General features: G+C 52.3%; 40 protein-coding genes, 5 tRNA genes, 5 rRNA genes, 1 pseudogene and 1 riboswitch (2 of these 52 only partly in view). Of the genes and pseudogenes, 15 read left to right on the top strand and 36 right to left on the bottom strand.

Annotation, left to right across the window (positions count from 1 at the left end):
• Nucleotides 1-292: the 5' portion of a leucine efflux protein LeuE gene (gene leuE, locus LG384_RS01335; protein ID WP_200013359.1), read on the bottom strand. 353 nt of this gene lie to the left of the window's left edge; only the first 292 of its 645 coding nucleotides appear in the window; the start codon lies at nt 290-292; its stop codon lies beyond the left edge, outside the window.
• Nucleotides 293-584: 292 nt separating this feature from the next.
• On the opposite strand from leuE, the gene pepE reads away from it, so the two are divergent.
• The gene (gene pepE, locus LG384_RS01330; RefSeq protein WP_200013360.1) at nt 585-1,274 is read left to right on the top strand and encodes a dipeptidase PepE; all 690 of its coding nucleotides are present in this window, start codon (nt 585-587) and stop codon (nt 1,272-1,274) included.
• 67 nt (nt 1,275-1,341) lie between these two features.
• Here pepE and LG384_RS01325 read toward each other — a convergent pair whose 3' ends face one another.
• Entirely contained in the window at nt 1,342-2,973 is a 1,632-nt protein-coding gene (locus LG384_RS01325) for a Na/Pi cotransporter family protein (protein ID WP_045438428.1), read from the bottom strand.
• A 151-nt stretch (nt 2,974-3,124) separates the two neighbouring features.
• Entirely contained in the window at nt 3,125-6,808 is a 3,684-nt protein-coding gene (gene metH, locus LG384_RS01320) for a methionine synthase (RefSeq protein WP_200013358.1), read from the bottom strand.
• Nucleotides 6,809-7,003: 195 nt separating this feature from the next.
• On the opposite strand from metH, the gene iclR reads away from it, so the two are divergent.
• Entirely contained in the window at nt 7,004-7,828 is an 825-nt protein-coding gene (gene iclR / locus LG384_RS01315; protein WP_048222507.1) for a glyoxylate bypass operon transcriptional repressor IclR, read from the top strand.
• A gap of 103 nt (nt 7,829-7,931) precedes the next feature.
• Here iclR and aceK read toward each other — a convergent pair whose 3' ends face one another.
• The 4 genes from aceK to metA all read right to left on the bottom strand — a co-directional run bounded on the left by aceK (nt 7,932) and on the right by metA (nt 13,908).
• Nucleotides 7,932-9,665 carry a bifunctional isocitrate dehydrogenase kinase/phosphatase gene (gene aceK, locus LG384_RS01310; protein ID WP_045438421.1) on the bottom strand — a complete coding sequence of 578 codons (1,734 nt, stop codon included), beginning with the start codon at nt 9,663-9,665 and terminating at the stop codon, nt 7,932-7,934.
• A 107-nt stretch (nt 9,666-9,772) separates the two neighbouring features.
• Nucleotides 9,773-11,077: an isocitrate lyase gene (gene aceA / locus LG384_RS01305; protein WP_045438418.1), complete on the bottom strand. Its 1,305-nt coding sequence runs from the start codon at nt 11,075-11,077 to the stop codon at nt 9,773-9,775.
• Between the two features lie 31 nt (nt 11,078-11,108).
• Nucleotides 11,109-12,710: a malate synthase A gene (aceB, locus tag LG384_RS01300; RefSeq protein ID WP_045438415.1), complete on the bottom strand. Its 1,602-nt coding sequence runs from the start codon at nt 12,708-12,710 to the stop codon at nt 11,109-11,111.
• Between the two features lie 268 nt (nt 12,711-12,978).
• Nucleotides 12,979-13,908, bottom strand: a complete 930-nt coding sequence (gene metA / locus LG384_RS01295; protein ID WP_048222516.1) for a homoserine O-succinyltransferase — start codon at nt 13,906-13,908, stop codon at nt 12,979-12,981.
• 157 nt (nt 13,909-14,065) lie between these two features.
• On the opposite strand from metA, the gene LG384_RS01290 reads away from it, so the two are divergent.
• Complete coding sequence (locus LG384_RS01290) at nt 14,066-14,509, top strand: acetyltransferase (protein WP_225760353.1); 444 nt, start codon at nt 14,066-14,068, stop codon at nt 14,507-14,509.
• 100 nt (nt 14,510-14,609) lie between these two features.
• On the opposite strand, the gene rrf (LG384_RS01285) is transcribed toward LG384_RS01290, so the two are convergent.
• The 4 genes from rrf (LG384_RS01285) to LG384_RS01270 form a co-directional block, all read right to left on the bottom strand.
• Nucleotides 14,610-14,725, bottom strand: a 5S ribosomal RNA gene (gene rrf / locus LG384_RS01285).
• A 90-nt stretch (nt 14,726-14,815) separates the two neighbouring features.
• Nucleotides 14,816-17,722, bottom strand: a 23S ribosomal RNA gene (locus LG384_RS01280).
• 217 nt (nt 17,723-17,939) lie between these two features.
• Nucleotides 17,940-18,015 (bottom strand) — tRNA-Glu (locus LG384_RS01275).
• Between the two features lie 85 nt (nt 18,016-18,100).
• Nucleotides 18,101-19,642, bottom strand: a 16S ribosomal RNA gene (locus LG384_RS01270).
• Together the 16S, 23S and 5S rRNA genes with 1 tRNA gene alongside form the textbook arrangement of a ribosomal RNA operon.
• Before the next feature lie 620 nt (nt 19,643-20,262).
• Between LG384_RS01270 and purH the strand changes: the two genes are divergently transcribed.
• Together purH and purD are read left to right on the top strand one after the other, a co-directional pair.
• The gene (gene purH / locus LG384_RS01265; protein ID WP_225760352.1) at nt 20,263-21,852 is read left to right on the top strand and encodes a bifunctional phosphoribosylaminoimidazolecarboxamide formyltransferase/IMP cyclohydrolase; all 1,590 of its coding nucleotides are present in this window, start codon (nt 20,263-20,265) and stop codon (nt 21,850-21,852) included.
• Between the two features lie 15 nt (nt 21,853-21,867).
• Nucleotides 21,868-23,157, top strand: a complete 1,290-nt coding sequence (gene purD / locus LG384_RS01260) for a phosphoribosylamine--glycine ligase (RefSeq protein ID WP_225760351.1) — start codon at nt 21,868-21,870, stop codon at nt 23,155-23,157.
• Here purD and zraR read toward each other — a convergent pair.
• Nucleotides 23,154-24,479, bottom strand: a complete 1,326-nt coding sequence (gene zraR / locus LG384_RS01255) for a sigma-54-dependent response regulator transcription factor ZraR (protein WP_045438396.1) — start codon at nt 24,477-24,479, stop codon at nt 23,154-23,156. The genes purD and zraR overlap by 4 nt on opposite strands.
• Nucleotides 24,476-25,870 carry a two-component system sensor histidine kinase ZraS gene (gene zraS, locus LG384_RS01250; RefSeq protein WP_225760350.1) on the bottom strand — a complete coding sequence of 465 codons (1,395 nt, stop codon included), beginning with the start codon at nt 25,868-25,870 and terminating at the stop codon, nt 24,476-24,478. Before zraS ends, zraR begins: the two co-directional genes overlap by 4 nt.
• Before the next feature lie 263 nt (nt 25,871-26,133).
• On the opposite strand from zraS, the gene zraP reads away from it, so the two are divergent.
• The gene (gene zraP / locus LG384_RS01245) at nt 26,134-26,583 is read left to right on the top strand and encodes a zinc resistance sensor/chaperone ZraP (RefSeq protein ID WP_045449394.1); all 450 of its coding nucleotides are present in this window, start codon (nt 26,134-26,136) and stop codon (nt 26,581-26,583) included.
• 37 nt (nt 26,584-26,620) lie between these two features.
• On the opposite strand, the gene LG384_RS01240 is transcribed toward zraP, so the two are convergent.
• The 6 genes from LG384_RS01240 to nudC form a co-directional block, all read right to left on the bottom strand.
• Nucleotides 26,621-27,313 carry a DUF1481 domain-containing protein gene (locus LG384_RS01240; protein ID WP_045449391.1) on the bottom strand — a complete coding sequence of 231 codons (693 nt, stop codon included), beginning with the start codon at nt 27,311-27,313 and terminating at the stop codon, nt 26,621-26,623.
• Nucleotides 27,314-27,324: 11 nt separating this feature from the next.
• Nucleotides 27,325-27,597, bottom strand: a complete 273-nt coding sequence (gene hupA / locus LG384_RS01235; protein ID WP_001044509.1) for a nucleoid-associated protein HU-alpha — start codon at nt 27,595-27,597, stop codon at nt 27,325-27,327.
• Between the two features lie 186 nt (nt 27,598-27,783).
• On the bottom strand, nt 27,784-28,374 hold the full coding sequence (locus tag LG384_RS01230) for a YjaG family protein (RefSeq protein WP_003842015.1): 591 nt from the start codon (nt 28,372-28,374) through the stop codon (nt 27,784-27,786).
• Nucleotides 28,375-28,407: 33 nt separating this feature from the next.
• Entirely contained in the window at nt 28,408-29,088 is a 681-nt protein-coding gene (gene nfi, locus LG384_RS01225) for a deoxyribonuclease V (RefSeq protein ID WP_045438385.1), read from the bottom strand.
• Nucleotides 29,089-29,097: 9 nt separating this feature from the next.
• Nucleotides 29,098-30,162 (bottom strand): uroporphyrinogen decarboxylase, encoded by a 1,065-nt coding sequence (gene hemE, locus LG384_RS01220; protein ID WP_045438381.1) that lies wholly within the window; start codon nt 30,160-30,162, stop codon nt 29,098-29,100.
• A gap of 49 nt (nt 30,163-30,211) precedes the next feature.
• Nucleotides 30,212-30,985: an NAD(+) diphosphatase gene (gene nudC, locus LG384_RS01215; RefSeq protein ID WP_045438378.1), complete on the bottom strand. Its 774-nt coding sequence runs from the start codon at nt 30,983-30,985 to the stop codon at nt 30,212-30,214.
• 95 nt (nt 30,986-31,080) lie between these two features.
• Between nudC and LG384_RS01210 the strand changes: the two genes are divergently transcribed.
• The 7 genes from LG384_RS01210 (at nt 31,081) to thiH (ending at nt 37,187) form a co-directional block, all read left to right on the top strand.
• Nucleotides 31,081-31,569 carry an Rsd/AlgQ family anti-sigma factor gene (locus LG384_RS01210; RefSeq protein WP_045438375.1) on the top strand — a complete coding sequence of 163 codons (489 nt, stop codon included), beginning with the start codon at nt 31,081-31,083 and terminating at the stop codon, nt 31,567-31,569.
• Between the two features lie 53 nt (nt 31,570-31,622).
• Nucleotides 31,623-31,732: riboswitch (TPP riboswitch) on the top strand.
• A gap of 87 nt (nt 31,733-31,819) precedes the next feature.
• Nucleotides 31,820-33,718 carry a phosphomethylpyrimidine synthase ThiC gene (gene thiC, locus LG384_RS01205; protein WP_048223461.1) on the top strand — a complete coding sequence of 633 codons (1,899 nt, stop codon included), beginning with the start codon at nt 31,820-31,822 and terminating at the stop codon, nt 33,716-33,718.
• Nucleotides 33,718-34,353, top strand: a complete 636-nt coding sequence (gene thiE / locus LG384_RS01200; RefSeq protein WP_225760349.1) for a thiamine phosphate synthase — start codon at nt 33,718-33,720, stop codon at nt 34,351-34,353. Before thiC ends, thiE begins: the two co-directional genes overlap by 1 nt.
• Entirely contained in the window at nt 34,346-35,104 is a 759-nt protein-coding gene (gene thiF / locus LG384_RS01195; protein ID WP_225760348.1) for a thiazole biosynthesis adenylyltransferase ThiF, read from the top strand. The genes thiE and thiF overlap by 8 nt, the downstream gene beginning before the upstream one ends.
• Nucleotides 35,085-35,285 carry a sulfur carrier protein ThiS gene (gene thiS, locus LG384_RS01190; protein WP_045438358.1) on the top strand — a complete coding sequence of 67 codons (201 nt, stop codon included), beginning with the start codon at nt 35,085-35,087 and terminating at the stop codon, nt 35,283-35,285. Before thiF ends, thiS begins: the two co-directional genes overlap by 20 nt.
• A gap of 1 nt (nt 35,286) precedes the next feature.
• Nucleotides 35,287-36,057: a thiazole synthase gene (gene thiG, locus LG384_RS01185; RefSeq protein ID WP_045438356.1), complete on the top strand. Its 771-nt coding sequence runs from the start codon at nt 35,287-35,289 to the stop codon at nt 36,055-36,057.
• Nucleotides 36,054-37,187, top strand: a complete 1,134-nt coding sequence (gene thiH, locus LG384_RS01180) for a 2-iminoacetate synthase ThiH (protein ID WP_048223457.1) — start codon at nt 36,054-36,056, stop codon at nt 37,185-37,187. The genes thiG and thiH overlap by 4 nt, the downstream gene beginning before the upstream one ends.
• A 328-nt stretch (nt 37,188-37,515) precedes the next feature.
• Here thiH and rpoC read toward each other — a convergent pair whose 3' ends face one another.
• From rpoC to LG384_RS01115, 13 genes are all read right to left on the bottom strand, one after another.
• Nucleotides 37,516-41,739 (bottom strand): DNA-directed RNA polymerase subunit beta', encoded by a 4,224-nt coding sequence (rpoC, locus tag LG384_RS01175; RefSeq protein WP_045438350.1) that lies wholly within the window; start codon nt 41,737-41,739, stop codon nt 37,516-37,518.
• 76 nt (nt 41,740-41,815) lie between these two features.
• A complete protein-coding gene (gene rpoB / locus LG384_RS01170; protein WP_048223455.1) occupies nt 41,816-45,844 on the bottom strand; it encodes a DNA-directed RNA polymerase subunit beta in 4,029 nt (1,342 codons plus the stop codon).
• Nucleotides 45,845-46,164: 320 nt separating this feature from the next.
• Nucleotides 46,165-46,530, bottom strand: coding sequence for a 50S ribosomal protein L7/L12 (rplL, locus tag LG384_RS01165; RefSeq protein WP_045438343.1), 366 nt, complete (start codon nt 46,528-46,530; stop codon nt 46,165-46,167).
• Nucleotides 46,531-46,596: 66 nt separating this feature from the next.
• Nucleotides 46,597-47,094 carry a 50S ribosomal protein L10 gene (gene rplJ / locus LG384_RS01160; protein ID WP_007704673.1) on the bottom strand — a complete coding sequence of 166 codons (498 nt, stop codon included), beginning with the start codon at nt 47,092-47,094 and terminating at the stop codon, nt 46,597-46,599.
• Nucleotides 47,095-47,387: 293 nt separating this feature from the next.
• A complete protein-coding gene (rplA, locus tag LG384_RS01155) occupies nt 47,388-48,095 on the bottom strand; it encodes a 50S ribosomal protein L1 (protein WP_045438335.1) in 708 nt (235 codons plus the stop codon).
• Nucleotides 48,096-48,098: 3 nt separating this feature from the next.
• Nucleotides 48,099-48,527, bottom strand: coding sequence for a 50S ribosomal protein L11 (gene rplK / locus LG384_RS01150; protein ID WP_003033122.1), 429 nt, complete (start codon nt 48,525-48,527; stop codon nt 48,099-48,101).
• Nucleotides 48,528-48,682: 155 nt separating this feature from the next.
• The gene (nusG, locus tag LG384_RS01145; protein ID WP_003033125.1) at nt 48,683-49,228 is read right to left on the bottom strand and encodes a transcription termination/antitermination protein NusG; all 546 of its coding nucleotides are present in this window, start codon (nt 49,226-49,228) and stop codon (nt 48,683-48,685) included.
• A 1-nt stretch (nt 49,229) separates the two neighbouring features.
• The gene (secE, locus tag LG384_RS01140) at nt 49,230-49,613 is read right to left on the bottom strand and encodes a preprotein translocase subunit SecE (protein ID WP_003033128.1); all 384 of its coding nucleotides are present in this window, start codon (nt 49,611-49,613) and stop codon (nt 49,230-49,232) included.
• Between the two features lie 229 nt (nt 49,614-49,842).
• Entirely contained in the window at nt 49,843-51,027 is a 1,185-nt protein-coding gene (gene tuf / locus LG384_RS01135; RefSeq protein ID WP_042998381.1) for an elongation factor Tu, read from the bottom strand.
• 118 nt (nt 51,028-51,145) lie between these two features.
• Nucleotides 51,146-51,221, bottom strand: a tRNA-Thr gene (locus LG384_RS01130).
• Between the two features lie 5 nt (nt 51,222-51,226).
• A tRNA-Gly gene (locus LG384_RS01125) sits at nt 51,227-51,301 on the bottom strand.
• A gap of 113 nt (nt 51,302-51,414) precedes the next feature.
• Nucleotides 51,415-51,499 (bottom strand) — tRNA-Tyr (locus tag LG384_RS01120).
• Nucleotides 51,500-51,507: 8 nt separating this feature from the next.
• Nucleotides 51,508-51,583: transfer RNA gene (locus tag LG384_RS01115), tRNA-Thr, on the bottom strand.
• A gap of 19 nt (nt 51,584-51,602) precedes the next feature.
• Here LG384_RS01115 and LG384_RS01110 point away from each other — a divergent pair.
• Both LG384_RS01110 and coaA read left to right on the top strand, forming a co-directional pair.
• A pseudogene (locus tag LG384_RS01110) lies at nt 51,603-51,683 on the top strand (hypothetical protein); the annotation flags it as partial.
• Nucleotides 51,684-51,972: 289 nt separating this feature from the next.
• Nucleotides 51,973-52,923, top strand: a complete 951-nt coding sequence (gene coaA, locus LG384_RS01105) for a type I pantothenate kinase (RefSeq protein WP_045449387.1) — start codon at nt 51,973-51,975, stop codon at nt 52,921-52,923.
• Between the two features lie 31 nt (nt 52,924-52,954).
• Here the strand turns inward: coaA and birA are convergent, their stop codons facing one another.
• The 4 genes from birA to LG384_RS01085 form a co-directional block, all read right to left on the bottom strand.
• Nucleotides 52,955-53,917: a bifunctional biotin--[acetyl-CoA-carboxylase] ligase/biotin operon repressor BirA gene (birA, locus tag LG384_RS01100; RefSeq protein ID WP_045438322.1), complete on the bottom strand. Its 963-nt coding sequence runs from the start codon at nt 53,915-53,917 to the stop codon at nt 52,955-52,957.
• Nucleotides 53,914-54,942: a UDP-N-acetylmuramate dehydrogenase gene (gene murB / locus LG384_RS01095; protein WP_225760347.1), complete on the bottom strand. Its 1,029-nt coding sequence runs from the start codon at nt 54,940-54,942 to the stop codon at nt 53,914-53,916. Before murB ends, birA begins: the two co-directional genes overlap by 4 nt.
• Nucleotides 54,943-55,104: 162 nt before the next feature.
• Nucleotides 55,105-55,220, bottom strand: a 5S ribosomal RNA gene (gene rrf / locus LG384_RS01090).
• Nucleotides 55,221-55,312: 92 nt separating this feature from the next.
• A 23S ribosomal RNA gene (locus tag LG384_RS01085) occupies nt 55,313-57,671 on the bottom strand (it continues 548 nt past the right edge of the window).

Raw genomic sequence — 57,671 nt, 5'->3', positions numbered from 1 at the left:
TAGAGCGTATCGTCTGGACACCGAGATAGAAAAGATAGGCAGCACCTGCGTATTTGATGGCGTTAAACAAGGCTGGAGTTGAGCTTATGACCGCGGCCAGCCCACACCATGCCAGCAGAACCAGAAGTACGTCACTCATGAGAATGGAAAATATTGCAGCAAAGCCTCGTTTGATACCGCTCGTAATGCTTGTTTTTATCACGAACATGGTTTCAGGGCCAGGAGCAAGGACTATCAGTGTCGCACCAAGCAGATACGTCCAGAAATTCACGATACCAAAATCAGCAAACATTATTACTCCAACTCTATCGTTTTCAACGAGGCTATTCTAACGTAACCGGCCATAATGAAAACACATCATGGCTACTTTCAATTCAGCCAATGTCTGCTCCTGGCACACAGCTGCCTCCCCTCTCCACCGTTATCGTTTCTCGTATCAATCGCAGCATCCTGAAAAATTACGCATTATTGCGAGGCGCTTTCCACAACCTCATCTCCAACATCGTGAGCCATATCAGTAAGGTGTTACACTGACGGTGGTAGCATTACTGTGGTTTGTAATTTACTGATTATCTGGAGAAATGATGGAACTGCTTTTATTGAGTAACTCGACACTGCCAGGCAAAGGCTGGATGGAACACGCGCTGCCACTGATCGCTGAGCAGTTGAACGGTCGCCGCTCTGCGGTGTTTATTCCGTTTGCTGGTGTCACGCAAACCTGGGACGACTATACAGCGAAAACGGCAGCCATCTTTGCGCCAATGGGCGTCGATGTCACAGGCATTCATACCGTTGCCGATCCGGTCGCAGCCATTGAGAACGCTGAAGTGGTGATTGTCGGCGGAGGTAACACTTTCCAGTTGCTGAAAGAGAGCCGTGAGCGTGGCTTGTTGGCACCAATTGTTGACGTGGTCAAACGCGGCGCGCTGTACATCGGCTGGAGTGCGGGTGCGAACCTCGCCTGCCAGACTATCCGTACCACGAATGACATGCCAATTGTCGATCCAAAAGGTTTTGACGCCCTGGGTCTGTTCCCACTACAAATCAACCCGCACTTCACCAACGCGCTGCCGGAAGGCCACAAAGGCGAAACGCGTGAACAGCGTATTCGCGAGCTGCTGGTTGTCGCACCGGAACTGACAGTGATTGGTTTGCCGGAGGGGAACTGGATCAAAGTAAGTAACGATAAAGCCATTCTTGGCGGCCCGAACACCACTTACGTATTCAAAGCGGGTGAAGAAGCGGTAGCCCTTGAAGCAGGTCACTGCTTTTAATTAACGCCTGATGGCGCTACGCAGTCCGGTAGGCTGGAAGCACAGCGTCATCAGGTATCACCGTCAGTTAATGATCATCCCGCTCATCGTCTTCATCCGGCTGTTCCAGCACGCTGTAGGCAACAGAACAGAACAATGAGTTCAGACGCTGCATGTCGCCAAGTAATGCAAGATGCAGTGAACTGGTCTCGATACTCTGGACGTTCTGCTGATGCAGTCGATCGACGTGCGCATGCGAGTAACGACGGTTAAGAATGCGAAAACGGTGTTTGCTGCGACGCAGACGACGGGCACTGGTCACATCACCGGAGAAGAACACTGACATAGCCAGTTGCAGGTTGCTTAGTAACTGATCGTAGAGCGCATCCAGTTCTTTCAACCCTTCCAGAGAAAATGCCCGACGCGCGGCCAGCGACTTATCGGCAATTTCACTGCCCATTCGTTCAACAATATCGGAAGCCTGTTCCAGGTTGAGCGACATTTCGATAATCTCCGCCCAGCGCCGGGACTCCTCTTCCGCCAGCTCATCTTTTGGCATCCGCGCCAGATAGAGTTTGATCGCCGTGTACAACACGTTGATGTCGTCGGCCATCTTGCGCAACTCTTTTTCTTCGCGCGGCTCGCCGTGCATTACCTTTTTCAGACCCTCCATCATCTGCTCCATTGCATCACCAATACGCAGGGCTTCACGGGCAGCATTGGCCAACGCCAGCGTCGGCGTATCCAGCGCGCTGACATCCAGATGCTTGGGTTTCAGATGGGCGTCTAATTCGGGTTCATCACGGATAATACGTTTGCAAAAGCGCGCCATCGGCTCGGCAAACGGCACCATCGCTACGCAGCGCACCAGGTTGTAGAAGACGTGAAAATAGATCACTAATTCAGATTTCGGCAGTGGCAGTTCATCCATCAGATTGGCCAGCGGATGAACGAACGGCAGAATAATCAGGCTGCCCACCAGCTTAAACAGCAGACTGCCAAGCGCCACACGGCGTGCTGCTGCATTGGCTGCGCTATTGTTCAGCATCGCCAGTAAACCGGAGCCCAGGTTCGCGCCAATCACCAGACACAAGGCGACCGGGAACGAGATAATACCCGCTGCGGTCAACGTTGCCGTCAGCAGAACCGCCGCCAGGCTGGAGTAGCTGATAATCGCGAACATTGCGCCAATCAGCGCATCAAGCATGATATCGCCGGTTAGCGAGGCGAAAATAACCTGCACTCCATTTGCCTGAGTGATCGGTGTCACCGCCTGCACAATCAGCTCCAGCGCCAGTAAGATCAGCCCCAGCCCGATGCCTACGCGCCCCAACTGTCCGACGCGGGACTGCTTACGCCCCAGAAAGAAGATCACACCAATAAAAATCAGCAGTGGCGACAGCCAGGAGAGATCAAAAGTCAGGATACGCGCCATCAGCGCGGTCCCCACATCGGCACCAAGCACAATGACCAGCGCAGGCGTGAGCGCCACCAGATCCTGGGCGACAAACGACGTCACCAGCATAGTGGTCGCGTTACTGCTTTGCACCAGTGCAGTGACGCCAATCCCCGCGCAAAAGGCGAGCGGCTTCTTTTCAACACTTCGGCTAAGCACAGTGCGTAAACGGGCACCAAAGACACGCATCACACCAGTACGCACAATGTGAGTGCCCCAAACCAGCATAGCGACAGCAGAAAGCAGGTGTAGCAGAGTTAACACGGAATCAGGTTCTCCTTATATTTATATGTTCCTGAACTCATGCCTACAATGCGCACAAGTTCCCTTCAGTATAAGGGTTTAAATGTAATAAAGAGACAGGGCACTCATTGAGTGCCCTGTTTGTTGTAAAGAAAGATGACAGTTTTGTGAATCAGTCGGCGTCATAGCCCAGATTAGGCGCTAACCAACGCTCGACTTCCGCCACACTCATCCCTTTACGGAAGGCGTAATCTTCAACCTGGTCGCGCTGAATTTGTGCCACCGCGTAGTACTTACTGTCCGGATGACTGAAATACCAGCCGGAGACCGATGCGCCAGGCCACATGGCGAAAGACTCCGTGAGTTTCATACCGGTATGCGTTTCCACATCCAATAGCTCCCAGATAGTGGCTTTCTCGGTATGTTCCGGACACGCCGGATAACCTGGTGCCGGACGAATACCCTGATAGTTCTCACGGATCAGTTCGTCATTGCTGAGATTCTCGTTCGCCGCGTAGCCCCAGTAAACTTTACGGACACGCTCATGCAGATATTCTGCAAAGGCTTCTGCCAGACGGTCGGCAATCGCTTTCACCATGATCTTGTTGTAGTCATCGTGCTGCGCCTCGAAAGCTTCAGCCAGCGCGTCCTCTTCCAGACCACCAGTGACCGCAAAGGCACCGATGTAATCCGCCTTGCCGCTCAGTTTTGGTGCCACAAAGTCAGACAGGCAGTAGTTGGCAAAGCCGACTTTTTCCGTTTGCTGACGCAGATGATGACTCACATTCAGCACATGTGTGCGCGTTTCATCACGATAGATCTCAATGTCATCGCCGACACGGTTAGCCGGGAACAGGCCAACCACACCGCGCGGATTCAACGTTTTCTCGGCGCTGAGTTTATCCAGCATATCGTTGGCGTCTTTAAACAGACGTTTCGCCTCTTCACCCACCACTTCATCTTCCAGAATGCGTGGATATTTCCCGGCTAGCGACCAGGTCATAAAAAACGGCGTCCAGTCGATGTAATTACGCAGCGTTTCGATGCTGGCTTCAACGCTCTGCACACCGAGACGATGAGCCACCGGCGGTGTGTAGCTTGCCCAGTCGAACGCCAGATCGTTCTCACGCGCGGCAGCCAGTGTCACTGGCGGAGTACGCGGTTTCTTACGCGCATGCTGGATACGCACCGTTTCATACTCTTTACGCGTACGGGCGACAAAATCATCGCGCTGTGTATCGGACAGCAAAGCGGCAACCACGCCAACGGTGCGAGAGGCGTTCTGTACATAGACCGTTGGCCCACTGTAGTTTTGCTCGATCTTCACCGCTGTGTGCGCTTTTGACGTCGTTGCACCACCAATCAGCAGCGGGATAGTAAAGCCCTGACGTTCCATCTCTTTCGCCACATTGACCATTTCGTCCAGCGACGGGGTAATCAGCCCGGAGAGGCCAATCAGATCGGCATTCACTTCACGCGCGGTTCTGAGGATTTTCTCCGCTGGCACCATCACGCCAAGGTCGACGATTTCGTAGTTGTTGCATTGCAACACCACGCCGACAATGTTCTTGCCAATATCGTGCACATCGCCCTTCACGGTAGCGATAACCATCTTGCCGTTGCTGGAGCCTTTTTCTTTGCTGGCTTCAATGTAGGGTTCGAGGTATGCCACCGCCTGTTTCATCACTCGGGCAGATTTCACCACCTGCGGCAGGAACATTTTACCCTCACCGAACAGGTCACCAACGACGTTCATACCGTCCATCAGCGGCCCTTCGATGACCTCAATCGGGCGTGCTGCCTGCTGGCGAGCCTCTTCGGTGTCCAGTTCGATAAACTCAGTAATGCCTTTCACCAGCGAATATTCGAGACGTTTTTTCACATCCCAACTACGCCACTCCGCCTGCTGGGCGTTGGCGGTATCATCGGTTTTGCTGCCACGGTATTTTTCGGCCAGATCCAGCAGACGCTCGGTGCCGTCATCGCGGCGGTTGAGGATCACATCTTCCACCGCATCGCGTAACTCGGCCGGCAGGTCGTCATAGATCGCCAGTTGTCCGGCATTGACGATCCCCATGTCCATACCGTTACGAATGGCATAGTACAGGAACACCGCGTGAATGGCTTCGCGCACCGGATCGTTGCCACGGAACGAGAACGAGACGTTAGAGACGCCGCCAGAGATTAGCGCATGCGGCAGTTCGCGTTTGATATCTTCACACGCGCCGATAAAGTCCTGCGCGTAGTTGTTATGTTCGTCAATACCGGTCGCAACCGCAAAGATGTTTGGATCGAAGATAATGTCTTCCGGCGGGAAGCCCACCTCTTCGGTAAGAATTTTGTACGCCCGGCGACAAATCTCAATTTTACGGGCACGGGTATCGGCCTGACCCTGTTCATCAAAGGCCATAACCACCACCGCCGCACCGTAACGTCGCAGCAACTTCGCGTGATGGATAAAGGTTTCTACACCCTCTTTCATCGAAATAGAGTTAACGATGCCTTTACCCTGAATGCACTTCAGACCTTTTTCGATGACATCCCATTTCGAGGAGTCAATCATAATCGGCACGCGGGCGATGTCCGGCTCACCGGCGATCAGGTTGAGGAAACGCACCATCGCCGCTTCGGCATCGAGCATCCCTTCATCCATGTTGATATCGATAATTTGCGCGCCACTTTCCACCTGCTGGCGGGCAACGTCCAGCGCTTCGCTGTATTTTTCTTCTTTGATCAGGCGCTTAAATTTGGCCGAGCCGGTGACGTTGGTACGCTCACCAACGTTGACGAACAGACTGTCGTCGCCAATATTCAGAGGTTCAAGCCCGGCTAAACGGCAGGCAACCGGGATTTCCGGCAACTGGCGCGGGGCCAGGCCATCAACCGCGCGGCTCATTGCTGCGATGTGTTCCGGCGTGGTGCCGCAGCAACCACCAACCACGTTCAGGAAACCCGCTTGTGCCCATTCGCGGATTTGCTTCGCCATGGTATCAGCGTCAAGATCGTACTCACCGAAGGCGTTCGGCAGACCAGCATTCGGGTGCGCGGTTACGTAGCATTCAGCAATACGTGACAGTTCCTGCACATACTGGCGCAACTCATCCGGACCTAAAGCACAGTTAAGGCCGAAGGTGAGCGCGTCGGCGTGGCGCAGTGAATTATAAAATGCTTCGGTCGTCTGACCAGAAAGCGTACGTCCTGAGGCGTCAGTGATGGTGCCGGAGATCATGATCGGCAACTCAACGCCCAGTGCTTCAAACTCTGTTTTCACTGCAAATATGGCCGCTTTCGCGTTAAGCGTGTCAAAAACGGTTTCAATCAGGATCAGATCGCTACCACCTTCCACCAGCGCTTTGGTAGATTCACGGTAAGCCGCCACCAGTCCGTCAAAGGTGATATTACGGTAGGCGGGATCGTTAACATCCGGTGAGATAGACGCGGTGCGGTTAGTCGGGCCGAGGACACCCGCGACATAGCGCGGTTTGTTCGGCGTGCGTGCCGTCCATTCGTCCGCACAGGCACGTGCCAGTTTTGCCGCTTCAAAGTTGATTTCCGCCGACAGGGATTCCATCTGGTAATCCGCCATGGCGATGGTCGTGGAGTTGAAGGTGTTGGTTTCGATGATATCTGCGCCCGCTTCAAAGTAGGCGTTATGGATCGCGGTTATCACCTCCGGCTTACTGAGCACCAACAGGTCATTGTTGCCTTTCAGATCGCTCGGCCAGTCGGCAAAGCGCTCGCCGCGGAAATCCTCTTCACTCAGACGATAACTCTGGATCATGGTGCCCATACCGCCGTCCAGCACCAGAATACGTTCTTTTAACTGCTGACGTAATTGTTCAACTTTGCTACTCACACTGACTCCCGACAACGCTCAACCAGACCGAAAAAAGCTCAACGAACCATACTCGCACAAAGATTAATGACGGAAAAGCAAACAACAGCCAACATGAGACATGTTCAGCTTCACTCATCCGATCAGTACAGGAATTCTTGCATTATAATTGAATAAAACGAAAATGATTTCCACGATACAGAAAAGGAGTCTGCCATGGTTGCCACTGTCCCCGCGAAACGCGGTAGAAAACCTGCCGCCACTACTACGCCTGCAACCGGGCAGGTTCAGTCTCTGACCCGAGGCCTGAAATTACTGGAGTGGATTGCTGAGTCCAACGGCAGCGTAGCGCTGACCGAACTGGCGCAACAAGCTGGTTTGCCCAATTCCACCACGCACCGTTTGCTGACCACGATGCAGCAACAGGGTTTTGTCCGCCAGGTTGGCGAGCTGGGACACTGGGCCGTGGGCGCACATGCGTTTATCGTCGGCAGCAGCTTTTTGCAAAGCCGCAACCTGCTGGCGATTGTCCATCCGATTCTGCGTAAGCTGATGGAAGACTCCGGCGAAACAGTGAACCTGGCGGTGCTGGATCAGAGCGACCATCAGGCCATTATTATCGACCAGGTGCAGTGCACACAGCTGATGCGTATGTCTGCCCCCATTGGCGGCAAGCTGCCAATGCACGCTTCCGGCGCGGGAAAAGCATTCCTGGCACAATTAAGCGAAGAACAGGTTACCGGTCTGCTGCACCGTAAAGGCCTGCATGCTTATACTCACGCCACACTAGTCTCGCCAGTACATCTGAAAGAAGACCTCGCCCAGACGCGTAAACGTGGCTATTCGTTTGATGACGAGGAGCATGCGCTTGGCCTGCGCTGCGTGGCATCGTGCATTTACGATGAGCATCGTGAGCCATTTGCCGCCATCTCTATCTCCGGACCGATTTCCCGTATCACCGACGATCGCGTTACTGAGTTTGGCGCGATGGCGATTAAAGCGGCGAAAGAGGTAACGCTGGCATACGGCGGGATTCGTTAAGGCATGTTTGTCGGGTAACGGCTACGCCTTACCCGGCCTACAAACCGGAGATCGCCGGAGCCTGATAGGCACAGCGACGTCAGGCAATTAACGCAAAATTACGCTAGTCCTGCTGATTGTAACGCACACTAAATCGTTGCTTGCGGCGGTAAGCGTAGACATCTTCCACATGTCCTTCCCGAATTCGGGTCTGCAACGCCCGCCAGTAGTCGGCACGAAACAGATCAGCGTGCATCTCTTCAAACAACGGTCCAATACGCGGATCGGCACACAGCCAGTGACGGAACTCCTCCGGGAAAACGTCACCTGGAGAAACGCTGTACCATGGCTCACTTGCCAGCTCATCCTCCGGGTAACGCGGCGGTGGGATATGGCGAAAATTCACTTCCGTCATGTAACAAATTTCATCATAGTCGTAGAACACCACACGCCCGTGGCGGGTGACACCAAAATTTTTAAATAACATGTCACCAGGGAAAATATTGGCAGCGGCTAACTGACGAATAGCGTTGCCATACTCTTCAATTGCATCCCGCAGTTGCTGCCCCTCCACCTGCTCCAGCCAGATATTCAACGGTACCATCCGGCGTTCGATATACAGATGTCGAATAACGATCTGCTCGCCAAGATCGGTTATCTTTTCAGGGACTTCCTGTAGCAGCAGTGCCATCAGCGCCGGGGCGATTTGCCGCTTATCCAATACAAAGTTCTCGAACTCCTGGGTGTCCGCCATGCGTCCGACACGATCGTGCTCTTTCACCAGTTGATAACAGGCACGGACATGGGCAGCAGACATCTCTTTCTGCGGCGCAAATTTATCTTTAATAATTTTGAATACCCGATCGAATCCCGGCAGCGTAAAAACCAGCATGACCATGCCGCGTATTCCCGGCGCCTCAATAAACTGCTCGTCGCTCCCGGCAAGATAGAGCAGATATTCGCGATAGCTTTCTGTTTTCGCATGCTTCTGACAGCCAATCGCCATATACAACTCGGCGGTGGTTTTACCGGGCAGGATCTCGCGCAGCCACTCCACTAACGCCGCAGGCAACGGGGCATAAACCATAAAATAAGAGCGGGCAAAGCCAAACACGATACTGGCTTCCGCAGCAGTTGTCAGACAGGTATCAACAAATAACTCACCTTCGTCGGTGCGGTGTATCGGCAGTAAAAATGGCAAAGTACCGGAAGGCGTTATGAGTTTCCCAACCAGCCAGGCGGCTTTATTGCGGTAAAAAAGTTCATTCGCCACCTGCAAATGGCAGCGCTGCAACACATCCGCACCAAAAGTTTCCGTCAGGTGTCCGATGATGTAATGGATATCACGAATTTTGTTCTGCCACGGCAGACGCAGAGGCAGATCGCTGAGTACCCGCGCGAGCATCGATTCCCATCCTGAATCAGGGAAAAAATCTTTCGCCAGCGGACGTGGGATGGTTCGAAAGCGGCGTTCTGGCTGGGAACTAAAAATAAACAGACGCTCGGGAGTCAGCGAACGATGGTCAAATAACCGACAGTAAACAGAGTTAAAAAAGCTCTCCGCAATCTCGAAGCGCGGATAGTCCGGCAATAGCCGGGTGTAATGCTCTTTGACGCGAAGTAAAAACTCCGCATTGGTACTTTTGCCGTCGGTAATACAGCGTAACTGTTCCACCACCAGGCCCACATGATGATCGTAGAGGTGGATACGGCTTTTCATCGCCTGCTGAACCGCATGCCAGTCGGCCTGTTCAAAACGCTGCTGCGCACCGGACGTCACTTCCAGAAATCGGCCATACTGCGCATCAAAGCCTTGCAGGATGGTTTGAGCAATCAGTAATTCCAGGCCACGCGACATCTTTTGCCCTCATCCAGAACCGGAGATTGCCGGATAGCGCATTCACTTATCCGGCCTACGAAGATCCGTAGGCCCGGTAAGCACAGTGCCACCGGGCATCAGGACAATCAGAACTGTGATTCTTCCGTCGACCCCGTCAGCGCAGTAACGGATGACGCACCGCCCTGAATAATGGTCGTCACTTTATCGAAGTAACCGGTACCCACTTCCTGCTGATGGGATACGAAAGTGTAACCGTCTTTCGCCGCCGCAAATTCTGGCTGCTGGACTTTCTCGACGTAGTGGCGCATGCCTTCGCCCTGCGCATAGGAATGTGCAAGATCGAACATGTTGAACCACATGCTGTGGATACCCGCCAGAGTAATGAACTGATATTTATAGCCCATGTCCGACAGCTGCTGCTGGAAGCTGGCAATGGTTTTGTCGTCCAGGTTCTTCTGCCAGTTAAACGATGGTGAACAGTTGTAGGCCAACAGTTTACCTGGATATTTAGCGTGGATCGCATCGGCAAAGCGGCGAGCCAGCTCGAGATCCGGGGTGGAAGTTTCACACCACACCAGATCAGCATACGGTGCATAGGCCAGACCGCGACTGATTGCCTGTTCAATGCCCGCATGGGTACGGTAGAACCCTTCACTGGTACGCTCACCGGTAATGAACTCGCTGTCGTATGGATCGCAGTCAGAGGTGATCAAATCTGCCGCGTCAGCATCGGTACGGGCAATAACCAGCGTCGGTACGCCCATCACGTCAGCCGCCAGACGTGCCGCCACCAGTTTCTGGATAGCTTCCTGAGTCGGTACCAGCACTTTGCCGCCCATATGACCACATTTTTTCACGGACGCCAGCTGATCTTCGAAGTGAACAGCCGCTGCACCAGCCTCAATCATCGATTTCATCAGTTCAAAAGCGTTCAGTACGCCGCCAAAACCGGCTTCAGCATCAGCGACGATCGGCAAGAAGTAGTCCACATAGCGCGGATCGTTCGGTTCAATACCGGTAGACCACTGGATCTGATCCGCACGGCGGAAGGTGTTGTTGATCCGATCCACCACTGCCGGCACGGAGTTCGCCGGGTACAGCGATTGATCCGGGTACATGCTGGAAGCCAGGTTAGCATCTGCCGCGACCTGCCAGCCAGAAAGATAGACCGCTTCAATACCGGCTTTCGCTTGCTGCAGCGCCTGACCACCGGTCAGCGCACCGAGACTGTTGATGTAGCCTTTCTTCGATTCGCCGTGCAACAGACGCCACATTTTCGCCGCTCCAAGCTGCGCCAGCGTACATTCCGGGTTGACTGAGCCACGTAATTTCACCACTTCCTCCGCGCTATATGGGCGGGTAATGCCTTCCCAGCGCGGTTGTGTCCATTCTTTTTGTAATTCTTCGATTTGTTGAGTACGGGTTTTCATGTGCAGATGCTCCATATTATGATGTGGTGAGTTAAGCCAGCAGGCGGTAACCCGGCAGGGTCAGGAAGTCGATCAGTTCGTCAGAAGTGGTGATTTGCTCCATCAGGCGCGCGGCATCGTCAAAACGCCCGCTGCTGTAGCGGTGTTCGCCCAGTTCGTCCTGAATAACCAGCATTTCTTCTGCCAGCATCTGACGGAACAGGGATTTAGTGACAGGTTTGCCGTTGCTCAGCGTTTTTTCATGGTGGATCCACTGCCAGATAGAGGTTCGGGAGATTTCGGCGGTCGCCGCGTCTTCCATCAGACCATAAATCGGCACACAGCCATTGCCGGAGATCCATGCTTCGATGTACTGCACAGCAACGCGGATATTGGCGCGCATCCCTTCTTCAGTGCGCTCACCCTCACATGGAGCGAGAAGCTGTTCTGCGGTGATCGGCGCATCTTCATCACGGGTCACGAATAACTGGTTTTTGTTTTCCCCCAGCACATCGTTGAAAATCGCCATTGCGGTATCTGCAAGCCCCGGGTGAGCAACCCAGGTCCCGTCATGACCGTTATTGGCTTCCAGCGCTTTATCCGCTTTAACTTTGTTCAGTACCTGGTTGTTACGTTCGGCGTCTTTGCTGGGGATGAATGCCGCCATACCGCCCATCGCAAATGCGCCGCGTTTGTGACAGGTTTTAATCAGCAGACGCGAGTACGCGCTGAGGAAAGGTTTATCCATCGTCACGACCTGACGATCCGGCAGAACACGATCCGGGTGATTTTTCAGCGTTTTGATATAGCTGAAAATGTAATCCCAGCGGCCGCAGTTCAGGCCCACAATATGGTCACGCAGTGCGTGCAGGATCTCATCCATCTGGAAGACAGCTGGCAGCGTTTCAATCAGCAACGTAGCTTTGATAGTTCCGCGCGGCAGGTTAAATCTGTCTTCGGCATAGCTGAAGACTTCACTCCACCAGGCAGCTTCTTGCCAGGACTGAGTCTTCGGCAGATAGAAATAGGGACCGCTGCCTTTTGCCAGCAACGCTTTATAGTTGTGGAAGAAATAGAGAGCAAAGTCGAACAGGCTGCCGGGAATCGCTTCTTCGCGCCAGGTCACATGTTTTTCCGGCAAGTGCAGGCCACGCACACGGCAAATCAATAACGCCGGATTGGGTTTCAACTGGTAAATCTTACCGGCTTCATTGGTGTAGCTGATGGTACCGTTTACCGCATCACGCAGGTTAATTTGCCCGTCGATGACTTTGCTCCATTCGGGGGCCAGTGAATCCTCAAAATCAGCCATGAAGACTTTGACGTTCGCATTCAGCGCGTTGATCACCATCTTGCGTTCAACAGGCCCGGTGATCTCTACACGACGATCCTGCAAGTCATCAGGAATACCACGAATTTTCCAGTTACCTTCACGAATGGAAGCTGTTTCCGAAATAAAATCAGGCAACTTACCGTCATCAATATCCTGCTGCTGTTGAATACGTGCAGCGAGAAGCTTATTCCGTTTTGGTGTAAATCGTGTCACCAGTTCGGTCAGAAACTCCACCGCTTCTTCAGTCAGAATTTGCTGTTCTTGCTCGCCATGCGGTCTGGTAAACACCAGCTCATTGGTTGTTGTTGCCTGTTGATTCATTGCGTAGTTCCTCGTCATTGATCCAAAACCATCCCCAATGCGAACGAAGGATCGTTGTGCGGTTTTCGTTCAGCACAACTAAGACTACTCAATTAAATTTCAAAATCAAAAACAATTTCCATTTTTAATTTAATTATCAATTAACTTATTGATAACATTAAAAATAAAAATTAATTACATGATGAGGTGCGTTTCGGAAATAAAAAAGGCACCCGAAGGTGCCTGATTCAATATGCTGAAACGCTTAAGGATCGCTGGCTACAGAAGATTAATCCAGCGTTGGATTCATGTGACGCAGATCGTATGGCGTTATCTGGTAGACGTAATAGTTGAGCCAGTTGGTAAACAGCAAATTACCATGGCTGCGCCAGGTTGCCCGCGGTTTGTTTTGCGGGTCGTCTTTCGGGAAATAGTTGTATGGAACATCCGGAGTTAAACCCGCTTCGACGTCACGAAAATATTCACTGGCCAGAGTATAGGCATCATATTCTGGATGGCCCGTCACGAATGCAATACGCTTATCTTTGCTGGCAAACAGATAGGCATCACCCTCTTCCGTCTCCGCAAAGATCTCAAGATCGGTGTAATCCCTGATAAGTGCTGCTGGAAAATCAGCATAACGTGAATGCGGTGCCAGAAATGCGTCATCAAAACCACGCGTCAGCAAGGCATGAGGATGCAGAATATGGTGTTCATAGACGCCCGAGAGTTTGTCCGTGCGGGTTTGTTTGGGAATGCCATACAAAATATTAAGTGCAGCCTGTACCGCCCAACAGACAAACAGTGTCGACGTGACGTGGTCTTTTGCCCATTCCAGAACCTGTTTTATCTGCGGCCAGTAAGCCACATCGTTAAATTCAACCAGACCCAGCGGCGCGCCGGTCACGATCAGTCCGTCGAAGTTCTGGTCGCAGATATCCTCGAAATTACAGTAAAAGTTATTTAGATGCTCGGTAGGAGTGTTACGTGACTCACGTGCATCAATGCGTAATAGTTGAACATCCACCTGTAGCGGTGAGTTCGACAGTAAACGCAGAAACTGGTTTTCCGTTTCAATCTTCTTCGGCATCAGGTTGAGGATAAGTACCTTTAGTGGACGAATTTCCTGACCGGAAGCGCGAGATGTCGTCATGACAAAGACATTTTCCTCACGCAAGAAATTGACGGCGGGTAGCTCGTCCAGCACGCGAATTGGCATAACCTGATAACCTCACTACATACGCTTAAACGTTTAGACATCCAGATAGCTGAAGATACCCAGGAATCATACGAATGTCGAGTCTGTATGCCCAAGGTGAGAAAGTTTCACATCCCCTTGCTGTAGAATAGTGCAGTAAAGATAAAAGGAGAATGCTATGGCTCTGACCATTCGTCGTTCATGCACGGACGAAAGCGATAAGTTAGTTTCTATCTGGTGTCGTTCAGTCGATGCCACTCACCATTTTCTCTCATCTGATTACCGTATTGAGCTGGAAGAACTGGTCCGTTCGTTTTTGCCAGAAGCTCCACTATGGGTTGCGGTAACGGAACAGGATGAACCCATCGCCTTTATGCTGCTCACAAATGAACATATGGATGCCTTATTCGTCGATCCTGATGTTCGCGGATGTGGTGTGGGGAAATGGCTGGTTGAGCATGCACTGATGCAGGCCCCCAGGTTAACGACCAACGTTAATGAGCAAAATGAACAAGCCGTTGGATTCTATAAGAAGATGGGATTTAAGGTGACGGGACGTTCAGAGGTTGATGACCTTGGAAAGCCGTATCCGTTATTGCATCTCGCGTATACCGGAGAATAAGGGATTCAGTACGGTTTGTATTGCCGGACGGCAGTGTTTCCTGCAGTCCGCAGACGCAAAAAAGCCCATCCGGCAGGATGGGCTTCTTCACTGATTTGATGCCTGGCAGTTCCCTACTCTCGCATGGGGAGACCCCACACTACCATCGGCGCTACGGCGTTTCACTTCTGAGTTCGGCATGGGGTCAGGTGGGACCACCGCGCTACTGCCGCCAGGCAAATTCTGTTTATCAACACGCTTTCGCATGTCAATTTAATCTGTATCAAGCTGAAATTCGTCTCTTCGCCAAAACAGCTTCGGCGTTGTAAGGTTAAGCCTCACGGTTCATTAGTATCGGTTAGCTCAATGTATCGCTACACTTACACACCCGACCTATCAACGTCGTCGTCTTCAACGTTCCTTCAGGAGACTTAAAGTCTCAGGGAGAACTCATCTCGGGGCAAGTTTCGTGCTTAGATGCTTTCAGCACTTATCTCTTCCGCATTTAGCTACCGGGCAATGCCATTGGCATGACAACCCGAACACCAGTGATGCGTCCACTCCGGTCCTCTCGTACTAGGAGCAGCCCCCCTCAATTCTCCAGCGCCCACGGCAGATAGGGACCGAACTGTCTCACGACGTTCTAAACCCAGCTCGCGTACCACTTTAAATGGCGAACAGCCATACCCTTGGGACCTACTTCAGCCCCAGGATGTGATGAGCCGACATCGAGGTGCCAAACACCGCCGTCGATATGAACTCTTGGGCGGTATCAGCCTGTTATCCCCGGAGTACCTTTTATCCGTTGAGCGATGGCCCTTCCATTCAGAACCACCGGATCACTAAGACCTGCTTTCGCACCTGCTCGAGCCGTCACTCTCGCAGTCAAGCTAGCTTATGCCTTTGCACTAACCTCCTGATGTCCGACCAGGATTAGCTAACCTTCGTGCTCCTCCGTTACTCTTTAGGAGGAGACCGCCCCAGTCAAACTACCCACCAGACACTGTCCGCAACCCGGATCACGGGTCTACGTTAGAACACCAGCCATTAAAGGGTGGTATTTCAAGGTTGGCTCCATGCAGACTGGCGTCCACACTTCAAAGCCTCCCACCTATCCTACACATCAAGGACCAGTGTTCAGTGTCAAGCTATAGTAAAGGTTCACGGGGTCTTTCCGTCTTGCCGCGGGTACACTGCATCTTCACAGCGAGTTCAATTTCACTGAGTCTCGGGTGGAGACAGCCTGGCCATCATTACGCCATTCGTGCAGGTCGGAACTTACCCGACAAGGAATTTCGCTACCTTAGGACCGTTATAGTTACGGCCGCCGTTTACCGGGGCTTCGATCAAGAGCTTCTCCTTACGGATAACCCCATCAATTAACCTTCCGGCACCGGGCAGGCGTCACACCGTATACGTCCACTTTCGTGTTTGCACAGTGCTGTGTTTTTAATAAACAGTTGCAGCCAGCTGGTATCTTCGACTGATTTCAGCTCCATGAGTAAATCACTTCACCTACATATCAGCGTGCCTTCTCCCGAAGTTACGGCACCATTTTGCCTAGTTCCTTCACCCGAGTTCTCTCAAGCGCCTTGGTATTCTCTACCTGACCACCTGTGTCGGTTTGGGGTACGATTTCGTGTTACCTGATGCTTAGAGGCTTTTCCTGGAAGCAGGGCATTTGTTACTTCAGCACCGTAGTGCCTCGTCATCACACCTCAGCGTTAATAAGGTACCGGATTTACCTGGAACCTCCGCCTACATGCTTAAACCGGGACAACCGTCGCCCGGCTAACATAGCCTTCTCCGTCCCCCCTTCGCAGTAACACCAAGTACAGGAATATTAACCTGTTTCCCATCGACTACGCCTTTCGGCCTCGCCTTAGGGGTCGACTCACCCTGCCCCGATTAACGTTGGACAGGAACCCTTGGTCTTCCGGCGTGCGGGTTTTTCACCCGCATTATCGTTACTTATGTCAGCATTCGCACTTCTGATACCTCCAGCATCCCTCACAGGACACCTTCAACGGCTTACAGAACGCTCCCCTACCCAACAACACATAGTGTCGCTGCCGCAGCTTCGGTGCATGGTTTAGCCCCGTTACATCTTCCGCGCAGGCCGACTCGACCAGTGAGCTATTACGCTTTCTTTAAATGATGGCTGCTTCTAAGCCAACATCCTGGCTGTCTGTGCCTTCCCACATCGTTTCCCACTTAACCATGACTTTGGGACCTTAGCTGGCGGTCTGGGTTGTTTCCCTCTTCACGACGGACGTTAGCACCCGCCGTGTGTCTCCCGTGATAACATTCTTCGGTATTCGCAGTTTGCATCGGGTTGGTAAGTCGGGATGACCCCCTAGCCGAAACAGTGCTCTACCCCCGAAGATGAATTCACGAGGCGCTACCTAAATAGCTTTCGGGGAGAACCAGCTATCTCCCGGTTTGATTGGCCTTTCACCCCCAGCCACAAGTCATCCGCTAATTTTTCAACATTAGTCGGTTCGGTCCTCCAGTTAGTGTTACCCAACCTTCAACCTGCCCATGGCTAGATCACCGGGTTTCGGGTCTATACCCTGCAACTTAACGCCCAGTTAAGACTCGGTTTCCCTTCGGCTCCCCTATTCGGTTAACCTTGCTACAGAATATAAGTCGCTGACCCATTATACAAAAGGTACGCAGTCACCCCATAAAGAGGCTCCCACTGCTTGTACGTACACGGTTTCAGGTTCTTTTTCACTCCCCTCGCCGGGGTTCTTTTCGCCTTTCCCTCACGGTACTGGTTCACTATCGGTCAGTCAGGAGTATTTAGCCTTGGAGGATGGTCCCCCCATATTCAGACAGGATACCACGTGTCCCGCCCTACTCTTCGAGTTCACAACACGTGTGATTTTGTGTACGGGACTATCACCCTGTACCGTCGGACTTTCCAGACCGTTCCACTACCACACATGCTGATTCAGACTCTGGGCTGCTCCCCGTTCGCTCGCCGCTACTGGGGGAATCTCGGTTGATTTCTTTTCCTCGGGGTACTTAGATGTTTCAGTTCCCCCGGTTCGCTTCATTACGCTATGTATTCACGCAATGATAGTGTGTCGAAACACACTGGGTTTCCCCATTCGGAAATCGCCGGTTATAACGGTTCATATCACCTTACCGACGCTTATCGCAGATTAGCACGTCCTTCATCGCCTCTGACTGCCAGGGCATCCACCGTGTACGCTTAGTCGCTTAACCTCACAACCCGAAGATGTTTCGTAAAACACCATCGTGTTGCGAAAATTTGAGAGACTCGAACACACCATTTATCTGTTCTTATTACGGAGAACAGACACAGTGTGTCGTTTCAATTTTCAGCTTGATCCAGATTTTTAAAGAGCAAATATCTCAAACGTCACCCGAAGATGAGTTTTGAGATATAACGGCCGGTGACTTTCACTCACGAACCAGCAAGTGGCGTCCCCTAGGGGATTCGAACCCCTGTTACCGCCGTGAAAGGGCGGTGTCCTGGGCCTCTAGACGAAGGGGACACTGAAGTCTCAATCGCAAGACGCCTTGCTATTTACTTTTCATCAGACAATCTGTGTGGACACTACAAAGAAAGGTTCTTTAAGGTAAGGAGGTGATCCAACCGCAGGTTCCCCTACGGTTACCTTGTTACGACTTCACCCCAGTCATGAATCACAAAGTGGTAAGCGCCCTCCCGAAGGTTAAGCTACCTACTTCTTTTGCAACCCACTCCCATGGTGTGACGGGCGGTGTGTACAAGGCCCGGGAACGTATTCACCGTGGCATTCTGATCCACGATTACTAGCGATTCCGACTTCATGGAGTCGAGTTGCAGACTCCAATCCGGACTACGACATACTTTATGAGGTCCGCTTGCTCTCGCGAGGTCGCTTCTCTTTGTATATGCCATTGTAGCACGTGTGTAGCCCTACTCGTAAGGGCCATGATGACTTGACGTCATCCCCACCTTCCTCCAGTTTATCACTGGCAGTCTCCTTTGAGTTCCCGGCCGAACCGCTGGCAACAAAGGATAAGGGTTGCGCTCGTTGCGGGACTTAACCCAACATTTCACAACACGAGCTGACGACAGCCATGCAGCACCTGTCTCACGGTTCCCGAAGGCACTAAAGCATCTCTGCTAAATTCCGTGGATGTCAAGAGTAGGTAAGGTTCTTCGCGTTGCATCGAATTAAACCACATGCTCCACCGCTTGTGCGGGCCCCCGTCAATTCATTTGAGTTTTAACCTTGCGGCCGTACTCCCCAGGCGGTCGACTTAACGCGTTAGCTCCGGAAGCCACGCCTCAAGGGCACAACCTCCAAGTCGACATCGTTTACGGCGTGGACTACCAGGGTATCTAATCCTGTTTGCTCCCCACGCTTTCGCACCTGAGCGTCAGTCTTTGTCCAGGGGGCCGCCTTCGCCACCGGTATTCCTCCAGATCTCTACGCATTTCACCGCTACACCTGGAATTCTACCCCCCTCTACAAGACTCTAGCCTGCCAGTTTCGGATGCAGTTCCCAGGTTGAGCCCGGGGATTTCACATCCGACTTGACAGACCGCCTGCGTGCGCTTTACGCCCAGTAATTCCGATTAACGCTTGCACCCTCCGTATTACCGCGGCTGCTGGCACGGAGTTAGCCGGTGCTTCTTCTGCGAGTAACGTCAATCACTAAGGTTATTAACCTTAATGCCTTCCTCCTCGCTGAAAGTACTTTACAACCCGAAGGCCTTCTTCATACACGCGGCATGGCTGCATCAGGCTTGCGCCCATTGTGCAATATTCCCCACTGCTGCCTCCCGTAGGAGTCTGGACCGTGTCTCAGTTCCAGTGTGGCTGGTCATCCTCTCAGACCAGCTAGGGATCGTCGCCTAGGTGAGCCGTTACCCCACCTACTAGCTAATCCCATCTGGGCACATCCGATGGCAAGAGGCCCGAAGGTCCCCCTCTTTGGTCTTGCGACGTTATGCGGTATTAGCTACCGTTTCCAGTAGTTATCCCCCTCCATCGGGCAGTTTCCCAGACATTACTCACCCGTCCGCCACTCGTCACCCAAGGAGCAAGCTCCTCTGTGCTACCGTTCGACTTGCATGTGTTAGGCCTGCCGCCAGCGTTCAATCTGAGCCATGATCAAACTCTTCAATTTAAGTTTGATGCTCGTGAATTAAACTTCGTAATGAATTACGTGTTCACTCAGAGACTTGGTATTCATTTTTCGTCTTGCGACGTTAAGAATCCGTATCATTGAGTGCCCACACAGATTGTCTGATAAATTGTTAAAGAGCAGTTGCGACGCGCTTTAGCGCTCTGTCGCGAGGTGGCGTATATTACGCTTTCCTCTTTCAGAGTCAACCCTGAATATCAGGATTTTTCTCTTCAACCGGACCGGCTGTTTGTGTGAAGTGATTCACATCCGCCGTGTCGATGGAGGCGCATTATAGGGAGTTCTCCGGCGCCCGCAACCCTTAAATGTCAGAAAAATGACTGACTGCTGCATTCCACAGCAAAACCCTGCCTTATACCCTTTTACACACAGAGTTATCCACAAACAGCACGATCATTTCGACGATCCTCTCCCTGTAAGTGCGATCTTTAGTTGGCAAAATAAGGGTAAATATTGAATAAGAAAAATTCGCGAGCGTTGCGCAAACGTTTTCGTTACAATGCTGCGGCAAAACAAGGATGCCCCGTAAGGGGCGTTAGCTGAGTTTTTACGCAAAAACTCAGCTAACGCTCTCTGTTATAGTCAAATCCAGGGGATTTACCATGCAACAACGTCGTCCAGTCCGCCGCGCTCTGCTCAGTGTTTCTGACAAAGCAGGTATTATCGAATTCGCTCAGGCACTTTCCGCACGCGGTGTGGAACTGCTGTCTACAGGCGGCACCGCTCGCCTGTTAGCAGAGAAAGGTCTGCCAGTGACCGAAGTTTCCGATTACACCGGCTTCCCGGAAATGATGGATGGACGTGTGAAAACCCTGCATCCAAAAGTACACGGCGGCATTCTGGGTCGTCGCGGCCAGGATGACGGGATAATGGAACAACACGGTATTGCACCTATCGATATGGTTGTCGTTAACCTGTATCCGTTCGCCGAGACCGTCGCTCGTGAAGGCTGCTCGCTGGAAGATGCTGTAGAAAACATTGATATCGGCGGCCCGACCATGGTGCGCTCTGCCGCCAAGAACCATAAAGACGTTGCTATCGTGGTAAAGAGCAACGACTACGACGCCATTATTAAAGAGATGGATGCCAACGACGGCTCACTGACTCTCAATACCCGTTTCGATCTCGCCATCAAAGCCTTCGAACACACCGCCGCTTACGACAGCATGATTGCCAACTACTTCGGCAGCATGGTTCCGGCCTATCACGGTGAAAGCAAAGAAGCCGCTGGACGCTTCCCGCGTACTCTGAACCTGAACTTCATTAAGAAGCAGGATATGCGCTACGGCGAGAACAGCCACCAGCAGGCAGCCTTCTATATAGAAGAGAATGTAAAAGAAGCTTCTGTAGCTACCGCACAACAGGTACAAGGTAAAGCGCTTTCCTATAACAACATCGCTGATACTGACGCGGCGCTGGAATGCGTAAAAGAGTTCAATGAGCCAGCCTGTGTTATCGTTAAGCACGCCAACCCGTGCGGCGTGGCAGTAAGTACTTCTATTCTCGACGCGTACGACCGCGCGTACAAAACTGACCCGACCTCCGCGTTCGGCGGCATCATTGCCTTTAACCGCGAACTGGATGCAGAAACGGCACAAGCCATCATCTCCCGTCAGTTTGTTGAAGTGATCATCGCCCCGTCCGCCACTGAAGACGCACTGAAAATCACCGCCACTAAGCAGAACGTTCGCGTCCTGACCTGTGGTCAATGGGCACAGCGTGTGCCGGGGCTGGATTTCAAACGCGTTAACGGCGGCCTGCTGGTTCAGGATCGCGACCTGGGTATGGTCACCGAAGGTGAACTGCGCGTGGTGAGCAAACGTCAGCCTACCGAACAAGAACTGCGTGATGCGTTGTTCTGCTGGAAAGTCGCGAAATTCGTCAAGTCTAACGCCATTGTCTACGCCAAAGAGAACATGACCATCGGCATAGGTGCAGGTCAGATGAGCCGTGTTTACTCTGCGAAGATCGCCGGGATTAAAGCTGCCGACGAAGGACTGGAAGTAAAAGGCTCCGCGATGGCATCTGACGCCTTCTTCCCGTTCCGTGATGGTATTGATGCCGCTGCCGCCGTTGGTGTGAGCTGTGTGATCCAGCCAGGCGGCTCCATCCGTGATGATGAGGTAATTGCTGCCGCCGATGAACACGGCATTGCAATGATCTTTACCGATATGCGCCATTTCCGCCATTAATCCACGGAGCAGACGATGAAAGTATTAGTTATTGGCAACGGTGGACGTGAGCACGCCCTGGCCTGGAAAGCTGCACAATCTCCATTGGTTAATACCGTTTTTGTTGCACCGGGCAATGCGGGTACCGCGCTAGAGCCCACACTGCAAAACGTAGCGATCAATGTTACCGATATTTCAGCTTTGCTGAGCTTCGCCCAGAACGAGAAAATTGATCTGACTATCGTTGGCCCGGAAGCGCCGCTGGTGATTGGCGTTGTCGATGCTTTCCGTGCTGCTGGTCTGAAGATCTTTGGCCCGACCGAAGGTGCCGCGCAGCTTGAAGGCTCCAAAGCGTTCACTAAAGATTTCCTCGCCCGTCATCACATCCCGACGGCGGAGTACCAGAACTTCACCGAAATCGAGCCTGCACTGGCGTATCTGCGTGAGAAAGGCGCACCGATTGTCATCAAGGCCGACGGTCTGGCTGCCGGTAAAGGCGTTATCGTGGCGATGACGCTGGAGGAAGCTGAAGCCGCTGTGCACGATATGCTGGCAGGCAACGCTTTTGGCGATGCCGGTCACCGCATCGTAATCGAGGAGTTTCTTGACGGTGAAGAAGCGAGCTTTATCGTGATGGTTGACGGTGAGCACGTACTACCGATGGCTACCAGCCAGGACCACAAACGCGTAGGCAATGGCGATACTGGCCCGAACACTGGCGGTATGGGGGCTTACTCTCCGGCCCCGGTAGTGACTGACGAGGTTCACCAGCGCACGATGGAACGGATCATCTGGCCGACTGTGAAAGGGATGGCGGCGGAAGGTAACACCTACACCGGTTTCCTGTACGCCGGTCTGATGATCGACAAACAAGGCAACCCGAAAGTTATCGAGTTCAACTGCCGCTTTGGCGACCCGGAAACTCAGCCGATCATGTTGCGCATGAAATCAGACCTGGTTGACCTGTGCCTCGCCGCCTGCGACGGTAAACTGGATGAGAAAACCTCCGAGTGGGACGAGCGTGCATCTCTGGGCGTGGTTATTGCTGCAGGCGGTTATCCTGGCAACTACAATACCGGGGATGAGATCCACGGCCTGCCGCTGGAGGAAATTGAAGGCGGTAAAGTATTCCATGCGGGCACGAAACTGTCTGATGACGATCGCGTGCTGACCAACGGTGGTCGCGTCCTGTGTGCCACCGCACTGGGGTATACCGTGGCCGAAGCGCAGAAACGCGCTTACGCCTTAATGACCGATATCCACTGGGATGGCAGCTTTAGCCGTAACGACATTGGCTGGCGCGCTATCGAGCGTGAGCAACGCTAACGCGAAATTTTCGCCAACAGCGTTTTACGCGTGATCCCTAACTGACGGGCGGCTTCAGTTTTGTTGCCGCCCGTTTTTTCCAGCGCCGCCAGAATAACCTCTTTTTCGACATCCACCAGCGGTTGAATCTCCAGACTGCTTTCTGCTTTTATCGGCGTCGCGGCAATTGCCATCGGCAGCTCACGCTCAGAGATATATTCCCCCGTCAGCAGAACCACTGCCCGTTCAATGGCGTTTTCCAGCTCACGAATATTCCCCGGCCAGTCATAGTGGATCAGCAGATCCATTGCCTGTGGGGTAAAGCCTTTCACCGCTTTGCGGTTACGCTGCGCAAAATGCTGCAAAAAATGTTCCGCCAGCAACGGAATATCTTCCCTACGCTGACGAAGCGCGGGCATTTCAATGGTGACCACATTCAGCCGGTAGTAGAGATCCTGACGAAAACGCCCGGCATTGACCTCTTGTGCTAAATCGCGGTGCGTCGCAGCTATCAGCCGGACATCGACAGCAAGAGTCTGGTTGCTGCCCACACGTTGAACTTCGCGTTCCTGAATCGCCCGTAGCAGACGCACCTGCATCAGCGGTGAAATATCGCCAATTTCATCGAGAAATAACGTGCCACCGTCGGCTTCCACAAAGCGACCTTCCCGCCGTTTGTCGGCCCCCGTAAACGCCCCTTTTTCATGACCAAACAGTTCAGACTCCAGCAGGGATTCATTGAGTGCCGCGCAGTTCAGCGTCACCAGCGGTTTATTACAACGTGCGCTACTGGCATGCAGCGCACGGGCAACCAATTCTTTCCCCGTCCCGGAGTCTCCATGAATGAGCACTGTGGCATCCGACGGTGCCACCATCGCAATCTCATTAAGCAGTTGCTGCATCACCGGACTTCTGCCAATCATGCCAAACTGCGAAGCCGGAGCCGAAAGCGATTCAACGGTGGTATCCCGCGTATGCGCCAGCGACTTTTCCAGCGTCTCCTGCAGTCGGTCAAAGTCCAATGGCTTAATTAAATAGTCCAGCGCCCCGGCTTTGAGTGCTTCCACCGCCGTTTCGACGCTGGAAAATGCGGTCATAATCAAAATAGGTATCGCCGGATTCAGGACTTTTATCTCTTTCAGCGTTTCGATGCCATCCATCTCTGCCATACGCACATCGCACAGCACCAGATCAAAAACGTGTTCACGCACCTGCTCCAGCGCCTCCCGGCCACTATAGGCCAGTGATACGTTATAGCCCCAGCCGCGAAGCAGCGCCTGTAAAATCGTGCAGTGACTAATGTCATCATCCACAACCAGAATATCGATTTGTCCGTGAGTCATCCTTGTCTGTCCTGTTGTTTCGCTTTGATCGGCAGCCAGAGAGTAAAGACCGCGCCTTTGCCCTCAATACTTGTCACCTGAATGGTTCCGCCGTGCTGTTCAATGATGTTTTGCACCACCGCCAGCCCCAGACCAGTACCGTCGGCTTTCGTCGTGAAATAAGGCGTAAAAATGGCCTCCAGCTGTTCGGGCGCAATACCCTTTCCGCTATCAGTCACCACAATTTTAACCCGATCGGCACTACTTTCACTCACCTCAACCGTAATCGTACCCTGATGGCCAATGGCATGAATGGCGTTCAGGTACAGATTCAGCAGGACCTGCGTAAGCCGATCAGGATCGGCCTGAATAGCCGGTAAAGAGGTGTCTGCTGTAAACTGCAGCAGGATTTCCCGACTCTGGGCATCCTGGCTGACAAGATGCAGGGAGTGGTTGATGACCTCATTAAGATCCACCTTTTGCAGCGTCAGATGAGCAGGCTTCACCAGCTCCAGCAGTTCACTCACCACCCGGTTTAAACGGTCTGCCTCTTTCGCCATCACTTGTGCCAGTTCATGCGACTCACCACCCGCTGGCGTACGTTCGGCAAAATACTTCGCTAATCCTTTGATGGAAGACAGTGGGTTACGAATTTCATGCGCTACCCCTGCCGCCAGATGTCCGAGCGCCATCAATTTTTCTTTGCGCTTCATCGCATCCTGCAATTCTTTATACGAACGCTGATAGCGCTGATACCAGAAAAATGTCAGCACAGTTGCCAGCAGCACGGCCGCCAGCGCAGAAAGGACAATCAGTGTATTACGCCACTCTCTGGCCTGCGTTGCCGCCAGATCGCTGGCATCAAAGGCGATAAAAATGGTTTGCTCAGGCGTATTACTGTGCTCGTCATTACCGTCACAGCGCGCCATGCCGTGTCTTCCTGGACCATACATCGGCTGGAACTGGCGATAAATTTCCAGTACCGGCATTTTTTCGCCGTCATCGGCCGGTATATCGATACGCCGCCAGCGTTCCTGTTCCCCAGAATTTAGCTCTCGCAGCACATCTGGCGAATAGAGTGTTTTGCCAACCATCGCGGAATTACTGTGCGTGATGATGGTGCCATGCGTGTCTACGACAGCAAACCATAGCACCCCCGGTTGCACCGCCATTTCCTCCAGCAACGTTTGTTGCTGAGCATGATGCATACGCATCCCCATTCCCACACGCGTACCAGACTCAAGGGCGCGGATCAGCACACTCCCTTTTTCCAGTAACGTTTGCCGGGCGGCGTCGCTTTCCCGACCATAGTCCCGAATGGTCATAATAGAAAACCAGCCGACCAATATCAGGATTGCCGCCGGCAATAGTCTGCTCAGCCACTTTGCCGCCGTATCCTTATATAAACGCATACGTTCTCCCTTTCACCATCGTTACCTTGCTTCGTTTCAGGTATACAGCAGAAATCATGCCATTTTTTCTCCCTGATAACCCAGCCCTTCGGCACAAACAATTGAAAGTAGTGGGTAAAAATGACCCACCGGGACGTTCCGACGAGTCATTTTTACTCACTTCCAGCGGGCAAATATCTGAACGGCACCCGTAGCGTGGGGATCCGCAGGCTGGCACGGAAGATGCAATAGAGAAAATAAGATAACCAACAGGAGAACAAATGATGAAACGGAATAACAAAATGGGTCTGGCGCTGCTCGCGCTCTCTCTTATGGCTTTGGGCTCCACCTCAGCGTTAGCACAACATCACTGGGGCAATGGTAATGGGATGTCACAACAGGGCGGAATTCCAATGACCACTGAACAGCAGACTGCCGCCCAAAAAATATATGACGATTACTACACGCAGACCAGCGCATTACGCCAACAGCTGGTTTCCAAACGTTACGAATACAATGCGTTGTTAACCGCCAGTTCGCCGGATACTGCAAAAATTAATGCAGTGGCAAAAGAGATGGAGTCTCTGAATCAGTCACTCGACGAGCAGCGTGTTAAGCGGGATGTCGCGATGGCGCAGGCGGGTGTACCTCGCGCAGCCGGAATGGGTTACGGCGGATGTGGTGGTGGCGGTAACCATCGCGGCGGTGGTCATATGGGAATGGGTCACTGGTAAGCGTAGTCTGCCGAATGACGGCTTACGGTCCAGGTTTTCAGAAGGTCTTGGCTTTAGGTTGCCAGTGACAAAAATCCTCATTGGCGACCAGCAATAGCTGAGATCCTTCTGGCGCTTCCAGCCAGGCAACGCTTACATCTACCGATGAATGGCTCTGGCGGCGCTCAATATGGTTTATTGCCCATGAATCTAAGTCGGGCTTAATTGTCTCGCCCTCGCAGGTGGTGACCGTGTTATTCGCATGCCAGCGTCCCTGACGTAATACAACACGCCCCTGACGCAACGCGTCGCTGGTCTGGCGGATTTGATCGGCACGGTAGCGGTAGAGCGCTATTTGATCGCTGGAAAGCTGCTGCTTTTGCCCGTCAACTTCACGCTGCATGAAACTCAGCTCGCCCCGGTCATCGAAGCGTATGCGAATATGCTCCGGCGGCTTGCTGTATACATTAAGTTCTATCAGAGAGAGCGAATCACCCTGCCAGCGGTATTCACTGGTGGTGGTCTCGCCTTTACGCCACGGACTAAATACCGAGAGCAAGTGAACATCGTCACTGGAATCTTTACGCCAGACGCGCACCGCCCCCTGATCGCCAACATAGCCGCTGGCCGTGAACGGAGGAAGCTCAGAATGGCGACTGCAGGCTGACAGCAACAGAACACCTGAAAGCCAAAGCGTATGACGCCAGATGGACAAAAGGGGCGAAACCGCCCCTTCGTTAAAACTGTTCACTGCCACGCGAATTACTTAACCGCGTCTTTCAGTGCTTTACCAGAAACAAATGCCGGTACGTTAGCTGCGGCGATTTTGATTTCTTTACCGGTCTGCGGGTTGCGGCCAGTGCGCTCAGCGCGGTGGTTCACTTTGAAGGTACCGAAACCAACCAGTTGTACAGCATCGCCTTCTTTCAGAGACTCAGTAATAGCAGCCAGAGTGGATTCCAGAGCAGCTTTAGCCTGGGTTTTAGACAGTTCTGCTTTGTCTGCAATTACATCAATCAGTTGAGTCTTGTTCATAAGTTATCCTTACAATGTGTTTATCGCTTGCTAAGCATCGAGTGCGACGGAAATGCCAAAAAAGCACTCTCCTGCATACACGCACCGATAGCCACTTTTTTTCGCCCCCCAAATGTAGACCAGACCGGGGGCGGATGGGAAGCCTTCAGGCACGACAAATCAGGCGTTAAATCACGTTTTGTTGTGTCATTGCTGAAAATTTATACCAATATTGCTCTCGCCAGCCTCGCGCAGGTCTGCACGCAGCCCTTTTATCAGTTCAATATCGCGTTCTTCACAGTCGGCCAAAAGTCGGAATATTTCCCACTGAATATCCCATTCTTGTTCAACGGCAGGGTTTTCTTTCAGCTCTTCATCGGTCATTTCGCGACCAGCCTGAGTCATTTCCAGCATCGCGACCGTCGTGATCGAAGCTTTACTGACTTCAATCGCGTGCTCGAGAGTTTCACCACTCAAACGTGAGTGCATCAATTCACTTAATGCCACGCAAGCATCAATTGCCGGATAAACGCCGTACAGATCGTAATCATCTGCCGACGGGATAGCCTCTTCAAACTTCTCCAGTTGGCTGTCAAAGTTGATTTTTGCATCTTTGACCGTCAGCGCTTCCCAAATCAAATCCAGAATTCGGCGGTAAATTTGCCCATCGCCAAACTCAGTTTGCTTACAGAACATGGCGTAGTTTGGGTACATGCGCTCGCACAGGCATGCCATAAAAGTGACGTGCTGCCAGCTTTCCAGCTTCTCCAGGCGCAAATGAATCGGATTTTGTAACATGTTGAGTTCTCAAATACGGAAATTAGCGGCAGTTTACCCGATATGGGGTGTTTTTGCTGCAAGCCGCGAAAATGCCGGGCGTTCCGATGCTACCGCATCCGCCCAGCGAGTCGGTTCCGGCAGACGATAGCCGTTCATACAGCGCTGCACCCACGCCAATGCGCTGTCCATGCCCACGCGATGACCAGTAGAGATAAACAGTGGATTACAGCGTGCTTTGCTACGCCAGACCCATGCCAGCTGCTCACCGTTATCCAGTAGCGGAGATAAGGCACCAGGTTCAGCGGCAAGCGGTTCAAATTTACCGCACAGTCGCTTTTTCGCCACACCAATTGTCGGCACATCCACCAGCAGACCAAAATGGCTGGCGACACCCAGACGGCGAGGATGGGAAATCCCGTGTCCGTCCACAAACAGCAGATCCGGCTTTTGTGATAAAAGCTGCCACGCCGCCATTAGTGCAGGAGTTTCACGAAAAGAGAGAAAACCGGGGATATACGGCATGGTGGTGGCGATACGCGCCACCTTGTATTCAACCAGCTCAAGCGTGGGGTATTTCAGCAAGACCATCGCGGCTCGCGTCACTTCACCGCCCTGCTCAAACCCAACATCCGCCCCACCGATCAGATCCGGCGGATCGTTCTCAAGGCGATCCTCCCGGATCACCGAAGAAGCCAGTTCAAGCTGTTTTGCGCGCAGCGACGCGAGATCCATGCTGATTCCTTAGCGGTGGTACTGTTCGGACAAGCGATGCACCGCCTCCACGAAGACACCCGCATGCTCTGGCGGCACGTCCTGGTGAATACCGTGACCAAGGTTAAAGACGTGCCCTTCGCCCTGACCAAACCCAGCGAGAATGGTCGCCACCTCTTCTTCGATACGAGCTGGCGGCGCATACAGCATGGACGGGTCCATATTGCCCTGCAGCGCCACGTTATGACCAACACGACGACGCGCATCAGCAATATCCGTCGTCCAGTCGAGACCTAATGCATCACAACCGGTTTCCGCCATCGCTTCCAGCCACTGTCCACCGCCTTTAGTGAACAGCGTTACCGGCACGCGGCGACCTTCGTTTTCACGCAGCAAGCCATCAACAATTTTGTGCATGTAGTAGAGAGAGAACTGCTGATAATCACGCCCGGTCAACACACCGCCCCAGGTGTCGAAGATCATCACCGACTGCGCACCCGCTTTGATCTGTGCGTTCAGGTACAAGGTGACGCTTTTCGCCAACTTATCAAGCAGCAGATGCAGAGCCTTAGGGTCGGCGTACATCATCTTTTTAATCACGGTGAAGGCTTTGCTGCTGCCGCCCTCTACCATATAGGTTGCCAGCGTCCACGGGCTACCGGAGAAGCCGATCAGCGGCACTTCGCCCTTCAGTTCACGGCGAATAGTACGTACCGCATTCATAACGTATCCCAATTCACCTTCAGGATCCGGAATCGGCAATTTATCAACATCGGCTTTACAGGTAATTGGCGAGGTAAAACGTGGACCTTCACCGGCTTCAAAATGGAGACCAAGCCCCATTGCATCCGGAATAGTCAGAATGTCCGAAAAGAGGATCGCCGCATCGAGTTTATATCTGCGCAACGGCTGTAGCGTCACTTCACATGCCAGCTCGGCATTTTTGCACAGCGACATAAAATCGCCCGCCTGTGCTCGGGTGGCTTTGTACTCCGGCAAATAGCGGCCCGCCTGGCGCATCATCCATACTGGAGTGACATCAACGGGCTGGCGCAGCAGCGCACGCAGGTAACGATCGTTCTTCAGTTCGGTCATTTTTATATTCCTTATAGCGTCAGACCGCCAGTGTATCACTACTCGAAGTTTACTCGTACTCGGCCCGACACATCGCGACGGTATCTTCGATCAGTCGACGCGCAACGGTTCCCGGCGGGGGAAGAAGCGGTAAATCATCGTAGCGATACCAGTTCGCTTCCAACAGCTCTTTCGGGTCGATAACAATCTCGCCACTGTCGTACTCTGCCATAAATGCGGTCATCAACGACTGCGGAAACGGCCACGGTTGGGAGGTGACGTAGCGCAGGTTCTTCACCTTGATACCGCTCTCTTCCATCACTTCACGTGCTACCGCCTGTTCTAATGTTTCCCCCACTTCGACAAAACCTGCCAGCACGGTATGCACGCCATTGCGATGGCGAACATGTTGGGCAAGAAGAAGGCTGTCATCACGGCGGATAGCAACGATAATGCAGGGCGCAATTTGCGGGTAGTAGCGTTCACGGCAGTGGCTGCACAACATCGCCCATTCGGTTTTACTCGGGTACATGGCATGGCCGCAGTAACCGCAGAATTTGTGCGAGCGATAGAACTCCGCCAGTTGCACACCGCGTCCGGCCAGTTGAAACAATCCTACATCCTGATCGATAACCTGACGCACCGAGCCCATATCATGCCGTCGCTGCTGCTGCACCAGCCAGACCGTATCCCCTTCCCATTCGCCGATCGGCAGTGCGCGCTGTCCTACCAGATCAAAATTTGCCGCTTCACCATATGGCAGCTCTCCGCGAGGTAGCCAAATTTTTTGCTCATGGCTGACAATCCACCAGCCGCTGTCTAATTTTTCAATTATACGATCCATATCTCTTGCGCAACCTTTGCTTCACAGGCATGTTGTTTACATTATTTTTACATTTATGGGCGAGCAGTTCTTAAACATCACTTGCGGAGTCAATCATGCTAAACCAGCTGGAAAGCCTGACGGAGCACGTCGGAGGAAGTAATAAACTGGTTGATCGCTGGCTACATGTACGTAAGCACCTGCTCGTGGCTTACTACAATCTGGTTGGCATTAAGCCTGGCAAAGAATCGTACATGCGGCTCAATGAAAAAGCGCTGGATGATTTTTGTCAAAGCCTGGTCGATTACCTATCCACCGGACACTTCAGTATTTATGAACGTATTCTCCATAAATTGGAAGGGAACGGGCAGCTTTTAAAAGCAACAAAAATTTGGCCATCACTGGAAGCCAATACGCAGCTGATCATGGACTATTATGATTCCAGCCTGGAAACCGCGATTGATCATGACAACTTCCTTGAATTTCAAAAGGCTTTGTCCGATCTTGGCGAGGCACTGGAAGCCCGGTTTGTGCTGGAAGATAAGCTGATTATGCTGGTGTTTGACGCGATGCATGACAATGCCATGATCAAACGTCCTGCTTGAGATCTGCAGCATTAACGAGTAGTTTACATTCATTACCTCTAATCATCAGAGGTTGCTTCTTGTCGGAGTGCCTTACGTGAAAGCGTAGGCTGAGACCGTTAATTCGGGATCCGCGGAACCTGATCAGGCTAATACCTGCGAAGGGAACAAGAGTAATTCAGCTTTATGCTGCTGCCTTCACGGGCGGCGCGCATCCATTACTCAATCCGTCGTCTGACAAGCCATATCCTTACTTTTTTTGGAATGAGCTATGTCTGCCACTACTAAACCATCACGTCGCGAACAGCGCGCCCAGGCCCAACACTTTATCGATACCCTGGAAGGAACCGCCTTTCCTAACTCGAAACGCATCTACATCACCGGTTCGCAGCCGGATATCCGTATTCCGATGCGTGAAATCCAGCTTAGTCCGACGCTGACCGGCGGTTCGAAAGACAATCCGCAGTTTGAAGATAACGAAGCTGTACCGGTGTACGATACCTCCGGCCCGTACGGCGATCCGGATGTGGCGATTAATGTCCAGAAGGGGCTGGCAAAGCTGCGCCAGCCATGGATTGCAGCACGTAACGACAGCGAAGAGCTTAATGACCGCAGCTCGGCGTACACCAAACAACGTCTGGCCGATGATGGCCTTGACGAGTTACGCTTCACAGGCCTGCTGACCCCAAAGCGCGCCAAAGCCGGTAAGCGCGTCACGCAACTGCACTACGCCCGTCAAGGGATCGTCACCCCTGAGATGGAGTTTATCGCTATCCGCGAAAACATGGGCCGCGAGCGTATTCGTAGTGAAGTCTTACGCCACCAGCACCCGGGGATGAGCTTTGGCGCACGCCTGCCAGAAAATATCACGCCGGAATTTGTGCGTGATGAAGTCGCCGCCGGACGCGCCATCATACCTGCCAACATCAACCACCCGGAATCGGAACCGATGATTATCGGCCGCAATTTTCTGGTGAAGGTCAACGCCAATATCGGCAACTCAGCGGTCACCTCTTCCATCGAAGAAGAGGTCGAAAAACTGGTGTGGTCTACACGCTGGGGGGCGGATACGGTGATGGACCTTTCTACAGGTCGCTATATTCACGAAACTCGCGAATGGATCCTGCGTAACAGCCCGGTACCAATCGGTACCGTACCGATCTACCAGGCGCTGGAGAAGGTCAACGGGATCGCCGAAGATCTGACCTGGGAAGCGTTCCGCGACACACTGCTGGAGCAGGCAGAACAGGGCGTCGACTACTTCACCATCCACGCAGGCGTGCTGCTGCGCTACGTACCAATGACCGCCAAACGTCTGACCGGGATTGTTTCGCGCGGCGGTTCAATTATGGCGAAGTGGTGCCTATCCCATCACAAAGAGAACTTCCTGTTTGAGCACTTCCGCGAAATTTGCGAAATCTGCGCCGCCTATGATGTTTCGCTCTCATTAGGCGACGGCCTGCGTCCTGGCTCGATTCAGGATGCCAACGACGAGGCGCAATTCTCCGAGCTGCATACGCTGGGAGAACTGACCAAAATTGCCTGGGAATATGACGTACAGGTGATGATTGAAGGCCCGGGCCATGTGCCGATGCAGATGATCCAACGCAATATGACCGAAGAGCTTGAACACTGCCATGAAGCGCCGTTCTACACCTTAGGACCGTTGACCACCGATATCGCGCCAGGTTATGACCACTTCACCTCCGGCATTGGCGCCGCGATGATTGGCTGGTTCGGATGTGCGATGCTCTGTTACGTCACGCCGAAGGAGCATCTCGGCCTGCCGAACAAAGAGGATGTAAAACAGGGGCTGATCACCTACAAGATTGCCGCGCACGCCGCTGATTTAGCCAAAGGCCATCCTGGCGCGCAAATCCGCGATAACGCCATGTCGAAAGCACGCTTTGAATTCCGCTGGGAAGACCAGTTTAATCTGGCGCTCGACCCATTCACCGCCCGCGCCTATCACGATGAAACCCTGCCGCAGGAGTCAGGCAAAGTCGCCCACTTCTGCTCGATGTGCGGACCGAAATTCTGCTCAATGAAAATCAGCCAGGAAGTTCGCGACTACGCCGCCGCACAAACCATTGAAGTCGGCATGGCCGATATGTCAGAAAACTTCCGCGCCAAAGGTGGCGAAATCTACCTGAAAAAGGAGGAAGCGTGATGTATCAGCCTGATTTTCCTACGGTGCCTTTTCGTCTCGGCCTTTACCCGGTCGTCGACAGCGTGTTGTGGATTGAGCGTCTGCTGGAAGCAGGCGTGCGCACGATCCAACTGCGCATTAAAGACAAGCGAGATGGAGAAGTTGAAGCCGACGTGGTTGCCGCCATTGCGCTGGGGCGGCGCTACAACGCCCGGCTGTTTATCAACGACTACTGGCGACTGGCAGTAAAACACCAGGCTTACGGCGTGCATCTGGGACAGGAAGACCTCGAAACCACCGACCTGAAGGCTATTCAGGCTGCAGGTTTGCGCCTTGGTGTGTCGACCCACGATGATATGGAGATCGACGTGGCGCTCGCCGCTCGCCCGTCTTACATCGCACTAGGACATGTCTTTCCGACGCAAACCAAACAGATGCCATCTGCCCCACAGGGGCTGGCACAACTGACGAACCATATTAAGCGGCTGGCTGATTACCCCACCGTCGCTATCGGCGGAATAAGCCTTGAACGAGCGCCAGCAGTGCTGGCTACCGGTGTCGGTAGTATTGCCGTGGTTAGTGCAATCACTCAGGCCGCAAACTGGCGTGCTGCCACGGCCCAACTGCTCGGAATCGCGGGAGTCGGCAATGAATGATCGTGATTTTATGCGCTACAGCCGCCAAATATTACTGGGCGATATTGCCATTGAGGGCCAGCAAAAGCTCAACGCAAGCCACGTGCTGATTATCGGTTTAGGCGGATTAGGTTCACCCGCAGCGCTGTATCTGGCGGGTGCGGGCGTAGGAACACTGGTACTGGTTGACGATGACGATGTGCATCTGAGCAACCTGCAACGCCAGATCCTGTTCACTACCGATGATATCGCCCGGTCAAAATCGCAGGCTGCGCAGCAACGACTGACGCGGCTCAACCCGGATATCGAACTGGTAGCATTACAGCAGCGTCTGACGGGCGATGCCCTCAGACATGCCGTTGCATATGCCGACGTGGTGCTCGACTGTACCGATAACATGGCGACCCGCCAGGAGATCAACGCCGCCTGCGTGGCGCTGAATACGCCTCTCATCACCGCCAGCGCGGTCGGTTTTGGCGGTCAGTTAATGGTACTCACGCCCCCCTGGGAACAGGGCTGTTACCGCTGCCTGTGGCCAGATGATGTGGAACCGGAACGCAATTGTCGCACTGCGGGCATTGTCGGTCCGGTCGTCGGAATAATGGGAACGTTGCAGGCACTGGAAGCCATCAAATTGCTGAGCGGCATTGAAACACCCACAGGTGAATTACGCCTGTTTGACGGTAAAACCAGCCAGTGGCGCAGCCTGGCGCTGCGTCGTGCCAGCGGTTGTCAGGTATGTGGGGGGCAACATGCAGATCCTGTTCAATGATGAACCTATACAGTGTATCGAGGGACAAAACGTCAGCAACCTACTGGTTCAGCTTAATCAGCTTAAACCCGGTACAGCGCTGGCGCTGAATCAACAGATCCTGCCGCGCGAGCGGTGGGAGCAGCAAATCGTGCAGGAAGGCGACCAGATCCTGCTTTTTCAGGTTATAGCAGGGGGTTGATATGTTACGAATTGCCGACAAAACGTTTGATTCACATCTGTTCACCGGGACCGGAAAATTTGCGTCATCGCAACTGATGGTGGACGCCATTCGTGCTTCTGGTAGCCAGTTAGTGACGCTGGCAATGAAGCGCGTGGATTTACGTCAGCACAACGACGCGATCCTGGCGCCATTGGTCGAGGCTGGCGTGACGCTGCTACCCAACACGTCAGGAGCAAAAACGGCGGAAGAAGCTATCTTTGCTGCACAACTGGCGCGTGAAGCGCTGGGGACAAACTGGCTGAAGTTAGAAATTCACCCGGACGCCCGCTGGCTGCTACCGGACCCGATAGAAACGCTGAAAGCCGCCGAAGCACTGGTGAGGCAGGGATTCATAGTGCTCCCCTACTGTGGCGCTGACCCGGTGTTGTGCAAGCGGCTGGAAGAAGCAGGTTGTGCGGCAGTAATGCCGCTCGGTGCGCCTATAGGCTCCAACCAGGGGCTGGAAACGCGAGCCATGCTGGATATCATCATTCAGCAAGCGACCGTCCCGGTGGTCGTTGACGCAGGTATCGGCGTACCCAGCCACGCCACACAGGCATTGGAAATGGGTGCCGACGCGGTACTGGTCAATACAGCGATAGCTGTGGCGGACGATCCAGTGATGATGGCAACCGCCTTCCGCCTGGCAGTTGAAGCGGGTGTTTTGGCTCGTCAGGCGGTACCGGGAAGCCGCAGTTCACACGCGCAGGCCACCAGCCCGTTAACTGGATTCCTGGAGGTAATGGCATGAATACGTTCAGCGATCGCTGGCGACAACTGGACTGGGACGACATCCGCCTGCGTATCAACGGTAAGACTGCGGCTGACGTACAACGGGCTCTCAACGCTTCGCAGCTTAGTCGCGATGACCTGATGGCTCTGCTCTCTCCTGCTGCTGCTGACTATCTGGAGCCACTGGCGCAGCGGGCGCAGAAACTTACCCGCCAACGCTTTGGTAACACAGTGAGTTTTTACGTTCCGCTGTACCTCTCCAATCTGTGTGCCAACGACTGTACCTACTGCGGTTTTTCAATGAGTAACCGCATCAAGCGTAAAACGCTGGATGACGTGGAGATTGCTCGGGAGTGCGAGGCCATTCGCAAGCTGGGATTTGAGCATTTGTTGCTGGTGACTGGGGAGCATCAGAGTAAGGTCGGCATGGATTACTTCCGTCGCCATTTACCCGCTATTCGTCGCCAGTTTTCCTCTTTACAAATGGAGGTACAACCGCTGTCAGAAGCGGAATATGCAGAACTAAAGGCGTTAGGACTGGATGGCGTAATGGTTTATCAGGAGAGCTATCACGAGGCGATTTACGCCCATCATCATCTGAAGGGGAAAAAGCAGGACTTCTTCTGGCGGCTGGAAACGCCGGACAGACTGGGTCGTGCCGGAATCGACAAAATTGGTCTTGGGGCGTTGATTGGCCTATCCGACAGCTGGCGGGTTGATTGCTACATGGTGGCCGAACATCTGCTGTGGATGCAACAACATTACTGGCAGAGCCGTTATTCTATCTCCTTCCCTCGCCTGCGTCCGTGCACCGGGGGTATAGAGCCGGCATCAATTATGGACGAGCGTCAACTGGTACAAACCATTTGCGCATTTCGCTTGCTGGCTCCGGAAATTGAACTGTCGCTCTCCACCCGCGAGTCGCCGTGGTTTCGCGATCACGTCATTCCGCTGGCAATTAACAACGTCAGCGCCTTTTCAAAAACGCAGCCCGGTGGTTATGCCGACAATCATCCTGAACTGGAACAGTTCTCTCCTCACGACGACCGTCGCCCGGAAGCCGTTGCCAACGCACTGATGGCAAAGGGGTTACAGCCCGTATGGAAAGACTGGGATAGCTATCTTGGACGCGCTTCGCAAACGCGATGAACCATCATGTAAGAGCATAAGTATTTTACGAGCCATTACGTAATGTGAAAAACGGGAGCTTGTCGTCAGGCTGCCGTTTTTTTATTTTGTCTCCGTCAGTCACGGAAGCTGACCAGGGCAGAAGTTATCTTCCTCATTTTGCCCTGCCTTCACCTCGACAGATCTTACCTGGTTCTGTGAAAAATATCGTTCCAGCCGCACCACCGGTAAATTAATACCCATCCTATATGGCTGGGTGGCGTCGCAAGCAAATTATCCGGCCAACAACAGCATTTCTTCAGGCAAAAAAAACCCGCCGAAGCGGGTTTTTTATTACGGTCAACAACGATTAATCGTTATCAGAACCACCCAGACCTGCGTTCAGCAGTTCTGCCAGGCTGGCAGATGCATCTTCCGCAGTAACCTGAGGTGCTGCTGGCAGTTCGCCCGCAGCACGACGGCGCATACGATCCTGATGGTACGCATAACCGGTACCAGCTGGGATCAGACGACCCACGATGACGTTCTCTTTCAGACCGCGCAGTTCGTCGCGTTTGCCCGCAACGGCTGCTTCGGTCAGCACGCGAGTAGTCTCCTGGAACGACGCCGCAGAGATGAAGGACTCGGTTGCCAGAGATGCCTTGGTGATACCCAGCAGATCGCGGGAGAAAGTCGCCGCAACTTTGCCGTTCGCTTCCAGTTCGCGGTTAGCGATCTTGACGCGGGAGTATTCAACCTGCTCGCCTTCGAGGAAGTCGGAGCTACCAGCACTTTCGATGGTCGCTTTACGCAGCATCTGACGAACGATAACTTCGATGTGTTTATCGTTAATCTTAACGCCTTGCAGACGATATACGTCCTGTACTTCGTTGGTGATGTAACGCGTTACCGCGTGTACGCCACGAAGACGCAGGATGTCGTGTGGCGCTTCCGGACCGTCGGAAACCACATCACCACGTTCTACACGTTCACCTTCGAACACGTTGAGCTGACGCCATTTCGGAATCATCTCTTCGTACGGTTCGCTGCCGTCTAACGGAGTAATAACCAGGCGACGCTTCCCTTTGGTTTCTTTACCGAAGGAAATGATACCGCTGATTTCCGCCAGGATTGCCGGCTCTTTCGGACGACGAGCTTCGAACAGGTCCGCAACGCGCGGCAGACCACCGGTAATATCCTTGGTACCGCCTGATTCCTGAGGAACACGCGCCAGGGTGTCACCTGAGCTGATCTGCACGCCATCTTCCAACTGAACAATCGCTTTACCCGGCAGGAAGTACTGAGCAGGCATATCGGTACCTGGGATCAGAACGTCGTTGCCCTGGGCATCAACAATTTTCAGTGCCGGACGCAGGTCTTTACCACCCGCAGTACGCTCTGCAGAATCCAGAACCACCAGAGAAGACAGACCGGTCAGCTCGTCGGTCTGACGAGTAATGGTCTGGCCGTCGATCATGTCAGTGAAGCGGACAAAACCACTCACTTCGGTGATAACCGGCATGGTGTGCGGATCCCAGTTTGCAACGGTTTCGCCGCCAGCAACCTGTTCGCCATCACCTTTCGCCATAACGGAGCCGTAAGGCACTTTATAGCTTTCTTTGGTACGACCGAATTCGTCGATCAGTTTCAGTTCGGTGTTACGTGAGGTGATAACCAGTTTACCGCTGGAGTTCACAACCGACTTCGCATTGCTCAGACGGATGCTACCTTTGTTTTTCACCTGGATGCTGGATTCAGCAGCCGCACGAGATGCCGCACCACCGATGTGGAACGTACGCATCGTCAGCTGTGTACCCGGCTCACCGATGGACTGTGCCGCGATAACGCCGATTGCTTCACCTTTGTTGATGATGTGGCCACGCGCCAGGTCACGACCATAGCAGTGCGCACATACACCAAAGTCGGTGTCACAGGATACGACGGAACGTACTTTGACGGAGTCAACGGAGTTCTCTTCCAGCAGATCACACCACTGCTCGTGCAGCAGGGTGTTGCGTGGAACCAGAATATCCGCCGTACCCGGCTTCAGAACGTCTTCAGCAGTCACACGACCCAGAACGCGATCACGCAGCGGCTCTTTAACATCACCACCCTCGATAACCGGGGTCATGGTGATACCTTCCAGAGTGCCACAATCGTCTTCAGTGACAACCAGATCCTGCGCGACGTCAACCAGACGACGAGTCAGATAACCGGAGTTAGCTGTTTTCAGTGCGGTATCCGCCAGACCTTTACGAGCACCGTGAGTAGAGATGAAGTACTGGAGTACGTTCAGACCTTCACGGAAGTTCGCGGTGATCGGCGTTTCGATGATGGAGCCATCCGGCTTCGCCATCAGACCACGCATACCTGCCAGCTGACGAATCTGTGCTGCAGAACCACGCGCACCGGAGTCGGCCATCATGTAAATGCTGTTGAAGGAAACCTGCTGCTCTTCGACGCCGTCACGGTTAATAACGGTTTCAGTTTGCAGGTTATCCATCATCGCTTTGGATACACGATCGTTCGCCGCAGCCCAGATATCGATAACTTTGTTGTAACGTTCGCCTGCGGTTACCAGACCAGACTGGAACTGCTCCTGGATCTCAGCAACTTCAGCTTCCGCTTCAGAGATGATCTCGTGTTTCTTCTCTGGGATGACCATGTCATCAATACCAACAGATGCACCTGAACGCGCTGCATAAGCAAAGCCGGTGTACATTGTCTGGTCAGCGAAGATAACGGTCGGCTTCAGGCCCAGAATGCGGTAACAGGTGTTCAGCATTTTGGAGATTGCTTTCTTGCCCAGCGCCTGGTTGACGATGGAGAAAGGCAGACCTTTCGGTACGATCATCCACAAAATAGCACGGCCAACGGTCGTGTCTTTCAGGCTGGTTTTCGCAACGAATTCGCCGTTTTCATCTTTTTCATATTCGGTGATACGCACTTTAACGCGCGCATGCAGAGAGGCCAGACCTGCGCGGTAAATACGCTCAGCTTCTTTCGGGCCAGTCAACACCATGCCTTCGCCTTTGGCGTTAACACAGTCACGGGTCATGTAGTACAGACCCAATACAACGTCCTGAGACGGAACGATGATAGGTTCGCCGTTCGCCGGAGACAGAATGTTGTTGGTAGACATCATCAGCGCACGCGCTTCGAGCTGGGCTTCCAGCGTCAGCGGTACGTGAACAGCCATCTGGTCACCATCGAAGTCGGCGTTATACGCCGCACAAACCAGCGGGTGCAGCTGGATAGCTTTACCTTCGATCAGTACCGGTTCAAATGCCTGGATACCCAGACGGTGCAGTGTTGGTGCACGGTTCAGCAGTACCGGGTGTTCGCGGATAACTTCGTCCAGGATATCCCAAACGACAGCTTCTTCACGCTCAACCATTTTCTTAGCGGCTTTGATGGTGGTGGCGAGGCCACGCAGTTCCAGCTTGCCGTAAATGAACGGTTTGAACAGTTCCAGTGCCATTTTCTTCGGCAGACCGCACTGATGCAGACGCAGGTATGGACCTACGGTGATTACAGAACGACCGGAGTAGTCAACACGCTTACCGAGCAGGTTCTGACGGAAACGACCCTGTTTACCTTTGATCATATCGGCCAAAGATTTCAGAGGACGTTTGTTAGAACCGGTGATCGCACGACCGCGACGACCGTTATCCAGCAGGGCGTCGACCGCTTCCTGCAGCATACGTTTTTCGTTGCGTACGATGATGTCCGGCGCAGCCAGATCCAGCAGACGTTTCAGACGGTTGTTACGGTTGATAACGCGACGATACAGATCGTTCAGATCCGACGTTGCGAAACGACCACCATCCAGCGGAACCAGCGGACGCAGATCTGGCGGCAGAACCGGCAGAACGGTCAGAATCATCCACTCTGGCTTGTTACCAGACTGTACGAACGCTTCCAGCAGTTTGATACGCTTGGTCAGCTTTTTACGCTTGGTTTCGGAGTTGGTTTCGTTCAGCTCTTCACGCAGAGTTTCACACTCTTGCTCCAGATCCATGCTTTTCAGCAGAGCCTGGATAGCTTCCGCACCCATCTTCGCGTCGAATTCGTCACCGAACTCTTCCAGCGCATCCAGATACTGCTCTTCAGTCAGGATCTGTTGGCGTTCCAGGTTAGTCATACCGCCTTCGATTACCACATAAGATTCGAAGTACAGTACGCGCTCGATATCGCGCAGCGGCATATCAAGCAGCAGGCCGATACGGGACGGCAGAGATTTCAGGAACCAGATGTGAGCGGTCGGAGATGCCAGCTCGATGTGGCCCATACGCTCACGGCGTACTTTAGTCTGGGTCACTTCAACGCCGCACTTCTCACAGATCACACCACGGTGTTTCAGGCGCTTGTACTTACCGCACAGGCACTCGTAATCTTTTACTGGCCCAAAGATACGGGCGCAGAAAAGGCCGTCACGCTCAGGTTTGAACGTACGGTAGTTGATGGTTTCCGGCTTCTTAACTTCACCAAAGGACCATGAACGGATCATGTCTGGCGATGCCAGAGCAATTTTGATCGCATCAAACTCTTCGGTTTTAGTTTGCGCTTTCAGAAACTTTAATAAGTCTTTCACGGATTTGCTCCCGTCGGAGTTAGCACAATCTGGTGCTGGCTGTTACGCCAGCACCAGTGACCTGTATGAGCGAGAGTTACTCGTCTTCCAGCTCGATGTTGATACCCAGCGAACGAATCTCTTTCAACAATACGTTGAAGGATTCCGGCATGCCTGGTTCCATCTGATGGTTGCCGTCCACGATGTTTTTATACATCTTGGTACGACCATTTACGTCATCAGACTTAACGGTGAGCATTTCCTGCAGGGTGTATGCTGCGCCATATGCTTCCAGCGCCCACACTTCCATCTCCCCGAAGCGCTGACCACCGAACTGAGCCTTACCACCCAGCGGCTGCTGAGTAACCAGGCTGTAAGAACCGGTAGAACGCGCATGCATCTTGTCATCAACCAGGTGGTTCAGTTTCAGCATGTACATGTAGCCAACGGTAACCTGGCGCTCGAATTGCTCACCGGTACGACCGTCGAACAGTGTGATCTGACCGGAAGTCGGCAGGCCACCCAGCTGTAACAGTTCCTTGATTTCAGACTCTTTCGCACCGTCGAAGACCGGCGTTGCGATCGGCATACCTTTTTTCAGGTTTTCAGCCAGACGCAGAACTTCTTCATCGCTGAAGGTACTCAGGTCAACTTTCTGACGAACGTCGGCACCCAGATCATAGGCACGCTGGATGAACTCGCGCAGTTTCGCGACTTCTTGCTGCTGTTTCAGCATGGCGTTGATCTTATCGCCAATACCTTTCGCAGCCATACCCAGGTGGGTTTCCAGAATCTGACCGATGTTCATACGAGATGGTACGCCCAGCGGGTTCAGCACGATGTCTACCGGCGTACCGTTAGCATCATGAGGCATATCTTCGATCGGGTTGATCTTAGAAATTACACCCTTGTTACCGTGACGACCTGCCATCTTATCACCAGGCTGGATCCGACGTTTAACCGCCAGATACACCTTAACAATCTTCAGCACGCCTGGTGCCAGATCGTCGCCCTGAGTGATTTTACGGCGTTTCGCTTCGAGTTTTTTCTCGAACTCGTGTTTCAGTTCGTCGTACTGCTCAGCCAGCTGTTCCAGCTGATTTTGTTTCTCTTCGTCGGTCAGGCCGAGTTCCAGCCAGCGATCGCGAGGCAGTTTGTCGAGCTTCTCAGCTTCAACGCCACCGGCAACCAGCACCGCGTAGATACGACTGAACAGGCCAGCTTCGAGGATCTGCAGTTCTTCAGACAGGTCTTTCTTAGCCTGTTTCAGCTGCATCTCTTCGATTTCCAGCGCACGTTTGTCTTTCTCTACGCCATCGCGAGTAAAGACCTGAACGTCGATAATCGTACCGGAAACACCGTTTGGTACGCGCAGAGAAGAGTCTTTAACATCAGACGCTTTCTCACCGAAGATCGCACGCAGCAGCTTCTCTTCTGGCGTCAGCTGGGTTTCACCTTTCGGCGTTACCTTACCAACCAGAATGTCGCCACCGGTCACTTCTGCACCAATGTAAACGATACCGGACTCATCCAGTTTGGAGAGCGCAGCTTCACCCACGTTCGGGATGTCAGCGGTGATCTCTTCCGGCCCCAGCTTGGTGTCACGGGACACACATGCCAGTTCCTGAATATGGATGGTGGTGAAACGGTCTTCCTGAACAACACGCTCGGAAACGAGGATGGAGTCTTCGAAGTTATAGCCGTTCCACGGCATGAACGCGACGCGCATGTTCTGACCGAGCGCCAGTTCACCGAGGTCGGTGGACGGACCGTCTGCCAGTACATCACCACGTTCGACCGGCTCACCCAGGGACACACAAGGCATTTGGTTGATACAGGTGTTCTGGTTAGAACGGGTGTATTTGGTCAGGTTATAAATGTCGATACCTGCTTCGCCCGGGTACATCTCGTCTTCGTTAACTTTGATAACGATACGGGAAGCATCCACGTACTGAACGGTACCGCCACGTTTAGCAACTGCAGTAACACCGGAGTCAACGGCAACAGCACGTTCCATACCGGTACCAACCAGCGGCTTATCAGCGCGCAGAGTTGGAACGGCCTGACGTTGCATGTTCGCACCCATCAATGCACGGTTGGCGTCATCGTGTTCCAGGAACGGGATCAGGGACGCACCGACGGAAACCACCTGTTGGGTGGATACGTCCATGTAGTCAACCTGGTCGCGGCTGAACAAGCTGGATTCGCCTTTGCTACGGCAAGTTACCAGGTCTTCTACAAAGTGGCCTTCGTCATCCAGGTTGGAGTTCGCCTGAGCGATAACGTAGTTGCCTTCTTCGATAGCAGACAGGTAATGAATTTCGTCAGTTACAACACCGTCGGTCACTTTACGGTACGGAGTCTCAAGGAAACCGTATTCGTTAGTCTGTGCGTAAACGGACAGGGAGTTGATCAGACCGATGTTCGGACCTTCAGGCGTTTCGATTGGACATACGCGACCGTAGTGAGTCGGGTGTACGTCTCGAACTTCGAAGCCTGCACGTTCACGGGTCAGACCGCCTGGGCCGAGTGCAGAGATACGACGTTTGTGCGTAATCTCAGACAGCGGGTTGTTCTGGTCCATAAACTGAGACAGCTGGCTGGAACCAAAGAACTCTTTCACTGCTGCAGAAATCGGTTTGGCGTTGATCATATCCTGAGGCATCAGGGTATCCAGATCGCCCAGAGACAGACGCTCTTTCACCGCACGCTCTACACGTACCAGGCCAACGCGGAACTGGTTTTCCGCCATTTCGCCTACGGAACGGATACGACGGTTACCGAGGTGGTCGATATCATCGACTTCGCCTTTACCGTTACGGATATCGATGAGCTTCTTCATCACGTCAATGATGTCGTCTTTGCTCAGGATGCCAGAACCTTCGATTTCGTCGCGCAGCAGAGAACGGTTGAACTTCATACGACCAACCGCAGAGAGATCATAGCGGTCTTCGGAGAAGAACAGGTTCTCGAACAGGCTTTCAGCAGCTTCACGAGTCGGCGGCTCACCAGGACGCATCATGCGGTAGATTTCTACCAGTGCGCTCAGACGATCGTTTGTTGGGTCGACGCGTACAGTTTCAGAAATGTACGGACCGTGGTCCAGATCGTTAGTGAACAGCGTTTCGATACGCTTGTGACCAGACTGGCTCAGCTTAGCCAGCAGATCCAGGCTCAGCTCCATGTTAGCTGCGCAGATTAACTCGCCAGTGGATTCATCAACGTAGTCTTTAGACGCAACTTTACCAGCAATGTACTCAACCGGAACTTCGATATGTTTGATATCGTCTTTTTCCAGCTGGCGAATGTGGCGCGCAGTGATGCGACGGCCTTTTTCGACGTAGATTTTGCCGTTAGCTTCGATGTCAAAGGAGGCGGTTTCACCACGCAGGCGTTCCGGCACCAGTTCCATCTGCAACTTATTGTCGCGGATCTCAAAGACGACTTTTTCAAAGAACAGATCCAGAATCTGCTCAGTGGTGTAGTTCAGCGCACGCAGAATAATGGTCGCAGGCAGTTTGCGGCGACGGTCAATACGTACGAACAGGTTGTCCTTCGGATCGAATTCGAAGTCCAGCCAGGAACCACGGTAAGGAATGATGCGCGCGTTATACAGCACTTTACCCGAAGAGTGGGTTTTACCTTTGTCGGAGTCAAAGAAGACGCCAGGACTACGGTGCAGCTGAGAAACGATAACACGTTCAGTACCGTTGATTACAAAGGTACCGTTGTCAGTCATGAGCGGAATTTCGCCCATGTAGACTTCTTGTTCTTTAATGTCTTTTACGGTGCCTTCCGGCGCTTCGCGCTCGTAGATCACCAGACGCAGTTTTACGCGCAGCGGTGCGGAATAGGTCACGCCACGAATCTGACATTCCTGAACGTCAAACACCGGTTCGCCAAGGCGATAGCTGACGTATTGCAGCTCGGAGTTACCGCTATAGCTCTGAATCGGGAAAACGGAACGGAAAGCTGCTTCCAGACCATACTGCCCTTCAGGATCTTGCTCGATGAACTTCTGAAACGAGTCAAGCTGGATAGAAAGGAGATAAGGTATGTCCAACACTTGTGGACGTTTACCAAAATCCTTACGAATACGTTTTTTCTCGGTATAGGAGTAAACCATTAGGGTTCCTCAGCTCGCTGACAAGTCGACCCATCTGTCCGACGAAGGGACAGTTTGTGCAACACTATTTTGTTGACCGGAAAATCGAATACTTTCCGCAATGCCTGTTGCTATCACGCTTAAACCATTTCATTGCGATTTACACAGAACTAACGCTCTGTCGCAGTATATTAAGGCGTCGATAGAAACAAGCATTGAAAGGCACAGCAGTAGTCAAACAGTGTGAAATGCTACTGGCGCCTTACAGCGCAAAAAGGCTGGTGACTAAAAAGTCACCAGCCATCAGCCTAATTGCTTAGGCTGCAACCAGAAAAGTTGGCTTATTTAACTTCAACTTCAGCGCCAGCTTCTTCCAGAGATTTTTTCAGTGCTTCTGCGTCGTCTTTGCTCACGCCTTCTTTCAGAGCAGCCGGTGCAGATTCTACCAGGTCTTTAGCTTCTTTCAGACCCAGGCCAGTTGCGCCACGTACTGCTTTGATAACAGCAACTTTGTTAGCGCCAGCAGCTTTCAGAATTACGTCGAATTCAGTTTTTTCTTCAGCTACTTCAGCCGGGCCAGCAGCTACAGCTACAGCAGCAGCAGCGGAAACACCGAATTTTTCTTCCATTGCAGAAATCAGTTCTACAACGTCCATTACGGACATAGCGGATACTGCTTCAATGATTTGATCTTTAGTGATAGACATTTAAATTGTTCCTGAAAATCAGAATAAGTTTATACGTAAGCAGATGCTTGATAAAGATAACTGCGATTAAGCAGCTTCTTTCGCATCGCGAACAGCAGCCAGAGTGCGAACCAGTTTGCCAGCCGAAGCTTCTTTCATGGTTGCCATCAGGCGTGCAATTGCTTCTTCGTAGGTCGGCAGAGTTGCCAGGCGATCGATTTGCGATGCCGGGATCAATTCACCTTCAAAGGCTGCGGCTTTGACCTCAAATTTTGCATTCGCTTTCGCGAAATCTTTGAACAGACGAGCAGCTGCGCCCGGGTGTTCCATAGAATATGCAATCAGGGTCGGACCAACGAACGCGTCTTTCAGGCACTCAAACTGAGTACCTTCAACAACACGGCGCAGCAGGGTGTTACGAACAACACGCATGTATACGCCGGCTTCGCGACCTGCTTTACGCAGTTCAGTCATTTTGTCTACAGTTACGCCACGGGAATCCGCAACTACTGCAGACAGCGCGCCTTTGGCTACTTCGCTGACTTCAGCAACAATCGCTTGTTTGTCTTGAAGATTTAAAGCCATTAGCTTTGCTCCTGGATGTTTGCCGGAACTCATGTTCCGGAACTCACTTCACTCTTCCCAACGGACAGAGCGTCTAAATACGGTGAGCAGAAACAAGCCAGAGTATCAGAAATAATCTTAGCGTTCTGTCACCGTCTACGCAGGGCATTAAGCTTCTTACGAAACACCTGCGGTCTTCGACGGAGGCCTGGATAGGCCAGGCTCCAACGAACAAATCTGTTTATTTGCTAACTTTCGTTAGCAAACGTGGGGGTAGAATTGTAGACAAATTCACCGCCCACGTAAAGCTAATCTTAGCTGTTCGCAGACGCGCTCAGACCAGCTTGATCAACGGCAACGCCAGCACCCATGGTGGTGGAGAGGCTAACTTTCTTGATGTACACGCCTTTTGCCTGAGTTGGTTTCGCTTTTTTCAGCGCAACCAGCAGAGCTTCCAGGTTTTCTTTCAGTTTGTCAGCGTCAAAATCCACTTTACCAATGGTAGTGTGGATGATGCCGTTTTTGTCGTTACGGTAACGAACCTGACCCGCTTTAGCGTTCTTAACCGCTTCAGCAACGTTCGGAGTTACAGTACCAACTTTCGGGTTTGGCATCAGGCCACGCGGGCCCAGAACCTGACCCAGCTGGCCAACAACGCGCATTGCATCCGGGGAAGCAATAACAACGTCAAAGTTCATTTCGCCTTTCTTGATCTGATCAGCCAGATCTTCCATACCTACCAGCTCAGCGCCTGCAGCTTTAGCAGCTTCAGCGTTTGCACCCTGGGTAAATACGGCTACGCGAACGGAACGGCCAGTACCGTGCGGCAGTACAGTTGCACCACGTACGTTCTGGTCAGATTTACGAGCATCGATGCCGAGGTTAACAGCAACGTCCACGCTTTCTACGAATTTAGCAGTGGCCAGCTCTTTCAGCAGAGCAATAGCTTCGTTGATGTCATACTGTTTAGTTGCATCAACTTTGTCACGGATCACGCGCATACGCTTGGTCAGTTTAGCCATTTCTTAGTCCTCCACTACCAGGCCCATGGAACGTGCAGTACCTTCAATGGAGCGAGTCATCGCTTCAATGTCGGAACCAGTCATGTCGGCAGCTTTGGTCTGCGCGATTTCCTGCAGCTGAGCGCGGGAAATTTTACCCACTTTGTCTTTGTTCGGCTTACCGGAACCAGACTTGATACCAGCCGCTTTCTTCAGCAGAACTGCTGCCGGAGGCGTTTTGGTAACGAAAGTGAAAGAACGGTCAGCATAAACGGTGATAACAACCGGGATCGGCAGACCTTTTTCCATGGAATCAGTTTTTGCGTTGAACGCTTTGCAGAATTCCATGATGTTCACGCCTTGTTGACCCAGTGCTGGACCTACCGGCGGACTCGGGTTAGCCATACCAGCTGCAACCTGCAGCTTGACATAGGCTTGGACTTTCTTAGCCATTCTAAATTCCTCTAGTTGGGTTATAGCGCCTCAGAGAGGCTCCCCGTGATAAAATTCGTTTTACGGATGCTATCCATAAAAACAAAAGGCGCGAAATTGTATTCCAATCTCGCGCCTTGTGCAACGATTAAATCGCCGCTTTTTTGATCGACGTGTTAGGCTTTTTCAACCTGAGCGAAGTCCAGTTCAACCGGAGTCGCACGACCGAAGATAGAAACAGAAACTTTCAGACGAGACTTCTCGTAATCGACTTCTTCAACAACACCGTTAAAGTCAGCAAACGGACCGTCACTAACGCGAACCATTTCACCCGGCTCGAACATCGTTTTCGGACGCGGTTTATCACCAACCTGCTGCAGACGGTTCATGATCGCATCAACTTCTTTGTCGCTGATTGGCGCCGGACGGTCAGATGTACCGCCGATAAAGCCCATCACACGCGGCACACTGCGCACCAGGTGCCAGCTTGCATCGTTCATCACCATCTGGACCAGTACATAGCCCGGGAAGAATTTGCGTTCGCTTTTACGACGCTGGCCACCACGGATTTCGACCACTTCTTCGGTCGGCACCATGACTTCGCCAAACAACTCTTCCATATTTTGTAACTTGATATATTCACGCAGCGATGTAGCTACGCGACCTTCAAAACCGGAAAACGCCTGAACGACGTACCAGCGCTTTTTAGGGGCTTCAGACATCTTAGAACCTCAGGCCAGTGATAAAGGATACCAGGCGAACCAGAATACCATCCAGTCCCCACAGGATCAGTGACATTACTGCGGTAACCGCAGCCACAATCAGCGTGGTGTGCAATGTTTCCTGGCGAGTCGGCCAAATGACCTTACGGACTTCGGTTCTCGCTTCACGGGCAAAAGCAACGGTCGCTTTACCTTTTGTTGTCAACAGCGCGACACCACCCGCTGCAGCAATCAGAATCACTACGGCCAGCGCACGCAGCGGCAACATCATGTCACGATAGAGGTAGTTGCCAACGATAGCTACAAGCAGCAATACAGCGACAACAACCCACTTCATCGCTTCCAGGCCGCGCCCGCTTCCTTGAGCTTCGGTATTCGCACTCATAAACCAACCTGTCAGAAGTATTCTACAAACATTTTCACCCCGCGTAAGCGAGGCGATCCAAACCGAAATGCTCTGGTGCGTTTCGGACTAAACGCCCTCTTCAGAGCCTGTCTCAGCAATGATTATGACAAAAAAAATCACTGATGAGCCAGGTTCTGGTGTGAAAGCGTGCAAAAAGGGCATCAAATGATGCCCTTTTATTGCGCATTGCGTCAAATGTTATCGGCAATTAGCTCATTACTTTGGCAACAACGCCCGCGCCAACGGTACGGCCGCCTTCACGGATTGCGAAACGCAGACCGTCGTCCATCGCGATCGGGTGGATCAGGGTAACAACCATTTTGATGTTGTCGCCCGGCATTACCATCTCTACGCCTTCTGGCAGTTCGATGGTACCAGTCACGTCAGTAGTACGGAAGTAGAACTGCGGACGGTAGCCTTTGAAGAACGGAGTATGACGGCCGCCTTCGTCTTTGGACAGAATGTACACTTCAGATTCGAACTTGGTGTGCGGCTTGATTGAACCCGGCTTAGCCAGTACCTGACCACGTTCGATTTCTTCACGTTTGATACCACGCAGCAGAACACCAACGTTCTCACCAGCACGGCCTTCGTCCAGCAGTTTGCGGAACATTTCAACGCCAGTACAGGTAGACTTAGCAGTCTCTTTGATACCAACGATTTCAACTTCTTCACCAACTTTGATGATACCGCGCTCTACACGACCGGTAACAACGGTACCACGACCGGAGATGGAGAATACGTCTTCGATAGGCAGCAGGAACGGCTTGTCAATCGCACGCTCTGGTTCCGGGATGTAAGAATCCAGGAAGCCAGCCAGTTCGATGATCTTTGCTTCCCACTCTGCATCGCCTTCCAGCGCTTTCAGAGCAGAACCACGAACGATCGGAGTGTCGTCGCCCGGGAAATCGTACTGAGACAGAAGTTCACGAACTTCCATTTCTACCAGTTCCAGCAGCTCTTCGTCATCAACCATGTCGCATTTGTTCAGGAACACGATGATGTACGGAACGCCTACCTGACGACCCAGCAGGATGTGCTCACGAGTCTGCGGCATCGGGCCGTCAGTCGCAGCAACAACCAGGATCGCGCCGTCCATCTGCGCAGCACCGGTGATCATGTTTTTAACATAGTCGGCGTGGCCCGGGCAGTCTACGTGCGCGTAGTGGCGAGTCGGGGTGTCATATTCAACGTGAGAAGTGTTGATGGTGATACCACGAGCTTTTTCTTCCGGAGCGTTATCGATCTGATCGAATGCGCGAGCAGCACCGCCGTAGGTTTTAGCCAGAACGGTAGTGATTGCAGCGGTCAGCGTTGTTTTACCATGGTCAACGTGGCCGATAGTACCGACGTTAACGTGCGGTTTTGTACGTTCAAATTTTTCTTTAGACATCGATTGTCCCTCTAAGACACGGATAAATCGGTGATATCACCACATCAACCAGGCAATATACCTGAGCTGTTGAATGCTTTTAAAAGTAAACAGAGAGAAACGGGAAGGAGAAGTGAAGTGGTGCTGATACCCAGAGTCGAACTGGGGACCTCACCCTTACCAAGGGTGCGCTCTACCAACTGAGCCATATCAGCACGTCTGGAGCGGGCAGCGGGAATCGAACCCGCATCATCAGCTTGGAAGGCTGAGGTAATAGCCATTATACGATGCCCGCATCCTGAAACTCGGCTACCCAGTTCTTTCTGTAACAAAAAAGAGATTCTCTCTTCTTCGTACGAGCTGATTAATTTTTTAACCAACTCAGGCGGCGATAACGCTGCCAGAAAGTGGTGGTGGGGGAAGGATTCGAACCTTCGAAGTCTGTGACGGCAGATTTACAGTCTGCTCCCTTTGGCCGCTCGGGAACCCCACCGGACTTGATGGTGCCGACTACCGGAATCGAACTGGTGACCTACTGATTACAAGTCAGTTGCTCTACCTACTGAGCTAAGTCGGCATCAAGTAGCGCGCATTTTATGGAGACCTGCGTGCGCATGCAACTAAAAAATTGCATAAAATGTTCTATCGCTCACATTTTGCACTATACGACCGATAAATAATCTATTCGCACTGTGGATTGAGCAAATTTCCAGCGGTCGTTACCCTCTAATGGAGGCATTTTGCTTCACAGCGTGTTTACCTGCAGACAGAAAGTGCATCTTTATATATATGGAATGCCCGTCACATTGCTTTTCAGGTGATGATTTTTTCTTATTATTCGCCCCCATCTGGTGTTACCCTCCTGCCCATTGTCCAAATTAACTGAAATGTGACGTGCCATTGCGTGCCGGGGATGATTCGTTTTTACCACTGACCTGATACAGCAATGACAGCCAGACCATGCGTATGAGTATAAAAGAGCAAGCGTTAATGACGCCTTACCTACAGTTTGATCGCAACCAGTGGGCTGCGCTTCGTGATTCCGTGCCGATGACTCTGACCGAGGACGAGATTGCTCGTCTGAAAGGCATTAATGAAGACCTGTCGCTGGAAGAAGTTGCCGAAATTTATTTGCCTCTGTCGCGTTTACTAAATTTTTATATCAGTTCAAATCTGCGCCGCCAGGCTGTTCTGGAGCAATTCCTGGGCACTAACGGCGAACGTATTCCTTATATCATCAGTATTGCTGGCAGTGTCGCGGTTGGTAAAAGTACGACTGCGCGTGTCCTGCAGGCATTGTTGAGTCGCTGGCCAGAGCATCGCAAGGTTGAGTTGATTACTACCGATGGCTTTCTTCACCCCAATCAGGTGTTGAAAGATCGTGGACTAATGAAGAAGAAAGGCTTCCCTGAGTCCTATGATATGCATCGTCTGGTAAAATTCGTTTCCGATATTAAATCAGGTGTACCAAACGTCACGGCCCCGGTCTATTCACATCTAATTTATGACGTGATTCCTGATGGTGACAAAACTGTCGCACAGCCTGATATATTGATCCTCGAAGGATTAAATGTATTACAAAGCGGGATGGATTATCCTCACGATCCACATCATGTATTTGTTTCTGACTTTGTCGATTTCTCTATTTACGTGGACGCGCCAGAAGAATTACTCCAGACGTGGTATATCAACCGTTTCCTGAAATTCCGCGAAGGGGCATTTACCAATCCGGATTCTTATTTCCATAACTATGCGAAATTATCAGAAGATGAGGCCATTAATACGGCCACCTCTCTTTGGAAAGAAATTAACTGGCTGAATTTAAAGCAAAATATATTACCTACGCGTGAGCGTGCCAGCTTGATTATGACTAAAAGTGGCAACCATGCCGTTGAGCAAGTCAGACTACGAAAATAATAAAAAAGGGGAGCAACGGCTCCCCTTTTTATTATTCTGCACTTCTGAGTGATATTTCTCCGCCCATCCATGGTTTTATCACACCATCTTGCTCAAGCAATAGTGCGCCTTGCGCATCTATTCCCCTGGATATACCAAATATTTCTTTATCCCCGATAATCAGCTTAACGGGCCGATTGATAAAGTTATCCAGTTTTTTCCAACGGGACAGATAAGGCGCTAATCCCTCTTGCTCAAACAGTACCAGCGCAGCACGTAGATCACGGATCAGCCGGGCAGCAAGTGTATTGCGGTCAATGTTAATTCCGGCTTCCTGGAGGTTAATCCATCCTTGATTTACCACATCCTCTTCGACCCGGCGCATGGCCATGTTAATACCTGCACCAATAACAATCTGCGCTGCATCGCCCGTCTTACCAGTGAGTTCAACCAGAATGCCCGCCAGTTTCCGGTCGAGCAGATAGAGATCGTTAGGCCATTTCACACGAACCTGATCAGCACCCAGATCGCGTAAAACCTCTGCCATGACGATACCAATAACCAGACTCAGGCCAATTGCTGCTGCCGGCCCCTGCTCCAGACGCCAGAACATTGACAGATACAGGTTAGCGCCAAACGGCGAAAACCATTTTCGCCCGCGACGTCCACGCCCGGCCTGCTGATATTCAGCGACACAGGCATCGCCTGACTCCAGTTGGCTAATTCGGTCCAGCAGATATTGGTTGGTTGAATCGATAACGGGTAAGACGGTTACATTTCCGCTATTCAGCTGGGAATGAATAAGTGCTGAATCCAACAGCTGGATAGGCTCCGGTAGGCTGTATCCTTTACCAGGAACAGTAAATACATCAACACCCCAGTCGCGCAATGTCTGAACGTGTTTATTGATAGCCGCACGACTCATTCCAAGTTTTTCACCAAGCTGTTCGCCTGAATGAAATTCGCCATCTGCTAATAACGAGATGAGCGTCAGGGGTACGGTATTATCCTTCATGTAATAATCTCCACGGCATTCACTTCCCCCTGAGGTCCAATAAACCTCACTTCCGGTTCGAACCAGACATTGAATTTTTCACCTACTTTTTGACGGACATAATGTGCAAGCTGAACAACATCCTGGCTCGTTGCATTGTCAGCATTAATCAGTACCAGTGCCTGCTGCTGATGTACTGCAGCCCCACCAATACGCATACCTTTTAGCTGGCACTGGTCGATGAGCCAGCCAGCGGCCAGTTTTACGGAACCATCCGCCTGAGGATAATGAGGAGCAGTGGGGAATTGCGAAAGCAAAATCTTTGCCACTTCAGCTGTAACAACTGGGTTTTTAAAGAAGCTTCCCGCATTACCGTGCACTTTCGGATCAGGTAGTTTTGTTGTGCGCATGTGGCAGACGGATTCAAACACCTGCAGAGGAGTCACCGTAACAGGATCAAGGCGAGCTAAGTCACCGTAGGTCAACACCGGCTGCCATTGTTTAGGCAAGCGCAGACCAACAGCCACAATTGCAAAACGATCCTGGTACTCATGTTTGAAGATGCTATCACGGTAACCAAAGCGACATTCTGCGGCATTGACGCGCAATTGCTTGCCTGTGGACAGTTCAACACAGTCAACATATTCACAGACACGTTGTAACTCTACGCCATAAGCACCAATATTCTGGATAGGTGAAGAGCCAACGCAACCGGGAATTAATGCCAGATTTTCCAGCCCCGGCATGCCAAGCTTCAGCGTATGCTGTACCAGGTTGTGCCAGTTTTCACCAGCCCCCACATGTAAATGCCACGCGTCAGGTTGTTCTGTAACCTCAATGCCCTTGATGCGGTTGATGATTACCGCACCATGGAAGGAATCAAGGAACAGGACATTACTCCCTTCGCCCAGGATCAGTACTGGATAATGTAATGCGTTAGCTGATTGCCAGGCACTAAGTAGTTGTTGCTCGTTTTCGGCGCAGACAAGCTCGTTAGCATATTGATCGATACCGAAGGTATTCCAGGCTTTAAGGGAGTGATTCATAGACGCTTTCCTGATGCAAAATCGCGTTTAGTTTACCGCATATACCGCAGGATGGCTTGTGTTATGGAAGAGTGGTTGTGTTGTGCCGGACGGCAGTATTTCCTGCAGTCCGCAGACGCAAAAAAGCCCATCCGGCAGGATGGGCTTCTTCACTGGTTTGATGCCTGGCAGTTCCCTACTCTCGCATGGGGAGACCCCACACTACCATCGGCGCTACGGCGTTTCACTTCTGAGTTCGGCATGGGGTCAGGTGGGACCACCGCGCTACAGCCGCCAGGCAAATTCTGTTTATCAACACGCTTTCGCATGTCAATTTAATCTGTTATCAAGCTGAAATTTCGTCTCTTCGCCAAAACAGCTTCGGCGTTGTAAGGTTAAGCCTCACGGTTCATTAGTATCGGTTAGCTCAATGTATCGCTACACTTACACACCCGACCTATCAACGTCGTCGTCTTCAACGTTCCTTCAGGAGACTTAAAGTCTCAGGGAGAACTCATCTCGGGGCAAGTTTCGTGCTTAGATGCTTTCAGCACTTATCTCTTCCGCATTTAGCTACCGGGCAATGCCATTGGCATGACAACCCGAACACCAGTGATGCGTCCACTCCGGTCCTCTCGTACTAGGAGCAGCCCCCCTCAATTCTCCAGCGCCCACGGCAGATAGGGACCGAACTGTCTCACGACGTTCTAAACCCAGCTCGCGTACCACTTTAAATGGCGAACAGCCATACCCTTGGGACCTACTTCAGCCCCAGGATGTGATGAGCCGACATCGAGGTGCCAAACACCGCCGTCGATATGAACTCTTGGGCGGTATCAGCCTGTTATCCCCGGAGTACCTTTTATCCGTTGAGCGATGGCCCTTCCATTCAGAACCACCGGATCACTAAGACCTGCTTTCGCACCTGCTCGAGCCGTCACTCTCGCAGTCAAGCTAGCTTATGCCTTTGCACTAACCTCCTGATGTCCGACCAGGATTAGCTAACCTTCGTGCTCCTCCGTTACTCTTTAGGAGGAGACCGCCCCAGTCAAACTACCCACCAGACACTGTCCGCAACCCGGATCACGGGTCTACGTTAGAACACCAGCCATTAAAGGGTGGTATTTCAAGGTTGGCTCCATGCAGACTGGCGTCCACACTTCAAAGCCTCCCACCTATCCTACACATCAAGGACCAGTGTTCAGTGTCAAGCTATAGTAAAGGTTCACGGGGTCTTTCCGTCTTGCCGCGGGTACACTGCATCTTCACAGCGAGTTCAATTTCACTGAGTCTCGGGTGGAGACAGCCTGGCCATCATTACGCCATTCGTGCAGGTCGGAACTTACCCGACAAGGAATTTCGCTACCTTAGGACCGTTATAGTTACGGCCGCCGTTTACCGGGGCTTCGATCAAGAGCTTCTCCTTACGGATAACCCCATCAATTAACCTTCCGGCACCGGGCAGGCGTCACACCGTATACGTCCACTTTCGTGTTTGCACAGTGCTGTGTTTTTAATAAACAGTTGCAGCCAGCTGGTATCTTCGACTGATTTCAGCTCCATGAGTAAATCACTTCACCTACATATCAGCGTGCCTTCTCCCGAAGTTACGGCACCATTTTGCCTAGTTCCTTCACCCGAGTTCTCTCAAGCGCCTTGGTATTCTCTACCTGACCACCTGTGTCGGTTTGGGGTACGATTTCGTGTTACCTGATGCTTAGAGGCTTTTCCTGGAAGCAGGGCATTTGTTACTTCAGCACCGTAGTGCCTCGTCATCACACCTCAGCGTTAATAAGGTACCGGATTTACCTGGAACCTCCGCCTACATGCTTAAACCGGGACAACCGTCGCCCGGCTAACATAGCCTTCTCCGTCCCCCCTTCGCAGTAACACCAAGTACAGGAATATTAACCTGTTTCCCATCGACTACGCCTTTCGGCCTCGCCTTAGGGGTCGACTCACCCTGCCCCGATTAACGTTGGACAGGAACCCTTGGTCTTCCGGCGTGCGGGTTTTTCACCCGCATTATCGTTACTTATGTCAGCATTCGCACTTCTGATACCTCCAGCATCCCTCACAGGACACCTTCAACGGCTTACAGAACGCTCCCCTACCCAACAACACATAGTGTCGCTGCCGCAGCTTCGGTGCATGGTTTAGCCCCGTTACATCTTCCGCGCAGGCCGACTCGACCAGTGAGCTATTACGCTTTCTTTAAATGATGGCTGCTTCTAAGCCAACATCCTGGCTGTCTGTGCCTTCCCACATCGTTTCCCACTTAACCATGACTTTGGGACCTTAGCTGGCGGTCTGGGTTGTTTCCCTCTTCACGACGGACGTTAGCACCCGCCGTGTGTCTCCCGTGATAACATTCTTCGGTATTCGCAGTTTGCATCGGGTTGGTAAGTCGGGATGACCCCCTAGCCGAAACAGTGCTCTACCCCCGAAGATGAATTCACGAGGCGCTACCTAAATAGCTTTCGGGGAGAACCAGCTATCTCCCGGTTTGATTGGCCTTTCACCCCCAGCCACAAGTCATCCGCTAATTTTTCAACATTAGTCGGTTCGGTCCTCCAGTTAGTGTTACCCAACCTTCAACCTGCCCATGGCTAGATCACCGGGTTTCGGGTCTATACCCTGCAACTTAACGCCCAGTTAAGACTCGGTTTCCCTTCGGCTCCCCTATTCGGTTAACCTTGCTACAGAATATAAGTCGCTGACCCATTATACAAAAGGTACGCAGTCACCCC

Source organism: Citrobacter sp. Marseille-Q3906, assembly GCF_916618775.1.
GTDB lineage: Bacteria > Pseudomonadota > Gammaproteobacteria > Enterobacterales > Enterobacteriaceae > Citrobacter > Citrobacter murliniae.
The sequence above is the reverse complement of the archived record's forward strand: the minus strand, read 5'-3'. Positions and strand labels throughout refer to the sequence as shown.

What these genes read in the sequence shown, in the direction of transcription:
- pepE (WP_200013360.1), top strand. Translation starts at nt 585, where the DNA reads ATGGAACTGCTTTTATTGAGTAACTCGACACTGCCAGGCAAAGGCTGG.
- iclR (WP_048222507.1), top strand. Translation starts at nt 7,004, where the DNA reads ATGGTTGCCACTGTCCCCGCGAAACGCGGTAGAAAACCTGCCGCCACT.
- aceK (WP_045438421.1), bottom strand. Translation starts at nt 9,665, where the DNA reads ATGTCGCGTGGCCTGGAATTACTGATTGCTCAAACCATCCTGCAAGGC.
- aceA (WP_045438418.1), bottom strand. Translation starts at nt 11,077, where the DNA reads ATGAAAACCCGTACTCAACAAATCGAAGAATTACAAAAAGAATGGACA.
- aceB (WP_045438415.1), bottom strand. Translation starts at nt 12,710, where the DNA reads ATGAATCAACAGGCAACAACAACCAATGAGCTGGTGTTTACCAGACCG.
- metA (WP_048222516.1), bottom strand. Translation starts at nt 13,908, where the DNA reads ATGCCAATTCGCGTGCTGGACGAGCTACCCGCCGTCAATTTCTTGCGT.
- LG384_RS01290 (WP_225760353.1), top strand. Translation starts at nt 14,066, where the DNA reads ATGGCTCTGACCATTCGTCGTTCATGCACGGACGAAAGCGATAAGTTA.
- purH (WP_225760352.1), top strand. Translation starts at nt 20,263, where the DNA reads ATGCAACAACGTCGTCCAGTCCGCCGCGCTCTGCTCAGTGTTTCTGAC.
- purD (WP_225760351.1), top strand. Translation starts at nt 21,868, where the DNA reads ATGAAAGTATTAGTTATTGGCAACGGTGGACGTGAGCACGCCCTGGCC.
- zraR (WP_045438396.1), bottom strand. Translation starts at nt 24,479, where the DNA reads ATGACTCACGGACAAATCGATATTCTGGTTGTGGATGATGACATTAGT.
- zraS (WP_225760350.1), bottom strand. Translation starts at nt 25,870, where the DNA reads ATGCGTTTATATAAGGATACGGCGGCAAAGTGGCTGAGCAGACTATTG.
- zraP (WP_045449394.1), top strand. Translation starts at nt 26,134, where the DNA reads ATGAAACGGAATAACAAAATGGGTCTGGCGCTGCTCGCGCTCTCTCTT.
- hupA (WP_001044509.1), bottom strand. Translation starts at nt 27,597, where the DNA reads ATGAACAAGACTCAACTGATTGATGTAATTGCAGACAAAGCAGAACTG.
- LG384_RS01230 (WP_003842015.1), bottom strand. Translation starts at nt 28,374, where the DNA reads ATGTTACAAAATCCGATTCATTTGCGCCTGGAGAAGCTGGAAAGCTGG.
- nfi (WP_045438385.1), bottom strand. Translation starts at nt 29,088, where the DNA reads ATGGATCTCGCGTCGCTGCGCGCAAAACAGCTTGAACTGGCTTCTTCG.
- hemE (WP_045438381.1), bottom strand. Translation starts at nt 30,162, where the DNA reads ATGACCGAACTGAAGAACGATCGTTACCTGCGTGCGCTGCTGCGCCAG.
- nudC (WP_045438378.1), bottom strand. Translation starts at nt 30,985, where the DNA reads ATGGATCGTATAATTGAAAAATTAGACAGCGGCTGGTGGATTGTCAGC.
- LG384_RS01210 (WP_045438375.1), top strand. Translation starts at nt 31,081, where the DNA reads ATGCTAAACCAGCTGGAAAGCCTGACGGAGCACGTCGGAGGAAGTAAT.
- thiC (WP_048223461.1), top strand. Translation starts at nt 31,820, where the DNA reads ATGTCTGCCACTACTAAACCATCACGTCGCGAACAGCGCGCCCAGGCC.
- thiE (WP_225760349.1), top strand. Translation starts at nt 33,718, where the DNA reads ATGTATCAGCCTGATTTTCCTACGGTGCCTTTTCGTCTCGGCCTTTAC.
- thiF (WP_225760348.1), top strand. Translation starts at nt 34,346, where the DNA reads ATGAATGATCGTGATTTTATGCGCTACAGCCGCCAAATATTACTGGGC.
- thiS (WP_045438358.1), top strand. Translation starts at nt 35,085, where the DNA reads ATGCAGATCCTGTTCAATGATGAACCTATACAGTGTATCGAGGGACAA.
- thiG (WP_045438356.1), top strand. Translation starts at nt 35,287, where the DNA reads ATGTTACGAATTGCCGACAAAACGTTTGATTCACATCTGTTCACCGGG.
- thiH (WP_048223457.1), top strand. Translation starts at nt 36,054, where the DNA reads ATGAATACGTTCAGCGATCGCTGGCGACAACTGGACTGGGACGACATC.
- rpoB (WP_048223455.1), bottom strand. Translation starts at nt 45,844, where the DNA reads ATGGTTTACTCCTATACCGAGAAAAAACGTATTCGTAAGGATTTTGGT.
- rplL (WP_045438343.1), bottom strand. Translation starts at nt 46,530, where the DNA reads ATGTCTATCACTAAAGATCAAATCATTGAAGCAGTATCCGCTATGTCC.
- rplJ (WP_007704673.1), bottom strand. Translation starts at nt 47,094, where the DNA reads ATGGCTTTAAATCTTCAAGACAAACAAGCGATTGTTGCTGAAGTCAGC.
- rplA (WP_045438335.1), bottom strand. Translation starts at nt 48,095, where the DNA reads ATGGCTAAACTGACCAAGCGTATGCGCGTGATCCGTGACAAAGTTGAT.
- rplK (WP_003033122.1), bottom strand. Translation starts at nt 48,527, where the DNA reads ATGGCTAAGAAAGTCCAAGCCTATGTCAAGCTGCAGGTTGCAGCTGGT.
- nusG (WP_003033125.1), bottom strand. Translation starts at nt 49,228, where the DNA reads ATGTCTGAAGCCCCTAAAAAGCGCTGGTACGTCGTTCAGGCGTTTTCC.
- secE (WP_003033128.1), bottom strand. Translation starts at nt 49,613, where the DNA reads ATGAGTGCGAATACCGAAGCTCAAGGAAGCGGGCGCGGCCTGGAAGCG.
- tuf (WP_042998381.1), bottom strand. Translation starts at nt 51,027, where the DNA reads ATGTCTAAAGAAAAATTTGAACGTACAAAACCGCACGTTAACGTCGGT.
- coaA (WP_045449387.1), top strand. Translation starts at nt 51,973, where the DNA reads ATGAGTATAAAAGAGCAAGCGTTAATGACGCCTTACCTACAGTTTGAT.
- birA (WP_045438322.1), bottom strand. Translation starts at nt 53,917, where the DNA reads ATGAAGGATAATACCGTACCCCTGACGCTCATCTCGTTATTAGCAGAT.
- murB (WP_225760347.1), bottom strand. Translation starts at nt 54,942, where the DNA reads ATGAATCACTCCCTTAAAGCCTGGAATACCTTCGGTATCGATCAATAT.